Origin of the sequence: Mycobacterium sp. NPDC050551, assembly GCF_040674075.1 — a bacterium.
Lineage (GTDB): Bacteria > Actinomycetota > Actinomycetes > Mycobacteriales > Mycobacteriaceae > Mycobacterium.
The window spans coordinates 226157-282377 of sequence record NZ_JBFARC010000005.1 but is presented as its reverse complement, the minus strand read 5'-3'; the positions used below and the strand labels follow the sequence as shown (position 1 = coordinate 282377).

54 protein-coding genes, 1 tRNA gene, 1 other RNA gene and 2 pseudogenes (2 of these 58 cut by a window edge) are annotated in these 56221 nt (G+C 69.7%); 31 read left to right on the top strand and 27 right to left on the bottom strand.

Annotated elements, in window-relative coordinates:
- The 5 genes from AB0K11_RS21245 to AB0K11_RS21225 form a co-directional block, all read left to right on the top strand.
- Window positions 1-279: the 3' portion of a DUF3052 domain-containing protein gene (locus AB0K11_RS21245; protein ID WP_364981323.1), read on the top strand. The gene continues 147 nt to the left of window position 1, outside the view; only the last 279 of its 426 coding nucleotides appear in the window; the start codon falls outside the window, past its left edge; it ends in the stop codon at window positions 277-279.
- On the top strand, window positions 279-746 hold the full coding sequence (locus AB0K11_RS21240; RefSeq protein WP_364981320.1) for a peroxiredoxin: 468 nt from the start codon (window positions 279-281) through the stop codon (window positions 744-746). The genes AB0K11_RS21245 and AB0K11_RS21240 overlap by 1 nt, the downstream gene beginning before the upstream one ends.
- A gap of 40 nt (window positions 747-786) precedes the next feature.
- Window positions 787-858: transfer RNA gene (locus AB0K11_RS21235), tRNA-Val, on the top strand.
- Window positions 859-977: 119 nt separating this feature from the next.
- Window positions 978-1634, top strand: coding sequence for a hemerythrin domain-containing protein (locus tag AB0K11_RS21230; protein WP_364981317.1), 657 nt, complete (start codon window positions 978-980; stop codon window positions 1632-1634).
- A 38-nt stretch (window positions 1635-1672) separates the two neighbouring features.
- The gene (locus tag AB0K11_RS21225; RefSeq protein ID WP_364981314.1) at window positions 1673-2629 is read left to right on the top strand and encodes a cobalamin biosynthesis protein; all 957 of its coding nucleotides are present in this window, start codon (window positions 1673-1675) and stop codon (window positions 2627-2629) included.
- Here AB0K11_RS21225 and AB0K11_RS21220 read toward each other — a convergent pair.
- Genes AB0K11_RS21220 through AB0K11_RS21210 form a run of 3 tightly spaced genes read right to left on the bottom strand, consistent with a single transcriptional unit; the run spans window position 2583 to window position 4577 of the window.
- Window positions 2583-3410 carry an SURF1 family protein gene (locus AB0K11_RS21220; protein ID WP_364981311.1) on the bottom strand — a complete coding sequence of 276 codons (828 nt, stop codon included), beginning with the start codon at window positions 3408-3410 and terminating at the stop codon, window positions 2583-2585. The two genes, AB0K11_RS21225 and AB0K11_RS21220, sit on opposite strands and share 47 nt — an antisense overlap.
- Window positions 3410-3904 (bottom strand): low molecular weight protein-tyrosine-phosphatase, encoded by a 495-nt coding sequence (locus tag AB0K11_RS21215; protein WP_364981308.1) that lies wholly within the window; start codon window positions 3902-3904, stop codon window positions 3410-3412. Before AB0K11_RS21215 ends, AB0K11_RS21220 begins: the two co-directional genes overlap by 1 nt.
- On the bottom strand, window positions 3897-4577 hold the full coding sequence (locus AB0K11_RS21210; RefSeq protein WP_364981305.1) for an HAD-IA family hydrolase: 681 nt from the start codon (window positions 4575-4577) through the stop codon (window positions 3897-3899). Before AB0K11_RS21210 ends, AB0K11_RS21215 begins: the two co-directional genes overlap by 8 nt.
- A gap of 71 nt (window positions 4578-4648) precedes the next feature.
- Here AB0K11_RS21210 and AB0K11_RS21205 point away from each other — a divergent pair, with 71 nt between their 5' ends.
- The 3 genes from AB0K11_RS21205 to AB0K11_RS21195 are packed head-to-tail and all read left to right on the top strand — an operon-like array spanning window position 4649 to window position 7622.
- Window positions 4649-5791 carry a Nif3-like dinuclear metal center hexameric protein gene (locus AB0K11_RS21205; protein WP_364981302.1) on the top strand — a complete coding sequence of 381 codons (1143 nt, stop codon included), beginning with the start codon at window positions 4649-4651 and terminating at the stop codon, window positions 5789-5791.
- A complete protein-coding gene (locus AB0K11_RS21200; protein WP_364981299.1) occupies window positions 5788-6519 on the top strand; it encodes a C4-type zinc ribbon domain-containing protein in 732 nt (243 codons plus the stop codon). Before AB0K11_RS21205 ends, AB0K11_RS21200 begins: the two co-directional genes overlap by 4 nt.
- Window positions 6519-7622, top strand: coding sequence for a bifunctional RNase H/acid phosphatase (locus AB0K11_RS21195; protein ID WP_364981296.1), 1104 nt, complete (start codon window positions 6519-6521; stop codon window positions 7620-7622). Before AB0K11_RS21200 ends, AB0K11_RS21195 begins: the two co-directional genes overlap by 1 nt.
- Before the next feature lie 13 nt (window positions 7623-7635).
- On the opposite strand, the gene AB0K11_RS21190 is transcribed toward AB0K11_RS21195, so the two are convergent.
- The gene (locus AB0K11_RS21190; protein ID WP_364981293.1) at window positions 7636-8220 is read right to left on the bottom strand and encodes an XRE family transcriptional regulator; all 585 of its coding nucleotides are present in this window, start codon (window positions 8218-8220) and stop codon (window positions 7636-7638) included.
- A 47-nt stretch (window positions 8221-8267) separates the two neighbouring features.
- On the opposite strand from AB0K11_RS21190, the gene AB0K11_RS21185 reads away from it, so the two are divergent.
- Together AB0K11_RS21185 and AB0K11_RS21180 are read left to right on the top strand one after the other, a co-directional pair.
- Entirely contained in the window at window positions 8268-9224 is a 957-nt protein-coding gene (locus AB0K11_RS21185) for an NAD(P)/FAD-dependent oxidoreductase (protein WP_364981290.1), read from the top strand.
- The gene (locus tag AB0K11_RS21180) at window positions 9217-9843 is read left to right on the top strand and encodes a class I SAM-dependent methyltransferase (protein ID WP_364981287.1); all 627 of its coding nucleotides are present in this window, start codon (window positions 9217-9219) and stop codon (window positions 9841-9843) included. Before AB0K11_RS21185 ends, AB0K11_RS21180 begins: the two co-directional genes overlap by 8 nt.
- Window positions 9844-9851: 8 nt before the next feature.
- Here the strand turns inward: AB0K11_RS21180 and AB0K11_RS21175 are convergent, their stop codons facing one another.
- Window positions 9852-10577, bottom strand: a complete 726-nt coding sequence (locus AB0K11_RS21175) for a 2OG-Fe(II) oxygenase (RefSeq protein ID WP_364981284.1) — start codon at window positions 10575-10577, stop codon at window positions 9852-9854.
- Complete coding sequence (locus AB0K11_RS21170) at window positions 10577-11086, bottom strand: methylated-DNA--[protein]-cysteine S-methyltransferase (protein WP_364981281.1); 510 nt, start codon at window positions 11084-11086, stop codon at window positions 10577-10579. Before AB0K11_RS21170 ends, AB0K11_RS21175 begins: the two co-directional genes overlap by 1 nt.
- A 295-nt stretch (window positions 11087-11381) precedes the next feature.
- Between AB0K11_RS21170 and AB0K11_RS21165 the strand changes: the two genes are divergently transcribed.
- Window positions 11382-12950 carry a DUF222 domain-containing protein gene (locus AB0K11_RS21165; protein ID WP_364981278.1) on the top strand — a complete coding sequence of 523 codons (1569 nt, stop codon included), beginning with the start codon at window positions 11382-11384 and terminating at the stop codon, window positions 12948-12950.
- 52 nt (window positions 12951-13002) lie between these two features.
- Here the strand turns inward: AB0K11_RS21165 and AB0K11_RS21160 are convergent, their stop codons facing one another.
- The gene (locus AB0K11_RS21160) at window positions 13003-13419 is read right to left on the bottom strand and encodes a VOC family protein (protein WP_364981275.1); all 417 of its coding nucleotides are present in this window, start codon (window positions 13417-13419) and stop codon (window positions 13003-13005) included.
- A 10-nt stretch (window positions 13420-13429) separates the two neighbouring features.
- A complete protein-coding gene (locus AB0K11_RS21155; protein ID WP_364981272.1) occupies window positions 13430-13882 on the bottom strand; it encodes an AraC family transcriptional regulator in 453 nt (150 codons plus the stop codon).
- Window positions 13883-13925: 43 nt separating this feature from the next.
- Between AB0K11_RS21155 and rnpB the strand changes: the two genes are divergently transcribed.
- An RNA gene (rnpB, locus tag AB0K11_RS21150) (RNase P RNA component class A) lies at window positions 13926-14311 on the top strand.
- Window positions 14312-14333: 22 nt separating this feature from the next.
- On the opposite strand, the gene AB0K11_RS21145 is transcribed toward rnpB, so the two are convergent.
- The gene (locus AB0K11_RS21145) at window positions 14334-15878 is read right to left on the bottom strand and encodes a CYTH and CHAD domain-containing protein (RefSeq protein WP_364981270.1); all 1545 of its coding nucleotides are present in this window, start codon (window positions 15876-15878) and stop codon (window positions 14334-14336) included.
- A gap of 131 nt (window positions 15879-16009) precedes the next feature.
- Between AB0K11_RS21145 and AB0K11_RS21140 the strand changes: the two genes are divergently transcribed.
- Window positions 16010-16789 (top strand): enoyl-CoA hydratase/isomerase family protein, encoded by a 780-nt coding sequence (locus tag AB0K11_RS21140; protein WP_364981267.1) that lies wholly within the window; start codon window positions 16010-16012, stop codon window positions 16787-16789.
- On the opposite strand, the gene panB is transcribed toward AB0K11_RS21140, so the two are convergent.
- Window positions 16786-17646 carry a 3-methyl-2-oxobutanoate hydroxymethyltransferase gene (gene panB, locus AB0K11_RS21135; protein ID WP_364981264.1) on the bottom strand — a complete coding sequence of 287 codons (861 nt, stop codon included), beginning with the start codon at window positions 17644-17646 and terminating at the stop codon, window positions 16786-16788. The genes AB0K11_RS21140 and panB overlap by 4 nt on opposite strands.
- 156 nt (window positions 17647-17802) lie before the next feature.
- Between panB and AB0K11_RS21130 the strand changes: the two genes are divergently transcribed.
- From AB0K11_RS21130 to AB0K11_RS21100, 7 genes are all read left to right on the top strand, one after another.
- A complete protein-coding gene (locus AB0K11_RS21130; protein WP_364981261.1) occupies window positions 17803-19194 on the top strand; it encodes a wax ester/triacylglycerol synthase family O-acyltransferase in 1392 nt (463 codons plus the stop codon).
- Between the two features lie 58 nt (window positions 19195-19252).
- Window positions 19253-20773, top strand: a complete 1521-nt coding sequence (locus AB0K11_RS21125) for an alpha/beta hydrolase (RefSeq protein ID WP_364981259.1) — start codon at window positions 19253-19255, stop codon at window positions 20771-20773.
- A gap of 64 nt (window positions 20774-20837) precedes the next feature.
- Complete coding sequence (locus AB0K11_RS21120) at window positions 20838-22379, top strand: alpha/beta hydrolase (protein WP_364981256.1); 1542 nt, start codon at window positions 20838-20840, stop codon at window positions 22377-22379.
- A 51-nt stretch (window positions 22380-22430) separates the two neighbouring features.
- Window positions 22431-23771, top strand: coding sequence for a glutamine synthetase family protein (locus AB0K11_RS21115; RefSeq protein WP_364981253.1), 1341 nt, complete (start codon window positions 22431-22433; stop codon window positions 23769-23771).
- 41 nt (window positions 23772-23812) lie between these two features.
- Window positions 23813-26776, top strand: coding sequence for a bifunctional [glutamine synthetase] adenylyltransferase/[glutamine synthetase]-adenylyl-L-tyrosine phosphorylase (locus tag AB0K11_RS21110; protein WP_364981250.1), 2964 nt, complete (start codon window positions 23813-23815; stop codon window positions 26774-26776).
- A gap of 1 nt (window position 26777) precedes the next feature.
- Window positions 26778-27407 carry a PaaI family thioesterase gene (locus AB0K11_RS21105; RefSeq protein WP_364981247.1) on the top strand — a complete coding sequence of 210 codons (630 nt, stop codon included), beginning with the start codon at window positions 26778-26780 and terminating at the stop codon, window positions 27405-27407.
- The gene (locus AB0K11_RS21100; RefSeq protein ID WP_364981244.1) at window positions 27404-28255 is read left to right on the top strand and encodes a TIGR03619 family F420-dependent LLM class oxidoreductase; all 852 of its coding nucleotides are present in this window, start codon (window positions 27404-27406) and stop codon (window positions 28253-28255) included. Before AB0K11_RS21105 ends, AB0K11_RS21100 begins: the two co-directional genes overlap by 4 nt.
- A gap of 130 nt (window positions 28256-28385) precedes the next feature.
- On the opposite strand, the pseudogene AB0K11_RS21095 reads toward AB0K11_RS21100, so the two are convergent.
- The 3 genes and pseudogenes from AB0K11_RS21095 to glnA all read right to left on the bottom strand — a co-directional run.
- Window positions 28386-28805: pseudogene (locus tag AB0K11_RS21095) on the bottom strand (DoxX family protein); the annotation flags it as partial.
- 33 nt (window positions 28806-28838) lie between these two features.
- A complete protein-coding gene (gene dtd / locus AB0K11_RS21090) occupies window positions 28839-29270 on the bottom strand; it encodes a D-aminoacyl-tRNA deacylase (protein ID WP_364981241.1) in 432 nt (143 codons plus the stop codon).
- Window positions 29271-29351: 81 nt separating this feature from the next.
- Window positions 29352-30788: a type I glutamate--ammonia ligase gene (gene glnA / locus AB0K11_RS21085; protein ID WP_364981238.1), complete on the bottom strand. Its 1437-nt coding sequence runs from the start codon at window positions 30786-30788 to the stop codon at window positions 29352-29354.
- Between the two features lie 160 nt (window positions 30789-30948).
- Here glnA and AB0K11_RS21080 point away from each other — a divergent pair, with 160 nt between their 5' ends.
- Window positions 30949-31437: an RDD family protein gene (locus tag AB0K11_RS21080; RefSeq protein WP_364981235.1), complete on the top strand. Its 489-nt coding sequence runs from the start codon at window positions 30949-30951 to the stop codon at window positions 31435-31437.
- Between the two features lie 45 nt (window positions 31438-31482).
- Here the strand turns inward: AB0K11_RS21080 and AB0K11_RS21075 are convergent.
- From AB0K11_RS21075 to sucB, 6 genes and pseudogenes are all read right to left on the bottom strand, one after another.
- Window positions 31483-32347 (bottom strand): annotated as a pseudogene (locus tag AB0K11_RS21075) (hypothetical protein).
- A gap of 100 nt (window positions 32348-32447) precedes the next feature.
- Window positions 32448-33200, bottom strand: a complete 753-nt coding sequence (locus AB0K11_RS21070; RefSeq protein WP_364981232.1) for a DUF4191 domain-containing protein — start codon at window positions 33198-33200, stop codon at window positions 32448-32450.
- A 4-nt stretch (window positions 33201-33204) separates the two neighbouring features.
- Window positions 33205-34149, bottom strand: coding sequence for a lipoyl synthase (gene lipA, locus AB0K11_RS21065; RefSeq protein ID WP_364981229.1), 945 nt, complete (start codon window positions 34147-34149; stop codon window positions 33205-33207).
- Window positions 34146-34856, bottom strand: coding sequence for a lipoyl(octanoyl) transferase LipB (gene lipB / locus AB0K11_RS21060; protein WP_364981226.1), 711 nt, complete (start codon window positions 34854-34856; stop codon window positions 34146-34148). Before lipB ends, lipA begins: the two co-directional genes overlap by 4 nt.
- A gap of 21 nt (window positions 34857-34877) precedes the next feature.
- Window positions 34878-35786, bottom strand: coding sequence for a TIGR01777 family oxidoreductase (locus AB0K11_RS21055; RefSeq protein WP_364981223.1), 909 nt, complete (start codon window positions 35784-35786; stop codon window positions 34878-34880).
- Between the two features lie 18 nt (window positions 35787-35804).
- The gene (gene sucB / locus AB0K11_RS21050) at window positions 35805-37754 is read right to left on the bottom strand and encodes a 2-oxoglutarate dehydrogenase, E2 component, dihydrolipoamide succinyltransferase (protein ID WP_364981220.1); all 1950 of its coding nucleotides are present in this window, start codon (window positions 37752-37754) and stop codon (window positions 35805-35807) included.
- A 174-nt stretch (window positions 37755-37928) separates the two neighbouring features.
- Between sucB and AB0K11_RS21045 the strand changes: the two genes are divergently transcribed.
- Window positions 37929-38282, top strand: coding sequence for an oxidoreductase (locus AB0K11_RS21045; protein WP_364981217.1), 354 nt, complete (start codon window positions 37929-37931; stop codon window positions 38280-38282).
- A gap of 21 nt (window positions 38283-38303) precedes the next feature.
- Window positions 38304-40091, top strand: coding sequence for an SDR family oxidoreductase (locus tag AB0K11_RS21040; protein ID WP_364981214.1), 1788 nt, complete (start codon window positions 38304-38306; stop codon window positions 40089-40091).
- Window positions 40092-40112: 21 nt separating this feature from the next.
- On the opposite strand, the gene AB0K11_RS21035 is transcribed toward AB0K11_RS21040, so the two are convergent.
- The gene (locus tag AB0K11_RS21035) at window positions 40113-41630 is read right to left on the bottom strand and encodes a leucyl aminopeptidase (protein WP_364981211.1); all 1518 of its coding nucleotides are present in this window, start codon (window positions 41628-41630) and stop codon (window positions 40113-40115) included.
- Window positions 41631-41655: 25 nt separating this feature from the next.
- Between AB0K11_RS21035 and gcvT the strand changes: the two genes are divergently transcribed.
- Window positions 41656-42750 carry a glycine cleavage system aminomethyltransferase GcvT gene (gcvT, locus tag AB0K11_RS21030; protein ID WP_364981208.1) on the top strand — a complete coding sequence of 365 codons (1095 nt, stop codon included), beginning with the start codon at window positions 41656-41658 and terminating at the stop codon, window positions 42748-42750.
- Window positions 42751-42772: 22 nt separating this feature from the next.
- A complete protein-coding gene (locus AB0K11_RS21025; RefSeq protein WP_364981205.1) occupies window positions 42773-43879 on the top strand; it encodes a branched-chain amino acid aminotransferase in 1107 nt (368 codons plus the stop codon).
- Here AB0K11_RS21025 and AB0K11_RS21020 read toward each other — a convergent pair.
- Genes AB0K11_RS21020 through AB0K11_RS21005 form a run of 4 tightly spaced genes read right to left on the bottom strand, consistent with a single transcriptional unit; the run spans window position 43876 to window position 46898 of the window.
- Window positions 43876-44622: an adenosylcobinamide-GDP ribazoletransferase gene (locus tag AB0K11_RS21020; RefSeq protein ID WP_364981202.1), complete on the bottom strand. Its 747-nt coding sequence runs from the start codon at window positions 44620-44622 to the stop codon at window positions 43876-43878. The genes AB0K11_RS21025 and AB0K11_RS21020 overlap by 4 nt on opposite strands.
- The gene (gene cobT, locus AB0K11_RS21015) at window positions 44619-45674 is read right to left on the bottom strand and encodes a nicotinate-nucleotide--dimethylbenzimidazole phosphoribosyltransferase (RefSeq protein ID WP_364981199.1); all 1056 of its coding nucleotides are present in this window, start codon (window positions 45672-45674) and stop codon (window positions 44619-44621) included. Before cobT ends, AB0K11_RS21020 begins: the two co-directional genes overlap by 4 nt.
- Complete coding sequence (locus AB0K11_RS21010; RefSeq protein ID WP_364981196.1) at window positions 45674-46207, bottom strand: bifunctional adenosylcobinamide kinase/adenosylcobinamide-phosphate guanylyltransferase; 534 nt, start codon at window positions 46205-46207, stop codon at window positions 45674-45676. Before AB0K11_RS21010 ends, cobT begins: the two co-directional genes overlap by 1 nt.
- A gap of 10 nt (window positions 46208-46217) precedes the next feature.
- Window positions 46218-46898, bottom strand: a complete 681-nt coding sequence (locus AB0K11_RS21005) for a DUF3043 domain-containing protein (protein WP_364981193.1) — start codon at window positions 46896-46898, stop codon at window positions 46218-46220.
- A 149-nt stretch (window positions 46899-47047) separates the two neighbouring features.
- Between AB0K11_RS21005 and AB0K11_RS21000 the strand changes: the two genes are divergently transcribed.
- Window positions 47048-47410: an iron-sulfur cluster assembly accessory protein gene (locus tag AB0K11_RS21000; RefSeq protein WP_364981190.1), complete on the top strand. Its 363-nt coding sequence runs from the start codon at window positions 47048-47050 to the stop codon at window positions 47408-47410.
- Between the two features lie 16 nt (window positions 47411-47426).
- On the opposite strand, the gene AB0K11_RS20995 is transcribed toward AB0K11_RS21000, so the two are convergent.
- Window positions 47427-48104 carry a hypothetical protein gene (locus AB0K11_RS20995; protein ID WP_364981187.1) on the bottom strand — a complete coding sequence of 226 codons (678 nt, stop codon included), beginning with the start codon at window positions 48102-48104 and terminating at the stop codon, window positions 47427-47429.
- Window positions 48105-48261: 157 nt separating this feature from the next.
- Between AB0K11_RS20995 and AB0K11_RS20990 the strand changes: the two genes are divergently transcribed.
- Window positions 48262-49239, top strand: coding sequence for a carbohydrate kinase family protein (locus AB0K11_RS20990; protein WP_364981184.1), 978 nt, complete (start codon window positions 48262-48264; stop codon window positions 49237-49239).
- On the opposite strand, the gene asnB is transcribed toward AB0K11_RS20990, so the two are convergent.
- Window positions 49236-51179 carry an asparagine synthase (glutamine-hydrolyzing) gene (gene asnB / locus AB0K11_RS20985; RefSeq protein WP_364981868.1) on the bottom strand — a complete coding sequence of 648 codons (1944 nt, stop codon included), beginning with the start codon at window positions 51177-51179 and terminating at the stop codon, window positions 49236-49238. The genes AB0K11_RS20990 and asnB overlap by 4 nt on opposite strands.
- A gap of 176 nt (window positions 51180-51355) precedes the next feature.
- On the opposite strand from asnB, the gene AB0K11_RS20980 reads away from it, so the two are divergent.
- From AB0K11_RS20980 to AB0K11_RS20965, 4 genes are all read left to right on the top strand, one after another.
- Window positions 51356-52348, top strand: coding sequence for a cytochrome c oxidase subunit II (locus AB0K11_RS20980; protein ID WP_364981866.1), 993 nt, complete (start codon window positions 51356-51358; stop codon window positions 52346-52348).
- Window positions 52349-52356: 8 nt separating this feature from the next.
- On the top strand, window positions 52357-52776 hold the full coding sequence (locus AB0K11_RS20975) for a cytochrome c oxidase subunit 4 (protein WP_302916718.1): 420 nt from the start codon (window positions 52357-52359) through the stop codon (window positions 52774-52776).
- A gap of 183 nt (window positions 52777-52959) precedes the next feature.
- Window positions 52960-53874, top strand: coding sequence for an MmpS family transport accessory protein (locus AB0K11_RS20970; protein ID WP_364981180.1), 915 nt, complete (start codon window positions 52960-52962; stop codon window positions 53872-53874).
- Entirely contained in the window at window positions 53874-54557 is a 684-nt protein-coding gene (locus tag AB0K11_RS20965; RefSeq protein WP_364981177.1) for a DUF2561 family protein, read from the top strand. Before AB0K11_RS20970 ends, AB0K11_RS20965 begins: the two co-directional genes overlap by 1 nt.
- A 94-nt stretch (window positions 54558-54651) precedes the next feature.
- On the opposite strand, the gene AB0K11_RS20960 is transcribed toward AB0K11_RS20965, so the two are convergent.
- Window positions 54652-56221: the 3' portion of a cytochrome bc complex cytochrome b subunit gene (locus AB0K11_RS20960; RefSeq protein ID WP_364981174.1), read on the bottom strand. The gene runs 110 nt beyond the window's last position; the window shows 1570 of its 1680 coding nt (coding positions 111-1680); the start codon falls outside the window, past its right edge; it ends in the stop codon at window positions 54652-54654.

The window sequence follows — 56221 nt, the reverse complement described above, 5'->3', positions numbered from 1 at the left end:
GAGGATGCGGACGAGGTCGTCGACGTGGTGCTGCTCTGGTGGCGCGACGACGACGGTGACCTCGTCGACCGGTTGATGGATGCCATCACGCCGTTGGCCGAGGACGGTGTCATCTGGGTGGTCACCCCGAAGACCGGCAAGCCGGGTCACGTGCAGCCGGCGGAGATCGCCGAGTCGGCGCCGACCGCCGGGCTGATGCCCACGTCGTCGGCCAACCTCGGAGACTGGATCGCCAGCCGGCTGGTGCAGCCGAAGTCCAAGGCCGCGGGAAGGCGTTAGTGCTGGGGCCGGGCGCGCAGGCGCCCGACTTCACGCTGAAGAACCAGCACGGCAGGCCGGTGGCCCTCGCCGACTTCCGTGGTGCGCGCAACGTCGTCCTGGTCTTCTTCCCGTTGGCGTTCACCCCGACCTGTCAGCGCGAGCTCGACGAGATCCGCGACAACCTGTCCCGCTATGACAACGCCGAAACCGCGACGCTGACCATCTCGGTCGGGCCGCCGCCCACCCACAAGGCGTGGGCCGGCCGCCACGGCTATTCCTTCCCCGTGCTGGCCGACTTCTGGCCGCACGGCGCCGTAGCCGAGGCGTACGGGGTGTTCAACGACGACACCGGATTCGCCAACCGCGGGACGTTCGTGGTGGACCGCTCGGGGGTCATCCGGTTCGCCGAGATGAAGCAGCCCGGCGAGCCGCGCGACCAGGCCGTGTGGACCGCCGCGCTGGCCTCGCTGGCATCCGTCGACTGATTTCCGGTCGCAGGTCAACGCCGTGTAGCCTGCCCGGCACGGGCGTGTAGCTCAGTGGTAGAGCTCTGGTTTTACACACCAGCGGTCGGGGGTTCGAAACCCTCCGCGCCCACTCATGATCGGCTCAGGCGACTGCGGTCGCCGACGTCCCGTGCTTCGGTCCGATGTGCCTCCCCGAGCCGCGGACGGCCATAGGATTGTCGTCGTCCGTCATCCACAGGGGGTTCTGCCATGACGAGCGAACCGTTCCAGATGGCGATGATCCACCGGACGTTTCGCATCGAGTTCGGCAACATCCCCGCTCTCATCAACGACGTCGCACCGGGTGACGTGAAGCGCTCGCGCACGGTCGGCGCCTATCTGGGCAACATGCTGTCGGTGCTGCACCATCATCACGCCGCGGAGGACGACTTCTTGTGGCCGACGCTGCACAGCCGGAGTGGGCTGGGCGACGACGTTGCCGACCGGGCCCGCACCGAGCACCTGGCGATCGCCGATGTGATGAAGGACATCGAGTCGATCCGGCCGTCGTGGCAGCGCACCGCAGACTCCCGACACGGGACCGTGCTCGCCGACAGAGTCGACGCGTTGTCGGGCATCGCCGCCGGCCATTTCCGGGACGAGGAGCGAGATCTCGTCCCGCTCGTCGGTGAGCATCTCTCCGCCGCCGAGTGGCAGACGTTCATTGACCGGGGCGCGGCCTACGTCAAGCCGGCCAACCTGTGGTTCGCCCTCGCGTACGGGGGCATTCTGCTGAGCCAGGCCACCCCGGAGGAGGGACGCCGCTTCATGGCGGCGGTGCCGGTGCCGTTGCGAATCGTGCTGAAACTGGCGGGCGGTCGCGCGTACAGATCTCACCGCACGGCGTTGTACGGCCCGGGAGCCTGACCGTCCACTCCGGCCGAGGCCATGAGACGCTGACCGTCGTGTCGAGATCCGGGGGTATCGCGGCCGGGTGTGCGGCCGATTTCGCGTTCGGCGATCCGCGGCGGGGCCACCCGGTGGCGCTGTTCGGCAACGCCGCCGCCGCTCTGGAACGGGCGACCTACGCCGACACCCGCACCGCAGGCGTTGCGCACACCGGCATCCTGCTCGGTGTGCTCACCGTGCTCGGCGTGACGGCGCAGCGGATGTCCGGGCGCGGTGGCGGTGTCGCGACCGCCTCGATGACGGGGCTGGCGACATTCGTCGCGCTCGGCGGTACGTCACTCGCACGGGTGGGAGCAGACATGTCCGCGCTGCTCGACGCCGGCGACCTCGACGGCGCCCGCCGGCTGCTGCCGTCGCTGTGCGGCCGTGACCCGTCGGTGCTCGACGCCGCGGGCCTGACCCGCGCGACGGTCGAGTCGGTCGCCGAGAACACCTCCGACGCGCAGGTGGCGCCGTTGTGCTGGGCGTCGGCGGCCGGTGTGCCGGGCGTGCTGGTCTACCGCGGCGCGAACACCCTCGACGCGATGATCGGCCACCGCTCGCCGCGCTATGCGAACTTCGGCTGGGCCGCGGCCCGTCTGGACGACGTGCTGAACTATCTGCCCGCCCGGGTGGCCGGTGTCCTGGTGGCGCTGTGCGCCCCGGTGGTCGGCGGCTCGCCCGCGGCAGCGGTGCGGGCCTGGCGGCGCGACGCCGCGCGCCATCCCAGCCCCAACGCCGGTGTGGTGGAGGCGGCGTTCGCCGGTGCGCTCGGAGTCCGGCTGGGCGGGCCGACGCAGTACGCCCACGAGCTGGAGATCCGCCCGACTCTCGGCGACGGCCGCGTCCCCGAGGTCGCTGACGTCGGGCGTGCGGTGCGCCTGTCGCGGGCAGTGCAGCTGGCCGCCGCGATGCTTGCCGTCCTGGTCAGCGCCGCCTGCCGTAGCGGTCGGCGATCTTCTGCTCGGCGGTGAGCGGCGCTGGGGGCGCCGCCGCGGCAGCCGTCGCCGCGGCCTTCTCCAGTCGGCGCTGGCGGACCTCGGAGTACACGAAGTAGCCCAGCCCGATCGGGGCGATGATGCCGAACGCGATCCACTGGATGCCGTAGGACAGGAACGGCCCCGCGTCGAGGTGCGGCAGCGGGATCACCCCGAGACCGCCGGGCTGGTCCTCGACGAGTTGCAGGTACGAGCCGGCCAGCGGAACCCCCTTCAGCGTCGCGACCTGCGCGGTGTTGATCGAGTACACCTGGTCGAAGCCCTCGGCACGCATCGGCTTCTTGTCGGCGGCGACCTGTTCGGAGTCCCGCAGCCGCGCGGTGATGGTGACCGTGCCCCCCGGGACGGGGGCGATCGGCGGCACCTGGGAGCCCTGCTCCGGCTTGGCGTACCCGCGATTGACGAGCACGGTGGGCCCGCCGTCCACGGCGAACGGCACCAGCACCTCGTAGGCGGGGTCGCCGTCGACCACCCGTAGCCGGGCCAGCACCTGCGCGTCGGGCAGATAGTGGCCGGTGGCCGTCACCCGTCGCCACTGGTCATCAGCTGCGGACGAATCCTGTTGCGGCAGCAGGGTCGTCACGGGAACGGGGTCCGCGGTGAGCGAGTAGGCGATCTGGTCGTTCTCCCGTGAGGTCTTGGTGTTCTTGCCGAGCTGCCACGGAGCCAGCACGGTGAAACAGAGGTAGGCGAACGCCATCACCACGACGAACAGGGCGAGCCAGCCCGGCCGTAGGAAGAACGCCCACCGACGCATCAGCTGGCCAGTCCGCGTTCGGCCAGGCGTTCGTCCACCCAGTCGTGCAGGCCGGGCAGCGCCGCCTCGATCACCCGGAACACGTCCTCGAAGTCGTCCTGGGTGCCGTAGTAGGGGTCGTCGACGTCCAGCGCGTGCGCGCCCGAGCGCGGGTCGAAGGAGCGCAACATCCGCAGCCGGTTCGACGGCACACCCTGCTCGCCGAGCATGCGCAGGTGGTTGCGTCCCAGCGCCACCACCAGGTCGGCGCCGCGGTGGTCGTCGTCGACCTGCGCGGCGCAGTGGGCCGAGGGATAGCCGTGGGCACGCAGGACGCGACCGGCCCGGCTGTCGGCCGGGTCGCCCGCATGCCAGCCGCCGGTGCCCGCGCTGCTCACCCGGACCGCGTCGGCCAGGCCGCGTTCGGCGATCTGATGGGCGAACATCTTCTCCGCCATCGGGGAGCGGCAGATGTTGCCCGAGCAGACGAAGGTCACATGCAGTGGTTCAGACACCGAGCACCTCGCGCAGATCGGCGACGGTGGCCACGTGTGCCCGGCCGCGCACCGCACCGGGCCTCGTGAAATCGGTGCGGCCATAACCCCAGTCGACCACCACCGTGTCGATGCCGTGTGCCGCGGCGCCCTCCACGTCGTGGCTGCGGTCACCCACCATCAGCACCCGCTCGGGCAGCGGCGCCAACTTGGCCAGCGCATGGGCCACCACGTCGGCCTTCTCGGCGCGCGAGCCGTCGACGCTGGCGCCGGCGATCACCTCGAAGTGGTCGGCCAGACCGAAGTGTTCGAGGATCCGGTGTGCCGTGGGTTCCGCCTTCGAGGTGGCCACCGCCAGTCGCACCCCGGCCGCCCGCAGGTCGGCCAGCAGACCGGGGATGCCGTCGAACAGGCTGTTCATCGACCAGCCCCGCGTCGTGTAGTCGGCCCGGTAGGCGGCGACCGCCGCGGCGGTGCGGTCGCCGAGTCCCATGGCGCCGAGGGTGTGGTGCATCGGCGGCCCGATGATCCGCCCGGCCAGGTCGCCGTCCGGCACAGGGGCGCCGACCTCGGCGAGCGCGTGCTTGAAGCTGGACACGATGCCGCGTGCCGAGTCGGTCAGGGTGCCGTCGAGGTCGAAGAGGACCAGCTGCGGTCGCGTCGCGGCGAGCGTGCTGTCCAGCGTGTCCGTCACACCGCCATTGTCCCCGACGCGGTGCGTCGTCCCGAAATCCCACCGGCCGGACCGCCCATTACTGTCGTGATGTGGGGAGTGTCCGTCTGGCCGAGATCATCGACGTCCTCGACGACGCGTATCCACCCGGGCTCGCCGAGGCGTGGGATTCGGTGGGCCTGGTGTGCGGCGACCCCGACGAGACGGTCTCTTCGGTGACGGTCGCGGTGGACGCCACCGCCGACGTCGTCGACGAGGTGCCCGACGGCGGTCTGCTGCTGGCGCACCACCCGCTCCTGCTGCGCGGCGTGGACACCGTGGCGGCGAGCACTCCCAAGGGCGCGCTGGTGCACCGGCTGCTGCGCTCCGGACGCGCCCTGTTCACCGCGCACACCAACGCCGACAGCGCCCGTCCCGGCGTCTCCGACGCGCTGGCCGAGGCGATCGGGCTCGAGGTGGGTGACGCGTTGTCCCCGTCGCAGCCGCGCGCCGACCTGGACAAGTGGGTCGTGTTCGTGCCGACCGAGGACTCCGACGCACTCCGCGAAGCCCTGTTCGCCGCGGGCGCGGGCCACATCGGTGACTACTCGCACTGCAGCTGGACCGTCGCCGGAACCGGTCAGTTCCTGCCGCACGACGGCGCCCGCCCGGCGATCGGCAGCGTCGGCGCCGTCGAGCGGGTGCCGGAGGACCGGGTGGAGGTGATCGCACCGGCGAGGTCGCGTGCCCGCATCCTCGCGGCGTTGCGCGCCGCGCATCCCTACGAGGAACCCGCCTTCGACGTGCTGGCGTTGGCGCCGCTGCCGGGTGACACCGGCCTGGGTCGGATCGGGCAGCTGCCCGCACCCGAACCGCTCTCGTCATTCGTGGCGCGGGTCCGTGCCGCACTGCCCGAGACGACGTGGGGGGTGCGGGCCGCGGGCGATCCGCGCGCGACGGTGTCGCGGGTGGCGGTGTGCGGCGGCGCGGGCGACTCCCTGCTGGACGCCGTGACGGCCGCCGACGTCCAGGCCTACGTCACCGCCGACCTGCGCCATCACCCCGCCGACGAATACCGACGCGGGTCGCCGGTGGCGCTCGTCGACGTCGCGCACTGGGCGAGCGAATTCCCCTGGTGCCATCAGGCGGCCGAGCTGTTGCGCGGCCGATTCGGCGCCGCACTGCCGGTGCAGGTCTGTCCGGTGCGCACCGACCCGTGGAACGTCGAAGACGACCGTACGGAAAAGAGGACATGAAAGCCGAAGTAGTGCAACAGCGCTCGTTGCTCGAGCTGGCTCAGGTCGACGCCGAGCTCAGTCGCATCGACCACCGGACGAAGAACCTCGCCGAGCAGCAACGGCTCGACGCCGTGCAGGCCGAGCACACCGAGGCCAACGACAAGCTGGCCGTCCTGCAGATCGCGCTCGACGATCTCGAGGGCCAGGCCGCCAAGCTCGAAGGCGAGATCGACTCGGTGCGCAAGCGGGAGGACCGTGACCGGTCACTGCTCGACAACGCCGCCAACGCCAAACAGGTCACCGAACTGCAGCACGAACTCGAGACGCTGCAACGTCGGCAGGCCAGCCTGGAGGACTCGCTGCTGGAGGTGATGGAGCGGCGCGAGGAACTACAGGAGCAACAGGCGGCGGCGCTCTCCACCATCGACGAACTGCAGACCGGCCTGAGCGCAGCCCGCGCGGCGCGGGACGCGGCCGTCAACGAACTCGGTCAGACGCGGCGCCAGCGGGCCACGCGGCGCGACGAAATCGTCGAGATGCTCGACGCCGACCTGGTGAAGCTCTACGAGCGCCAGCGCTCCGGCGGCGGCCCGGGGGCGGGCGCACTGCAGGGCCGCCGGTGTGGCGCCTGCCGGATCGAAATCGACCGCGGCGAACTGGCGAGGATCTCGGCCGCGGCCGAGGACGAGGTGCTGCGGTGTCCTGAGTGCGGTGCGATCCTGTTGCGCGTGAAGGACAACGCCTGATGAAGGTGATCGTCGAGGCCGACGGCGGGTCGCGCGGCAATCCGGGTCCCGCCGGGTTCGGTGCGGTGGTGTTCTCGGCCGACCGCGCCACCGTTCTCGCAGAGAGCAAGCAGGCGATCGGGCGTGCCACCAACAACGTCGCGGAGTACCGCGGGCTGATCGCGGGACTCGAGGAAGCCGCCGGCGTGGGCGCCACCGAGGTGGCCGTTGCCATGGATTCCAAGCTGGTGGTCGAGCAGATGAACGGCCGCTGGAAAGTCAAGCATCCCGACCTGATCGAATTGCACCGCGAGGCAAGCGGTCTGGCCGGCAGGTTCGAGCGGGTGGACTACCGCTGGATCCCGCGCGCACAGAATGCGCACGCCGATCGGCTGGCCAACGAAGCGATGGACGCCGCGGCGGGGATCGGTGACGGCCCGTCCGGGGCGACCGCGGACGCACCCGCGTCGACGCAGGTGGTGACGAACCCGGCGGGCTGGACCGGTGCCCGCGGCGCGCCGACCCGGCTGATGCTGCTGCGGCACGGACAGACCGAGCTGTCGGTGCAGCGCCGCTACTCCGGCCGCGGCAATCCGGCGTTGACCGACCTCGGCCGCAGGCAGGCCGACGCCGCAGCGGGGTACCTCGCCCAGCGCGGCGGGATCTCGGCCGTCGTGACGTCGCCGCTGCAACGCGCCTACGACACCGCCGCGGCGGCGGCCAAGGCGCTGGGGCTCGATCTCACCGTCGACGAAGACCTCATCGAGACGGACTTCGGCGACTGGGAGGGCCTGACGTTCTCCGAAGCGTCCGAACGGGATCCGGACCTGCACTCGCGGTGGTTGCGTGACACCGCCATCGACCCGCCCGGCGGCGAGAGCTTCGACACCGTGGCGCACCGCGTCCGGCGCGCGCGCAACCGCATCATCGCCGAGCACGGCGACGCCACGGTGCTGGTGGTGTCCCACGTGACGCCCATCAAAACCATGCTGCGGTTGGCGCTCGACGCCGGGCCCACGATCCTCTACCGGCTGCACCTCGACCTCGCCTCGCTGAGCGTCGCCGAGTTCTATCCCGACGGCGTGGCGTCGGTGCGACTGGTGAACCAGACTTCGTATCTGTGATCTGAGGCGCCGGTCACGAGGTGTGCAGGTGCAGGCGCTCGCCGTGCGGCCCGAAGATCGCCAGCGCCTCGACCGCTTCCTCGACAGCGCCGAACCAGTGCGGCGTCCACGTCGAGAATTCCACCGCCTCACCGGGTTTCACGGTGAAATCCTGGTCGCCCAGGATCAACCGCAGCCGGCCCGAGAGCACGTACATCCAGTCCTGTCCCTCGTGCACCGGCAGTTCCTCCGGCGGCTTGCGGCGTCGCGCACTCACCCGGATCTTGAACGCGTGCAGGCCACTGGCCGGCCCCTGCCGGGTCAGCGGCCAGTAGGTGACGCCGTGATGGGTGTGTGAACTGCTCTTGACCCGTGGGTCTTCGGCGTCTGGCGTGCGCAGCAGGTCGTCGGTGCTGACCGACAGTGCTGCGGCGAGGCGTGGCAGGTGATCCAACGCGAGGCGACGCTTGCCCGATTCGAGCCGGCTGAGTGTCGACACGTCGATGCTCGACCGGTTCGCCACCTCCTCGAGCGTCAGGCCGCGCTGCGTCCTCAGCTCTCGCAACCGCCGCCGGACCCGTTGGTCGACACTGTCTTCTTCGGCCGTCTTTGCCTGCATGGCAAAACAGCTTGGCACTTGACCCATGTGCGCGGCAACCTCGGGACATGGACGAGATCTGGGACTGTGTGGTGGTGGGCGGTGGCGCCGCCGGGCTGAGTGCGGCGCTGGTGCTGGGACGTGCGCGGCGACGGACGCTGGTGGTGGATGCCGGCGCGCAGAGCAATCTGGCCGCACACGGCATCGGCGGGCTCCTCGGATTCGACGGCCGGCCTCCCGCGGATCTGTACGCGGCGGGCAGGTCCGAACTGGCGGCGTATCCGACGGTGGAGGTGCGTGCCGGTGAGGTGGTGGACGCCGAGCGTGTCGACGCCGGGTTCACCGTCTTGCTGAATGACGGTCGACGGGTGACGGCGCGGCGAATCCTGCTGGCAGGCGGGATGTCCTACGACATGCCTGCGCTGGCCGGGGTGGATCGGCTGTGGGGCAGGTCGGTGTTCCACTGTCCCTTCTGCCACGGCTGGGAGGTCAGGGATCAGCCGGTCGCGGTGCTGGCCCGCGGACCGCGTGCCGTGCATGCCTCGCTCCTGCTGCGGGGATGGACCGACGACGTCGTGGTGCTCACCGACGGACCGGCGGATCTGAACGGCGACGACCGCGCGCGACTGACCGCGGCCGGCGTCGACATCGACGAGCGCCCGGTGGCGGGGCTGCGGATCGTCGACGACGGGCTCGAGGCAGTCGAATTCGCCGACGGCGCGGGCATCGACCGGCGCGCCCTGATGGTGACCCCGAGGCTGCGCCAGCGTTCGCCGCTGGCGGCGCGACTGGGCGTGCGGTTCCAGGAGTCACACCCCCTCGCCGAAGACGCGGTGGTCGTCGACGCGCTGCAGCGCACGTCGGTGCCGGGCGTGTTCGCCGCCGGTGACGTGTGCGTGCAGGTACCGCAGGTGGCGGCGGCCGTCGCCGCCGGATCGCTGGCCGGCGCGTCGGTGATGCAGACCCTGATGGCCGACGACCACGGATTGCCGGTCCCCGAATGGAAGGAACACGTGAATGTCTGAGGCGCAGGAGTTCTGGGACGAGCTGTACGGCGCGCGTGAACGGGTGTGGAGCGGCCGGGTGAATCCCTGGCTCGCCGAGACGGCCGAATCACTTCCGCCTGGTCGTGCTCTCGACCTGGGCTGTGGCGAGGGCGGGGACACCGTGTGGCTGGCCGAACGCGGATGGCACGTGACGGCGGTGGACATCTCACCGACCGCGTTGGAACGTGCGACCGGCGCCGCAGAGGAGGCCGGGGTGTCGGCGCGTGTCGACTTCCAGCGTCACGACCTGCTGGAGAGTTTCCCCGACGGCGAGTTCGACCTGGTGTCAGCGCAGTTTCTGCAATCACCCCTGGACTTCGACCGCGACACCGTGCTGCGTCGCGCTGTCGAGGCGGTGGCGCCGGGTGGGCTGTTGATCGTCGTCGACCACGGTGCGGCGCCACCGTGGGCGCACGAGATGGCGCGCAAGCACCGCTTTCTCTCGGTCAGCGAGGTGCTCGATCCCATCGGGCTCGATCCTGTTCATTGGCAACGGGTTCGCGCCGAATCGGTCGAGCGTCCCGCCGTCGGCCCGGACGGTCAGGCGGGGACTCTGCTCGACAACGTGATCGTCCTGCGCCGAGTGGAAGTGCAGTAAGCCGCCGCTCAGGTGGCGTCGTGGAACACCAGACCGAGGGTGAACCGCTCGCCGGACCGGACCGTCGACACGCCGTGGCGGACCGGCGCGGCACTCCAACCGCGGGAGGAGCGCACCGGCCGTTCACGCGTGGTGAACACGAACCCGTGGCCGAACGGCACCGTCGTCGAGGTGCCCCGGGACTGTGCGCGCGGCCGCTGCTCGAGCAGCAGGAACTCGCCGCCCGTGTGGTCGACACCCGGCTGGTTCAGGTTGATCACCACCTGCAGCGGAAAGATCATGTCCCCGTACAGGTCCCGATGCAGCGCATTCCAGTCGCCGGGGCCGTATCGGAGCAGGATCGCCGTCGACCGGGTCTGGCCGGCGGCGTGGCATGCGGCCAGCCACTCATCGAGGGTGTCGGGCCAGGGCGCCTCGCGTCCGAGCCGGTTCCACCAGTCGCGCGCGATCGGCAGCAGGCGAGGATAGAGCGCGTGTTTGAGCCGCTCGACGGGCTCGGGAAGGGGGCGGTCGAAATACCGGTACTCGCCACGACCGAAGCGGTATCTGCCCATGTCGATGGTCGCGCGAAACAGCGTGTCGTCGTCGTAGGCCGCCCGCAGCGCTGTCGCCTCGGCGGGGGAGAGCAGCGCGGGCAGCAGGGCGCCACCGAATTCGTCGAGCTCCGCGGCGACTTCTACCCAGTCCGCGGAGTCGACGCGTCGCTGCCAATCGTGCTGCACCCCATCGCTCATCAGAAGAGCCTCGCCGCCCTGAGCTCAGCCGGCTCCTCCAGGTCGAGCAGCAGCTTCTTGCGTGCGATGCCGCCTGCATAGCCGGTCAGCCGGCCGGTCTTGCCCACCACCCGGTGGCACGGGATCACGATGCTGAGCGGGTTGCGGCCGACGATCTGCCCGGCTTCGCGGGCGGTGAGGTCACCGACGGTGTCCGCCAGTTCGCCGTACGTCATCGTGGCGCCATAGGGGATCGTGGTCAGCTGCCCCCACACCCGTCGGTGCAGGCTGTCACTGCGCGGGTCGATCGGCAGATCGAGTGCCGTGCGAGTGCCGGTCAGGTAGTCGCCCAACTGGGTGTGCGCCTCGGCCAGCAGCGGGTCGGTGTCCGCGTCGATCCGTCGGCCGAAGCCGCTCCTCGCCGGCCGGGGCCAGTGACCACGGAAGTACAGGCCGATCAACGTGTCGCCGTCGGCAACCAGCGTCAACTCGTCGAGTGGACTGTCGATCACGGTGTGTCGGATGCTCATGGCGTCCTCCCTTCACCGTGTAGACGGTCGGGCGGTCGGATGTGTGAGACGGCGAGGTGGACGGTGTCGAGGTGGGTGTCGACGCCGATGACGACGCGGCGTGGGATATCACGATTGTGGTGTCATGTCCGCCCGCTTGCCTGCACGCCGCCTGTGAGACATCTCAATTGGAAGACAACCCAGGTGGGCGTCACTTGGACCACGAGTCATCACCGGCGGCGAACGAGCAAGGCCATCCTCATCCGAACCGGTTGAACAGAATCGTTTGTCATACCTCTCTGCAATAATCGAATGTATGTTCGATCCGGCGCAGGCAAGCTTCGACCAGGTGCTGGCCGTGACGCGTCCGGAGTCAATCGAGGCACGTGAGCTGCTCTGCGCCGTGGTGGCAGCGGCGCGCCGGGAGAATCAGCAGGCCGCGGCGCGGTTGACCGCGATCGGTGAGTTGTATGCGGTGCGGTTCGCCGAGCGTGATGAGCTCAGCGACCAGTGGGCGGTGGACACCGAATCGGCGGTGGCCGTCGAGATCGGCGCGGCACTCAACATCGCGTACGAGCGGGCCAAGGATCAGGTCAGCCTCGCTCGCGGACTGCGTGAACGCCTACCGTTGGTCGCGGCGATGTTCCGCGCCGGTGCGCTGACCCTCGACATCGTCGACACCCTGCTGCACCGCACCACCTTGATCACCGACCCCGCGGTGTTGACCCACGTCGATGCCACCCTGGCCGGTGCGGCGGCCCGGTTGATGAGGCTGAGCTACGGCCAGGTGTGCGGATATGTCGACCGGATCATCGCCACCCACGATCGGGATGCGTTGCGGCGCCGCCAGAAAGCCGCCGACGAGCGTGAGGTGTGGGTGATCGACGGCCTCGATGGGATGAGCAGTTTCGGCGGCACCATGCCCACCGCCGGGGCCCGAGTGTTCGACAACCGCCTCGACGCGCTCGCCGACACCGTCTGCCCGGCCGATCCCCGCACCAAGAAGCAGCGCCGCGTCGACGCCATCGAAGCCATCGCCAAGGGCGCCGACCACCTGGGCTGCCAGTGCGGCAACCCCGACTGTCCGAACAAGAACGCGATCGCCGCCCCCTTCGTCATCCACACCATCACCGGACCCAACACCGACACCGAGATCGATGCCCACGCCAACAACGTGGATGCCGAGGCCGCCGACGAAGTGGCCGACACCGCCGATGCCGACGCTGAGTCGGTGGCGAGCCTGGTGCACAACGACGGCCTGCTGCCGCCTGAACAGCTCACCGGCCTGGCCGAGAACGCCGCCACCCGGCCGCTCATTCACCCCGGTGACGCGCCACCTGAGCCGCGCTATACCCCGTCGCGGAATTTGGCGGAGTTCGTGCGGTGCCGCGACATGGGCTGCCGATTCCCCGGCTGCGATGTGCCGGCCTTCAGCACCGACATCGATCACACCGTCCCTTACAGCCAGGGCGGACCGACCCAGGCATCGAACCTCAAATGCCTGTGCCGCCTGCACCATTTGATCAAAACGTTCTGGGGTTGGCGCGACCAGCAACACCGCGACGGGACGGTCATCTGGACGAGCCCGGCGGGCCAGACCTACACCACCCGACCGGGTTCGGCGCTGCTCTTTCCGTACCTGTGCACCCCCACCGCCGCCGCGGTCTTCACCCCGCGACCCGACGACCCCTGCGGTGAACGCACCGCGATGATGCCCACACGGCAACGCACCCGAGCCCAGAACAAAGCCGCCCGCGTCGCCGCCGAACGCCAACAGAATCGCGAACACCGCGAAGCCCGCCGCCGCGCCCGCCGGCAAGCACTCGACAAACTGTTCGCCCCCAAGCCACCACCCCAACCCGGAGACGAACCACCACCCTTCTGATGTGGGGTGATGGTTCGTCGAGGGCAGGGTGAAGCGGCGGGCCCGTCTGCATTTAGGCGAGTTGGGTGACTCGCACGCTGTTTCCGGACGGGTCCCGGAAACCCGAGTCGATGCCATAGGGCATCGGGTGTGGCTCCTCAGTGAACTCGACGCCACGCGCGCTCAGCCGCTCGAAAGCTCCCTGGCAGTCGTCGGTGGTGAGGAACACCGTTCCCGCGAACCCCTTGGCCGTCAGGTCGAGCACCTGCGACCGCGTTGCGTCGTCCATCACCGGCGCGCCGGGCACCGCCATCAGGACGATCGACACGTCGTTCTGTCCCGGCGGTCCGACGGTCAGCCAGCGGAACGGCGTGTCGATGTCGGGCAGTGAAACATCTTCGCGCACTTCCATTCCGACCTGCTCAGTCCAGAACTTCAACGCGACTTCCTGATCGTGGACCCACAGGTGGGCGCTGGCGATTCTCATCATGGGCACGACGCTACGGCCGGGCCGCGCCGCTCGTCTTCTCCCCGTGTGCTGTCTTGACGCGGCTGTCCGCGGGCGGCCGGGTGTCGCGGCGCAGAATGCAACTGGGCACCCTGGCGCGCAGTGCGGCGGGCGGTAGCGAGGCCCGGTAGGCGGCCGGTGGCCTGCCGTACACCCGGGCGAAGCTGGTGGTGAACGACCCGACGCTGTGCAGGCCGACCATCACGCAGATGTCGGCCACCGAGCGGTCGGTGTAGCGCAGCAGCGCCGCGGCGCGTTCGAGCCGCCGCGTCTGCAGGTAGCTTCGTGGAGACTCACCGAACGTTCTGGTGAACATGCGGCTGAAGTGCGCCCGGGACAGCCCGGCGGCGGCAGCGAGGTCGTCCACCGTGATCGGCTCGGCGTAACGCGCGTCGACCAGATCTTTCGCGCGCATCAGGTAGCGGGCCGGCGGCACCTGCGGCATAGCGGTAGAGGTTACTCCCGGGGGAGTATCTTGTTGAGGCGGACGAGTTGGCCGGGCGGCCGCGTGCCGTAGCGATACGGCCCGAGGAAAGTCCGGACTTCACAGAGCAGGGTGATTGCTAACGGCAATCCGAGGTGACTCGCGGGACAGTGCCACAGAAAACAGACCGCCACCCTCGCGGTGGTAAGGGTGAAACGGTGCGGTAAGAGCGCACCAGCATCCCGGGTGACCGGGGTGGCTAGGCAAACCCCACCCGAAGCAAGGCCAAGAAGGCCGCACCTGGTGCGGTCGCGCAGGCGTCCGAGGGCTGCTCGCCCGAGCCTGCGGGTAGGCCGCTCGAGGCACCCGGCAACGGTGTGTCCAGATGGATGGTCGCCGCCCGGTCTCACCGACCGGGAACAGAATCCGGCTTACAGGCCAGCTCGTCCGCCCCCCAGCAGCACTCCGGTGATCAGTCGGCCTTGCGTACCGCCTTGTGGAGCTTGTCGAGCGCGTCGCCGAGCTGTTCCTCGGCCTCCTTCGCGACGGCGTCCTCGTGGGCGAAGAGCAGGCCGTAGGTGAAGGTGTCCTCGCCCGCGGCGTGCGCGGCGTCCGACTGCTGGTGCAGATGCACCCGGCTGACCACGCTGTCCTGATGGTCGCCGAGCAGGGACTGCACCGCCTTGGCGCGCTCGGCCACCTTGCTCGCACCGGTCGCCGCGGCCGTGTAGCGCAGCCGCTTGGCGCGCTTGCGGATCTTGTGCAGGGCCTCGTCGCGCTCGGCTTCATCGGCGTCGGACTCGGCGACCGCCCTGGCCTTCTTGGTGGCCTGCTTCACCTTCTTGTAGGCCGAGTCGATGGAGACCGGCACGAGTTCCTCACCGGGCCGGGGCGCCGGAGGTTCGGCGGCGACCAGTCCGTCGAGCGCGTCGAGCAGCCGGAAGTAGCGCTGTGAGCGCATCGCGATCAACGACCGCCGCAGCCCAGCGTCGTAGCGCTTCTTCGCACCCTCCACCAGCCGCTCGCGGACCGGTCCGCGGACCAGCTCGGCCGGCAGCTCATCGATCGCCTTCTCGTACTTCTCGGCCAGCACCTCCGCGTCGCGTGCCACGCCGAGAACGGCGGCGAGCTGCTTGAGCTCGTCGAGGATCCACGCGTCGTCGGAGATGCCGAACGCGCCTTCCGCCGACTGCAGCAGGCTGCGGATCTTGCGGGTCACCACCCGCATCTGGTGCACCGAGTCGTACACGTCTGCGCGGACGGCCCGATCCCAGATCACCAACTCGTCGACCTGCTCGGCCACCGCCGCGTGGATCGGGTCGACCGCCCGCTCGTCGCCGTCGGCGTCCGCCGGCTCGCCGCCCGAGGTGTCGAGCACGCGGGCCAGTTTCGATCCGTGCCCGGCGGGCGTCGCGCCCGCGTCGAACAGCCGGTTGGCCAACCGGTCCAGCAGCTCCGAACCCGCGCGCCCGTCGTCGACAGCGCCTTCGACGAGTTCGAGTTCCCACTCGCGCCAACGCTGTTCGTCGCCGTCCTGGCCCGCGGTCGCCGTCACCTGGTCGTCGCAGAACTCCGCCAGTGGCGAATCGTCGGGGCCGAACAGAAGATCGACGGTCCGCTCCGTGGAGATGCGGGCGACGGGCGCCAGCGGCCGGTCCCGCACGACCGCAAGAACCACGTCGCGCAGCGACTCCGGCACGGTGTCGGCGTCGTCCAGCGGTTGCCTCACCTCGGTCCTGGCGTCCGGCCCGGCGGGCAGCTTCAGATGCCAGCCGGCGTCCTCGCCCCCGGTGCGCCGGCGCAGCGTGATGCGATGGGCCGCGAGGTCGCGGTTCGGGGTGTCGAAGTAGACGGCGTCGAGGTGCTGGATCGGCAACCGCTCCACCCGTGAGACCGCCGACAACCCGGCGAACGACGGCGACACCGTCGATTCGGTCACCTCGAACTTGCGCTCGACCTCGGTGTGGCGCGAGGTCTTCTTCGAATCCTTCTGCGCCCCGGCGGAGCTGTCGGCCATAGGTGCATTGTCCTTTCCGGGGCGAAGGCAGGTCTGAACGGCAGGTGGCCACAATGCCACACGAAGGTGAATCACCCGCTCCGCCCGACCGGCTCCCACGCTGCGCGGACGCCGCGGATACAGTCCGGGGTGTGACCGAATACGACGCCATCACCTTCTCCCAGGACGGCGCCGTCGCGCGCATCGGCCTGAACCGGCCCGACGCGGCGAACGGCATGAACGACACGATGACTCGTGAACTGGCCGACGCCGCCAAGCGTTGCGACACCGCGTCGGTCAAGGTGGTGGTGCTCACCGGGGCGGGGAGGTTCTTCTGCGCCGGTGGCGATCTCAAGTCGTTCGCGTCGGCGCCCAGCCGCGGCGCGTACATCAAGGGCGTCGCCGACGACCTGCACCGGGCCATCTCCACGTTCGCGCGCACCGACGCGGTGCTCATCACCGCCGTCAACGGCACCGCCGCAGGCGCCGGGTTCAGTCTGGCGATCACCGGTGATCTGGTACTGGCCGCCGAGTCCGCGACGTTCACGATGGCCTACACGAAGGTTGGTCTGAGCCCCGACGGCAGCTCGTCGTACTACCTGCCCCGGCTGGTGGGACTGCGCAAGGCTCAGGAGCTGATGCTGACCAACCGGACACTGACCGCGGCGGAGGCGGTGGAGTGGGGCCTGGCCACCGAGGTGGTGCCCGACGCCGAACTCGGCGAGCGCGCCACCGCTCTGGCCGAGAAGGTGGCCGCCGGTGCGCGCGGGTCCGGCGGAGCCGTCAAGTACCTGCTGCTGAACTCGTTGAAGAACAGCCTCGAGGAGCAGATGGAACTCGAGGGCCGGCTGATCGCCGACCGCGCCGACTCAGCCGACGGGCGCGAGGGGGTCGACGCGTTCCTGGCCAAGCGCCGCCCCGAGTTCGCCTAGAAGCTGTGCTCCTCGGCGGGGAACACGCCGGATGCCACCTCGTCGGCGTACTGCGTTGCGGCACGGCGTAATTCATCGCCGACGCTGCCGAACTGCTTGACGAACTTGGCGGTCCTGCCGTTGGTGAGGCCTGCCATGTCCTGCCACACCAGCACCTGCGCGTCGCAGCTGGGTCCGGCGCCGATCCCGATCGTGGGGATGGTCAGCTTGCCGGTGATCTGGGTGGCGAGTTCGGCGGGCACCATCTCCATGACGACGGCGAACGCCCCGGCCTCCTGCACGGCGATGGCGTCGTGGATCGTCTGATCGCCCGCGTCGCCGCGGCCCTGCACCCGGAAGCCGCCGAGACCGTTGACGCTCTGCGGGGTGAACCCGATGTGCGCCATCACCGGGATACCGGCGGCAGACAGCGTGGCGATCTGCTCGGCGACGCGTTCACCGCCCTCGAGCTTCACCGCGTGCGCGCCGGTCTCCTTGAGGAACCGGGTGGCGGTCGCGAGCGCCTGCGCCGGGCCGGCCTCGTAGCTGCCGAACGGTAGGTCGGCCACCACCAGCGCATGCGGCGCGCCCCGCACCACACCACGAACCAGGGGGATCAGTTCGTCGACGGACACCGGAACCGTCGTGTCGTATCCGTAGACGACGTTGGCGGCCGAGTCACCGACCAGGAGGACCGGGATGCCCGCGTCGTCGAAGACCCGGGCGGTGGAGTAGTCGTAGGCCGTCAGCATGGCCCACTTGTGGCCCTCGGCCTTCCATTTGTGCAGATGATGCGTGCGGACCTTGGTCCGTGGCTTGGGCTGTGAATCGCCGTCGGTGGTTCCCGCGGCAGCACCGTAGACAGTCTGCTCAGACATCGTTGTCCCTCGTGGTGGTCGTTTCGATCCTCGAGGCCCGACAGGGTCCCCGGGTTCGGCTGACGAGTTCAGTGTGCCACCACGCGCTGCCCAGGTGAACCCTGGGTTAAGTGGACTTTCTCACACGCCGGCATCCGGGCGTCCTACGCTGGCCACATGCAACGCCTCAGCGGACTCGACGCCAGCTTCCTGTACCTCGAAACCGCACAGCAGCTGCTGCACGTCTGCTCGATCCTGGAGCTCGACACGACGACGATGCCGGGCGGTTACACCTTCGACAAGTTGCGTGACGCGTTGGCCAAGCGGATCGAGTCGATGCCACAGTTCCGGGAGAAGCTCGCCGACAGCCGGTTCAATCTCGACCACCCGGTGTGGGTGGAGGACAAGGACTTCGACGTCGACCGGCACCTGCATCGCATCGGGCTGCCGCCGCCGGGTGGCCGTCACGAGCTGTCCGAGATCCTCGGTCACATCGCCTCCCTGCCGCTGGACCGGGCCCGGCCGCTGTGGGAGAAGTGGGTGATCGAGGGCATCGACGGCACCGACGCCCGCGACGGCGGGAAACTCGTGGTGCTGACCAAGGTGCACCACGCCGCCGTCGACGGCGTGACCGGCGCCAGCCTGATGTCGCAGCTGTGCAGCACCGAACCCGACGCGGCCGACCCCGAGCCCGTGCAGGGCGTCGGCGGCGGGAACCAACTCGAGATCTCCGTCAACGGCGCGATCAAGTTCGCCACCCGGCCGCTCAAGTTCGTCAACGCGCTGCCGGGCACCGTCAACACGGTGCTCGACACCGTGAAGCGCGCGCGGGCCGGCCAGTCGATGGCCGCCCCGTTCGCCGCGCCGCAGACGCCCTTCAACGCCAACGTCACGGGCCACCGCAACATCGCGTTCGCCCAGCTGGAACTCGACGACGTCAAGAAGGTGAAGAACCATTTCGGGGTCAAGCTCAACGACGTGGTGATGGCGCTGGTGTCCGGCGTGCTGCGCAAATTCCTGCTCGACCGGGGACAGCTGCCGGACAGCACGCTGATCGCGATGGTGCCGGTGTCGGTGCACGACAAGTCCGACCGGCCCGGCCGCAATCAGGTGTCGGGCATGTTCTCCCGGCTCGAGACCAACGTCGAAGACCCGCTGGAGCGGATCAAGGCCATCTCGGACGCGAACTCCGTTGCCAAACAGCACAGTTCGGCGATCGGTGCCACGCTGCTGCAGGACTGGACCCAGTTCGCCGCGCCCGCGGTGTTCGGTGCGGCGATGCGGGTCTACGCCGCGAGCCGGCTGTCCGGCGCCCGCCCGGTGCTCAATCTCGTGGTGTCCAACGTCCCCGGCCCCCAGGTGCCGCTGTACTACCTGGGATGCGAGGTCGGCGCGATGTACCCGATCGGCCCGGTCTTCCACGGCGCCGCGCTGAACATCACGGTGATGTCGCTCAACGGCAAGCTCGACGTCGGCCTGGTGTCGTGCCCCGAACTGCTGCCCGACCTGTGGGACATGGCCGACGACTTCGCGCCTGCGCTCGAGGAGCTCCTCGACGCCACGCGCTGAACCCGCCCGGCAGCCGCCTCGCCAGCACTGATGGTCGGTCATGGCAGCATGTGGAGCCATGAGACATCGCATGGGGGTCGTTGCGGCCGCCGCGGCCCTGCTCCTGGTGGCGGGCTGCAGCAACGTCGTCGACGGACGTGCGGTTCTCGCCGTGCCGCGGCCGGGCACGCCGGTGCAATGGGTGCTGTGCCAGGGCTCTGCGCCGTCGGGTGAATCCCGGATCCCGCCGGACGCCGAGTGCGGTCTGCTGTCGGTCCCCGTCGACTACTCCAAGCCCGACGGTGACGTCGCCCGGCTGGCGATGATCCGGTTCAAGGCCACCGGCCCGAACCGGATCGGCTCGCTGGTGATCAACCCCGGCGGACCGGGGGAGTCGGGCGTCGAGGCGGCCGTGTCGACCCTGCCGTCGATCCCCGACTCGGTGCGCGAACGGTTCGACCTGGTCGGTTTCGATCCGCGCGGCGTCGCCTCGTCCTCGCCTGCGGTGTGGTGCAACTCCGACACCGACAACGACCGGCTGCGCGCCGACCCGCAGGTTGACTACACGCCAGAAGGCGTCGAGCACATCGAGAACGAGACCCGGGCGTTCATCCAGCGGTGCGTCGACAAGTCCGGTGAGAACTTCCTGGCCAACATCGGAACGGCAAACGTCGCACGCGATCTCGACGCGATCCGGCAGTCCCTCGGCGACGAGAAGCTGACCTACCTCGGCTACTCCTACGGCACCCGCATCGGGTCGGCCTACGCTGAGGCCTTCCCGGACAAGGTGCGGGCGATGATCCTCGACGGCGCGGTCGATCCGAACGCCGACCCCATCGAGGCCGACATCCGCCAGGCCGCAGCCTTCCAGCAGGCGTTCGACAATTACGCCGCCGACTGCGCCAAGTCCCCGGACTGTCCGCTCGGCACCGACCCCGCCAAGGCCGTCGAGGTGTACAAGAGCCTGGTCGACCCGCTCGTCGAAACGCCCGCCAAGACCGATGACCCGCGCGGGCTCTCCTACAGCGACGCGATCGTCGGCACCATCATGACCCTGTACTCGCCGAATCTGTGGCGACACCTGACCACCGGGCTCACCGAGCTCAAGCAGGGCCGCGGCGACACGATGCTGATCCTCGCCGACCTCTACATGCGCCGCGACGCCACCGGGCACTACAACAACTCGACCGACGTGCGAGTGGCGGTGAACTGCGTGGACCAGCCGGCCGTGAAGGACCGGGAGAAGATCATCGAGGAGGACCGCAGGCTGCGCGAGGTGGCGCCGTTCATGAGCTACGGCGATTTCACCGGCAACGCCCCGTTGGGCACCTGCGCGATGTGGCCGGTGCCGCCGACCAGTGAGCCGCACGAGATCTCGGTCAGCGGCCTGCCGCCGGTCCTCGTGGTCTCGACGACCAACGACCCCGCCACGCCGTATCAGGCCGGGGTGGACCTGGCCCGTCAGCTGGGCGGCACGCTGGTGACGTTCGAGGGCACCCAGCACACCGTGGTGTTCCAGGGCAACAGCTGCGTCGACGACATCGCGGCGACCTACCTGGTCGACGTGAAGGTGCCGCCGGCCGACACCCGTTGCCGCTGAGCGGGTCACAGCCAGGTCACCGTTTCGTACCGGCCGCAGACCTGCCGCGGTCGGCCGTGCGACCATGAGCGCCATGTGGCGGGTCGGACGGCGGTCGTTGGCGGCTGCGCTCGTGCTCGTCATGCTGCCCGCCCCCGGCGCGGCTCCCGCGCTGGCCAGCCCCGAGGGCCAGGCCATTCAGGCCTACGGACAGCCGCCGGTATGGGGTGGCTGTGCCGACATGCTCGGCGACGTCAGCCGCGTCCCGACCGCGCAGTGCGGCCGGGTGGCGGTACCCGTCGACTGGAACGATGCGGCGAATCCACAAGCGGCGCAAGCACAATTGGCCGTCATCCGCGTTCCGGCCCGCGGTGAGCGCATCGGCGTGCTGATGGTCAACCCGGGCGGTCCCGGCGCCTCGGCCGTCGACGTCGTCGCAGGTATGAGCGCCGCGCTGGCCGACACCGAGATCGGCAGGCGATTCGACCTGGTCGGCTTCGACCCGCGCGGTGTCGGCCATTCGACGCCGGAACTGCGGTGCCGCACCGACGCGGAGTTCGACGCCTACCGCCGTGAACCGATGGCCGACTACAGCCCGGCCGGCGTCGCGCACATCGAAGGGGTCTACCGACAGCTCGCCCAGCAGTGCCTCGACCGGATGGGCGCACAGTTCCTGGCGGGAGTGGGCACCGCCTCCGCGGTGCGCGACATGGACGCCGTCCGCGGGGCGCTCGGCGAGCAGCAACTGAACTATCTCGGGTTCTCCTACGGCACCGAAATCGGCGCCGGCTACGCCGAACAGTTCCCCGACCGGGTGCGGGCCATGGTGCTCGACGGGGCGGTGGACCCGAGCCTCGACCCGACCACCCGCAACCTTCGCCAGTTGGCCGGCTTCCAGCGGGCGTTCGACGCCTACGCCGCCGACTGCGCGACATCCGCCGGGTGCCCACTCGGCACCGATCCGGCGCAGTTCGTCAACCGCTACCACCAACTCGTCGACCCCCTGGCGCAGCGCCCCGCCCCGACTCCCGACCCGCGCGGACTGGGCTACCAGGACGCCATCACCGGCACCGGCAGCGCCCTGTACTCGAAGCGCTTCTGGCCCTACCTCACCAGCGGTCTGCTCGGCCTGGCCCGGGGCAGCGACCCCGGTGACCTGCTGGTGCTGGCCGACGAGTACCAGAAGCGCGATCGCGCCGGCCACTACGGCAACCAGCAGGATGCGTTCACGGCGATCCGCTGCGTGAACTCCGCGTACCCGACCGACCCAGCGGCGTGGGCCGACATCGACCGGCAGGCCCGCCTGGCCGCGCCGTTCCTCGCCTACGGTTCGTTCACCGGGTTCGCTCCCCGCGACATCTGCGCGATGTGGCCGGTGCCGGCGACGTCGACCCCGCATCCGGCCGTGAGCCCCGGTCCCGGCAAGGTCGTCGTGGTCTCGACGACCCGTGATCCGGCGACGCCGTACGAGGCGGGCGTCGAGCTGGCACGGCAGATGCAGGCGTCGCTGATCACCTTCGACGGCACCCAGCACACCGTGGTGTTCAACGGCGATGCCTGCGTCGACACCGCCACCCTCGGGTTCCTCGTCGATCTGCAGGCCCCTCCGTCCGGTTTGACTTGCTAGATCTAGCAGCGGCGTAACACGGATTTAACAGCCGGAACCTACGCTGCGAACATGGATCGCCAGAAGGAATTCGTGCTGCGCACGCTGGAGGAACGCGACATCCGCTTCGTCCGGCTGTGGTTCACGGACGTCCTGGGATACCTCAAATCCGTCGCCATCGCGCCTGCCGAACTCGAGGGCGCGTTCGAAGAGGGCATCGGCTTCGACGGATCCTCGATCGAGGGCTTCGCGCGGGTGTCGGAAGCCGACATGGTGGCCCGCCCCGATCCGTCCACCTTCCAGATCCTGCCGTGGGCCGACAGCTCCGAGAAGCACCACTCGGCACGGATGTTCTGCGACATCACGATGCCCGACGGCTCGCCGTCGTGGGCCGACTCGCGCCACGTGCTGCGCCGCCAGCTGGCCAAGGCCAGTGACCTCGGCTTCTCCTGCTACGTGCACCCGGAGATCGAGTTCTTCCTGCTCAAGCCCGGCCCCGACGACGGCACCCCGCCGGTGCCTGCCGACAACGGCGGCTACTTCGACCAGGCGGTGCACGACTCGGCGCCGAACTTCCGCCGACACGCCATCGACGCGCTCGAGCAGATGGGCATCTCCGTCGAGTTCAGCCACCACGAGGGCGCGCCTGGGCAGCAGGAGATCGACCTGCGTTACGCCGACGCGCTGTCGATGGCCGACAACGTGATGACGTTCCGCTACGTCGTCAAAGAGGTAGCGCTCGGTGACGGCGTGCGTGCGTCGTTCATGCCCAAGCCGTTCGCCGAGTACCCGGGGTCGGCCATGCACACCCACATGAGCCTGTTCGAGGGCGACACCAACGCCTTCCACAGCCCCGAGGACGCGCTGCAGCTCTCCGATGTGGCCAAGTCGTTCATCGCGGGCATCCTCGAACACGCCTCCGAGATCAGCGCCGTCACCAACCAGTGGGTGAACTCCTACAAGCGGCTGGTGCACGGCGGTGAGGCGCCCACCGCGGCGTCCTGGGGCGCGGCGAACCGGTCCGCACTGGTCCGGGTGCCGATGTACACCCCGCGCAAGGCGTCGTCGCGGCGCATCGAGGTGCGCAGCCCCGATTCGGCCTGCAACCCCTATCTGACCTTCGCGGTGCTGCTGGCCGCGGGTCTGCGCGGAGTGGAGAAGGGCTACGTGCTCGCACCGCAGGCCGAGGACAACGTCTGGAGCCTGACGCCGGAGGAACGCCGCGCGATGGGCTACCGCGAGCTGCCGTCCAGCCTCGGCGTCGCGCTCGCCGAGATGGAGAACTCCGAGCTGGTCGCGGAAGCATTGGGGGAGCACGTCTTCGACTACTTCCTGCGCAACAAGCGCTCGGAATGGGAGACCTACCGCAGCAACGTCACGCCGTACGAGCTGAGGACCTACCTGTCGCTCTAGCGGCGTCCGGCCACCTGCGGCGGTGCGATACCGTCGTCAACGTGGCCAAACCCGTGACCGACCGACCGAAGCTGCCCAGCCCGGGCCGCCTCGGTCTGGTGCAGGAACAGGCGGCGGCGAATCTCGACCGGTTGGGCTGGACCACCGACGCCCACGTGGAGCTCCTGTGGTCGCTGTCGCGGGCCCCCGACGCGGACACCGCACTGCTGGCGATGGTCCGGCTGGCCGACGCGCTGGATGACCGGTGGACCGAACTGAACGGCGCGCTGCTCAAGGACAAGGGCCTGCGTGGGCGGCTCTTCGGTGTGCTGGGTGCCTCGCTGGCGCTGGGCGACCACCTCATCGCCAATCCGCAGTCGTGGCATCTGCTCGAGGGTGCCGTCACGCTGCCCTCGGCGTCGCAGCTGCGGGACGAGTTCGCCGCGGCCGCCGAGAACACCAGCGACACAACCACTGCCGCAGCCCCGCTACGCCAGCTCTACCGTGACAGGATGCTCGTGCTGGCGGCGCTCGATCTGGCGTCGACGGTGGAGAACGAACCCGTGCTGCCGTTCGTGGCGGTGGGGCAGCACCTGTCCGACATGGCCGACGCCGCACTCGGCGCGGCGCTCATCGTGGCGACCCGGTCGGCCTGCGGATCGGGGCCCGCCCCGCGGCTGGCGGTGATCGCGATGGGCAAATGCGGTGCACGCGAATTGAACTACGTCAGCGACGTCGACGTCATCTTCGTCGCCGACGAGGCCTCGGCGCTGGCCATCCGGGTGGCCGGGGAGATGATGCGGCTCGCCGCGGACGCGTTCTTCGAAGTGGACGCCGCGCTGCGGCCGGAGGGCAAGCACGGCCAGCTGGTGCGCACCCTCGAGTCGCACGTCACCTACTACCAGCGCTGGGCCAAGACCTGGGAGTTCCAGGCGCTGATGAAGGCCAGGCCCGCCGCAGGCGACGCCGAGCTGGGCCGGGAGTACATCGAGGCGCTGACGCCGATGGTGTGGACGGCGTGTGAGCGGGAGGACTTCGTGCCCGAGGTGCAGGCGATGCGCCGACGGGTGGAGGAACTGGTGCCCGCGGGAGTGCGGGCCCGTGAACTCAAGCTCGGCACCGGCGGCCTGCGCGACGTCGAGTTCGCGGTGCAGCTGCTCCAGCTGGTGCACGGCCGCAACGACGACTCCCTGCACGTGGCGTCGACGGTGGATGCGCTCGCAGCGCTGGGCACCGGCGGCTACGTCGGGCGCGACGACGCCGCCAACCTCACCGCGTCCTACGAGTTCCTGCGGCTGCTCGAACACCGGCTGCAGCTGCAGCGGCTCAAGCGGACGCACATGCTGCCCGAGTCCGGCGACGACGAGGCGATGCGCTGGCTGGCGCGGGCGGCGCACATCCGGCCCGACGGCCAGCACGATGCCGTCGGAGTGCTGCGCGAGGAACTCAAGCGGCAGAGCCTGCGGGTGTCGCGGTTGCACGCGAAGCTGTTCTACCAACCGCTGCTCGAGTCGGTCGGCCAAGACGCCCTGGGTATTTCGGCCGGGCTCAGCACGAAGTCCGCCGAACGCCGGCTCGCCGCGCTGGGCTACGAGGGTCCGCAGAGCGCACTGACCCACCTGGCGGCCCTCACCGGCGGCGGCGCCAGGCGCGCCCGGGTGCAGCAGGTGCTGCTGCCGACGCTGCTGGACTGGCTGTCGGACACCCCCGATCCGGATGCCGGACTGCTGTCCTACCGGCGGATCAGCGAGTCGCTGGCCGAGGAGCGGTGGTACCTGTCGACGCTGCGCGACGAGGGCGCGGTCGCGAAGCGGTTGATGCGGGTGCTCGGGGTCTCGGCGTACGTCCCCGAACTGCTCATGCGGGCGCCCGAGGTGATCCGGCTGTACGCCGACGGCCCCAACGGCCCGAAACTGTGCGACGTCGAACCCGACGGGATGGCCAAGGCGCTCATCGCCTCGGCGGGCCGCCATCCCGACCCGGTTCGCGCGATCGCCGCCGCGCGAACTCTGCGCCGGCGCGAACTGGCGCGTATCGCATCGGCCGACCTGCTGGGCATGCTCGAGGTGACCGAGGTCTGCAAGGCGCTGACGGCACTGTGGCTCGCGGTGCTCCAGGCGGCGCTGGAGGCGGTGATCCGGGCGAACACGCCGGACGACGGACCGCCCGCGCGGATCGCGGTCATCGGCATGGGCCGCCTCGGCGGCGGCGAATTGGGTTACGGATCGGACGCCGACGTGATGTTCGTCTGCGAACCCCACGCCGGTGTCGAGGAATCCGTCGCGGTGAAATGGTCGGTGAACATCGCCGAGCAGGTGCGGGCGCTGCTCGGAACGCCGAGTGCGGACCCGCCGCTCGAGGTCGACCTGGGTCTGCGGCCAGAGGGCCGCAACGGGCCGCTGGTCCGCACGCTCGCCTCCTACACCGCGTACTACACGAAATACGCCCAGCCGTGGGAGGTTCAGGCGCTGCTGCGGGCGCACCGGGTGGCAGGCGACCTCGAACTCGGTGAACAGTTCCTGTTGATGATCGACGGCATCCGGTACCCGGCCGACGGTGTGTCGGCTGCGACGGTGCAGGAGATCCGGCGGATCAAGGCGCGGGTGGACGCCGAACGGTTGCCCCGCGGCGCCGATCCCAACACCCACACCAAGCTCGGTCGCGGCGGGCTCGCCGACATCGAGTGGACGGTGCAGCTGCTGCAGCTCCGCTACGCGCACCGCATCCCGGCGCTGCACAACACCTCGACACTGGACTCGCTGAACGCGATCGGCGCCGCGGAACTGATCGCCGAGGGCGACATCGACCTGCTCCGGCAGGCCTGGTTGACCGCGACGCGGGCCCGCAACGCGCTGGTGCTGGTGCGCGGCAAGCCGACCGACCAGTTGCCCGGGCCGGGCAGGCAGCTCAATGCGGTGGCGCTGGCCGCCGGCTGGGACAACGACGACGGCGGCGAGTTCCTCGACAATTACCTGCGCGTGACGCGTCGCGCGAAGACCGTGGTGCGCAACGTGTTCGGAGGTTGATGTGGATTTCTTCTTCGAGTCGATGAGTGCGGAGGAACACGACCGGCTGCGTGCCCTGCACGAACCGCTGACGCAGTCGGTGCGGCGACTCATCGAGGCGAGCATCCGCACCGGAGCGGACGACGAGACCGTCGTCGAGGCGCGCCGGGCGATCGACGCGGTCAGTGCGATGCTCGAGGAGCAGGAACGCGACCAGACGCCGCGTATGCGGCACGCCGACACGGGACGGCCGGTGGTGTGGGCGAATCCGGTTGTCGGCATCCGCAATGCGATGGCGCCGCCGCTGATGATCGAGCAGGACGCGGACGGACGCTGCTGGAGCGAGTTCGCGTTGGGCGCGCCGTACGAGGGGCCGCCGGGGTGGGTGCACGGCGGCGTCTGCGCGCTGGTGCTGGATCAGATCCTCGGCGAGGTGGCCAGCGACGGCCTGACCAAACCGCTGTTCACCGGGACGATCACGCTGAAGTATCTGCGCGGCACTCCGCTGGGGGCGCTGCGCGCCCAGGCGTGGATCGACCGGGTGGACGGGTTCAAGACCTACGCCCGCGGCGAGTTGCGGGATGCCGACGGGGTGACGGTCGAGGCCGAAGGGGTGTTCATCATGCCCGCCTGGGCGCGGGAAGCCGGATGAGGTTCTACGTCAGCTCGGCGTTCCTGGAGTCCCGCGAGGTCATCGAGATCGCCCGGGCGGCGGACGATCTCGGGTACGACGGGATGGGGATCCCGGACCACGTGGTGAACCTGGAGACACTGAAGACGCCCTACCCCTACACCGATGACGGCAGCAGGCGGTGGAAGCCGTTCACTCACTGGCCGGACCCGTGGGTGCTGGTCGGGGCGTTGGCCTCGGTCACCGAACGGCTGCGCTTCGTCACGACGGTCTACATCCCGGCGATGCGTGATCCGTTCTCGGCGGCCAAGGCGATCGGCACAGCGGCATACCTGGCCGACGGTCGGGTGGAACTCGGTGTCGGCGTGGGCTGGTGCGAGGAAGAGTTCACGCTGATGGGGCAGCGGTTCGACCGGCGCGGCAGGCGCACCGACGAGATGCTCTCGTTGTTCCGCGCGCTGTGGCAGCCGGGGTGGAACGAGTTCTCCGGCGAGTTCTACTCGGCGCCGCGTCTGGAGATGGAACCGACGCCGCCGCACATCCCGATCTACGTCGGGGGATTGAGCGATGTCGCGCTGCGGCGGGCGGCCCGTCACGACGGTTGGATCGGTGACCTCATCTCGACCGACCACGCGATCGCGTCGGTGGACAAGCTGCGCGCCCTGCGCGCGGAGAACGGGCTGACGATGGACGGCTTCACCGTCCTCACCCCGCTGACGGACGCATTCACCCCCGAGCACTACGCCCGGGCCGAGGCCGCAGGCATCACCGGAATCATCACGATGCCGTGGATGTTCTACGCCGGCCCGCAGGCGTCGCTGGCCGAGAAGATCGACGGAATGAAGCGGTTCCGCAAGGACCTGGGCTAGCCGCTCAGTACCGGTTACGGCGGAAGCGGCTGAGCAGGCCGCCGCGACGCACGGGGGCGGCGGCGGGAGTGCCCGCGGGTGCGGCGGTACCCGTGACCACCCGCCCGCGCCGCACACCGGAGCCACCGCCGACGCGCCGGCGCGCATCGACCGACCAGGCGCCCGCGCCGAGTCCGGCGATCGCCAGGAAGCCGAAGCAGTACAGCAGTGCTGTCTCGCCGCCGTTCACCGTCGGCCAGAACGACGCCGACGGGCCCTCGAGCGGCGGCCAGTGGTACCAGAAGTACGCCACCGCCATCTCACCCGAGGCGATGAACGCCGCGATGCGGGTGAAGAACCCGACCGTGATCAGCAGGCCGAGAACGAATTCGAGCAAGCCGGCCCACCACGCCGGCCACGCGCCGACCTCGATCGGCATCGGCGAGGCAGCGGGCCAGTCGAACAGTTTCTGGGTGCCGTGCAACGTGAACATCAAGCCGGCCACGATGCGGAAAACGCTCAGGAGGGGAGAGGAGTAGCCCGCGAGCCGAGAGTCGAAGTTGGTCGCCATGGCGGAGACTTTACGCCGAGGCGGTCGGCTTTCTCACAGCTCCAACATGACTGTTACCGGGCCGTCGTTCACCAGTTGCACTTTCATGTCCGCACCGAAGACTCCGGTGGCCACCTGCGCCCCGAGCGCCCGCAGCGCAGCGGCGAACACCGACACCAGCGGTTCGGCGACCGGCCGCGGTGCCGCCAGGTTCCAGCTGGGCCGCCGGCCCTTGACCGTGTTGGCGTACAGCGTGAACTGGCTGACCACCAGGATCGGTGCGCCGACGTCCGACGCCGATTGCTCCTCGTCGAGTATCCGCAGCTGCCACAGCTTCTCGGCCATCCTGCGGGCCTTGTCCTCGTCGTCGTCGTGCGTCACGCCGACGAATGCCAGCAGCCCCTGCCCGGCCGGCGTGATCTCACCGACCACCTCGCCGTCGACCTCGACGCTCGCCGATGTCACCCGTTGCACCAGTACTCGCATGCCCCCATCCTCCCCGGCCATGCGAAAGGGCCGGGCGGCCCCCGTACTGGGGAACCACCCGGCCCTTGCGGACGTGAGGACTTACACGTCGTAGTACAGCGCGAACTCGTACGGGTGCGGACGGATCTGCACCGGCATGATTTCGTTCTCCCGCTTGTAGGAGATCCAGGTCTCGATCAGGTCCTCGGTGAAAACGCCACCCTCGGTGAGGTACTCGTGATCCTCCTCGAGCCGGTCGATCACCGCGGACAGTGACGTGGGCGCCTGCGGGATGTTGGCGGCCTCGTCCGGCGGCAACTCGTAGAGGTCCTTGTCGATCGGGGCCTGCGGCTCCAGCTTGCGCTTGATGCCGTCGATGCCGGCCATCAGCATCGCCGCGAACGCCAGGTATGGGTTGCCCGAGCTGTCCGGGCAGCGGAACTCGAGGCGCTTGGCCTTCGGGTTGTTGCCGGTGATCGGGATGCGCACGCACGCCGAGCGGTTGCGCTGGCTGTACACCAGGTTGATCGGCGCCTCGTACCCCGGCACCAGACGCTTGTAGGAGTTCACCGTCGGGTTGGTGAACGCCAGCAGCGACGGCGCGTGGTGCAGGATGCCGCCGATGTAGTGGCGGGCCAGATCCGACAGGCCGGCGTAGCCCGACTCGTCGTGGAACAACGGCTGGCCGTCCTTCCACAGCGACTGGTGGGCGTGCATCCCGGAGCCGTTGTCACCGAACAGCGGCTTGGGCATGAACGTCACGGTCTTGCCGCCCTGCCATGCGGTGTTCTTGATGATGTACTTGAACAGCAGCACGTCATCAGCCGCGTGCAGCAGCGTGTTGAACTTGTAGTTGATCTCGGCCTGGCCCGCGGTGCCCACCTCGTGGTGACCGCGCTCCAGCACGAACCCGGCGTTCTGCAGGTTGGTGGCCATCTGGTCGCGCAGGTCGACGTAGTGGTCGTACGGCGCCACGGGGAAGTAGCCGCCCTTGGGCCGCACCTTGTAACCGCGGTTCGGGCTGCCGTCGGCCTCGAGCGGCTCACCGGTGTTCCACCAGCCCGACTCCGAGTCGACCTCGTAGAAGGTGCCGTTGATCCGCGAGTCGAAGCTGACCGAGTCGAAGATGTAGAACTCCGCCTCGGCGCCGAAGAAGCACGTGTCGGCGATGCCGGTGCTGGCCAGGTAGTTCTCCGCCTTGCGGGCCACGTTGCGCGGATCGCGGGAGTAGGCCTCGCGGGTGAACGGATCGTGCACGAAGAAGTTCATGTTCAGCGTCTTGGCGGCGCGGAACGGGTCGATCTGCGCGGTCTCGGGATCGGGCAGCAGCATCATGTCCGACTCGTGAATGGACTGGAAGCCACGCACCGAGGAACCGTCGAATGCCAGTCCGTCTTCGAACACGCTCTCGTCGAATGCCGACGCCGGGATCGAGAAGTGCTGGACGACGCCGGGAAGATCGCAGAACCGGATGTCGACGTACTCGACACCCTCGTCCTTGATGGTCTTGAAGATGTCGTCGGGCGTAGTTTCTGCCACTAGGTTCTCTCCTTCACTGGTAACCCGCGCGTTGACGCTAGGGACACGATGTTGCACGGTCATCAACCGCATGTTGCGCCGAAGTTACGCAATCACACCGCGCACTCGTGACGGTCGGCGGCCTCACGGCGCGTGTCAGGGGCGAGCCTATGCTGAGATCATGGCCCGCGAACCCGGTTCCCGCCTCGGATCGTGGCTGTCCGGCCCGGACCGGACTCAGGGCGCCGCCCCCGGTGAGAAGCCCAACGACTACCCCGGCCACCGGTTGGGCATGCCAGAGCGCGGCCCCGGATCGCTCGCCCGCTTCGGCCGCCGCATCGCCGCACTGATCGTCGACTGGCTGATCGCCTACGGGCTGGCCGGGCTGGCCATGGCGTTCGGCTGGGTGTCGCTCGCCATGTTGTCCACCGCCGTCCTGGTGGTCTGGTTCGTGCTCGGCGTGCTGTCCGTGCGCCTGTTCGGCTTCACGCCAGGTCAGTACGCGCTCGGCATGCACGTGGTGCCCGTCGACGGCCGCCTGCACGTCGGTGTGGGCCGCGCCGCCGTGCGCGGGCTGCTGATCTCGCTCATCATCCCGGCCCTGTTCACCGACAGCGACCTGCGCGGTCTGCAGGACCTGGCGACGAAGACCGCGGTGGTCAGACGCTGAGTGTGAGCTTGTGCTCGAGATTCTCGTCAAATCGCGATCACGAGCTCACGTTCGGCACACGGCGGCGCCGGCGTCCCGTAACGCCGCTTCGGTCCGGCCGACGATCACCGCAGGGCGGTACCGCAGCATCTCGGCATTGGCGTGGACGATGCGCCAGCCCAGTGCCGCGAGTCTGGCCCGCCGCTCGAGGTCGCGGTTGCGGATGGACGGGTCCGTCCAGTGCTGTGGCCCGTCGTACTCGACGCCGACCTTCCACCTGAGGTAGCCCATGTCGATGCGGCCCACGAACTCGTAGTGGTCGAAGACCTCGATCTGTGTGTGGGTCGGCCGGAGTCCGGCGACAGTGAGCACCAGACGCGTGCGCGTCTCCTGCGGGGACTCGGCTCCGGCGTCGGACAGTGCCAGTGCCTTGCGCAACTGCACGATGCCGCGAGCGCCGCGATGACGTTCGGCGAGTGCATCGACGTCGTCGGCGGTGAGTCGGGTCGCCTGCCTCAGCGCGTCGAGTGCGGACGACGGCGGTCGTCAGGCCCTTCCGGCGGCCGAGGTCGAACGCCGTCCGGGCGGGCGTGGTCACGGGAACGCCGCGGGCGTGGCGGATCTCGTCGTCGGCCAGGGCATCACTGTGCAGACGGATGCCTGTGGTCTTGTGCCGACTGGACTGATTGAGCTCCGCGGGCAGTGTCGCGTCGATCCACTTGGCACCGTGCAGCGCCGCGGCCGAAAGTCCCGCAACAGTGGCACGCCTGCCCGACCAGAGCCACGCGCCGACGGCCTTGTCGGCTGCCGTGACCGCGTGTCCTCTCGGCACGTACACGTTGCGATACAGCGCGTCGTGTCGAGTGGACAACTGGTACCTGTTCACCGCGCCGGCCGCGAGGGCCTCGGTGCCGAGGAAGGGCCACTCCACTCACCTACGACGGCGGCAGCGCCCGATCGGTTCCGCCCACGAACGTGCGGTTGTGCTCGAATTTTCGGGCAGAACTCGCACACGAGCTCACGTTCGGCGACTAGCGCCTGCGCACGGTGCGCTGCACGCCCCGCATCTTCGCCTGCGCGGGTAGCGGGCCCTTCGGCATTGCCGCCGGTCCGATCTTGGTGCCCAGGGCCGCCAGCTTGGATTCCAGCGTGTCCATCTGCTTGACGGTGATGTTGGCGGGCAGCTTGGTCAGGTGGCGTTCCAGCTTGGACAGCGGCACCTGACCGTCGCCGTTGCCGACGATGATGTCGTAGATCGGGGTGTCGCCGATCAGGCGGGCGGTGCGCTTCTTCTCCTGGGCGAGCAGCGGCTTGAGCCGGCCCGGCGACCCCTCGGCCACGAAGATCACTCCCGGCCTGCCGATCACCCGGTGGACGGCGTCGAAGTTGCCCGTCGCCGCGACGCCCGGCGTCACCCGCCACTTGCCCCGCAGATTGTCAAGGGCCCACGCCGCCGCACCCGTCTGGCCCTCGGCCTTGCGGTACACCGACTTCTGCGCGCGACGGCCGAAGATGATGAACGCGACCAGCGCGCCCAGCAGCACACCGAGCGGGATCAGCGTATAGGTGGTGAACCCGCCGACGAGCACACCGACCGTCACCGACGCCGCCACGATCAGCACGAACGCGCCGATCATGTACGGCAGCAGCCGCTTGTCCTCTTTGCGCTGGATCTGGAATGCCTGCCACAGCTGGCCGCGGCGCTGCTTGGACGCCGCCTTGCGGGCTGCCTTCGCCTCCGCCTTGGCGGCCTTGGTAGCGGCCGGGTTGCGCGTCTTCGCCATCAGATCAGGATACGGGTGGGCATTCGGCCGTCCGCAGGCTCTTCGCCTGCGAGTAGAGCCGACCGGCGCGATACGACGACCGCACCAGCGGACCGGCCAGCACCCCGGCGAAGCCGACACCCTCGGCGAACTGCTGATGCTCGACGAACTCCTCCGGCCTGACCCAGCGCTCGACCGGGTGGTGCCGCAGCGACGGCCGCAGGTACTGGGTGATCGTGACGATGTCGCAGCCCGCCTCGTGCAGGTCGATGAGTGCGGTGCGCACCTCCTCGGGCGTCTCGCCCATGCCGAGGATCAGGTTGCTCTTGGTGACCAGCCCCGCTGCCCGGGCCGACGTCAGGACGGCGAGGCTGCGGTCGTAGCGGAACGCCGGCCGGATCCGCTTGAAGATGCGCGGCACCGTTTCGACGTTGTGCGCCAACACCTCCGGTCGCGAGTCGAAGACCTCGCGGAGTTGCGCGGGGTCGCCGTTGAAGTCGGGGATCAGCAGTTCGACGCCGGTGTTGGGGTTCAGCGCCTTGATCTGGCGGACCGTCTCGGCGTAGAGCCAGGCGCCGCCGTCGGGCAGGTCGTCGCGCGCCACGCCGGTCACGGTCGAGTAGCGCAGACCCATCGCCTGCACGCTCTCGGCGACGCGGCGCGGCTCGTCCCGGTCGAGGTCGGCGGGCTTACCGGTGTCGATCTGGCAGAAGTCGCAGCGCCGCGTGCACTGCTCGCCGCCGATCAGGAAGGTGGCCTCGCGGTCCTCCCAGCATTCGAAGATGTTGGGGCAGCCGGCCTCTTCGCAGACGGTGTGCAGGCCCTCGCGGCGGACGAGGCTCTTGAGCTCCTTGTACTCGGGGCCCATCTTCGCGCGCGTCTTGATCCACGGGGGTTTGCGTTCGATCGGCGTCTGGGCGTTGCGGACTTCCAGACGCAGGAGTTTGCGGCCGTCGGGAGCGATCGTCACTGCATCGATGCTACGCCCGGTGCGTCCGCCGCACCGACCGCGAGCCTGCCGTCCAGCGCGTCGCACACCGCAGCGGTCACCGGCCCGATCACGTCGTCCACCCCGACGTGTCGGCCCAGTTCGGCGGTCAGGGACGTCACCCCGGCGTCGGCGATCCCGCACGGGACGATGGTGCGGTAGGCGGTCAGATCGCAGTCGCAGTTGAGGGCGAAGCCGTGCAGGGTGGTCGCGCGTGCGACCCGGATGCCGATCGCGGCGATCTTGCGGGCCGGCCGCATCCCGGCCCCGGCGCCGTCGGCGGGCAGCCAGACCCCGGACCGGCCCGGCACCCGGTTGGTGGCCAGGCCGAAGCCGGCGCAGACGGCGATCAACGCCTCCTCGAGGCGCCGGACGAAGTTCACCACGTCCAACGGCTCGGCCAGCCCGACGATCGGGTACCCCACCAGCTGCCCGGGACCGTGCCAGGTGATCTTGCCGCCGCGGTCGGTGTCGACCACCGGGGTGCCGTCCATCGGCCGTTCGTGCGGCTCGGTGCGCCTGCCCGCGGTGTAGACCGGGGGATGCTCGAGCAGCAGCAGCGTGTCAGGACCGCCCGCGATGCGTGCCTCGGCGGCCTCGCGCTGCCGCTGCCATGCGTCGAGGTAGTCGACGGTGCCGAGTCGGCGCACGTCGATCGGCGCGGCTCCGGAGCGGATGGAGACCTCCATGTGCACCAACGTACTCGGCGGCTACTCGTCCCGGCTCTGCGTCGCGTAGGCCAGCGCTTCACCGACGGTGTTGTGGTGGAACACGAATCCGGCCCGCTCCAGAGCGGCAGGGATGACCCGCTGACCGGTCAGCAGACCCTCGTCGGCGAACTCACCGAACACGGTGCGCAGCGCGAACCCCGGCACCATCAGCGGCGTCGGCCGGTTGACGGCCCGGCCCATCGCCGTGGTGAACTCGGCGTTGGTGACCGGCGCCGGTCCGGCCATGTTCACCGGTCCGGACAGCCGGCCGTCGAAGATCGCGAACAGCAGCGCCCGGATCTCGTCCTCCAGGCTGATCCAGGCTATGTACTGGCGTCCGTTGCCCAACCGCGCGCCGACCCCGAGCGAGAACAACGGCCGCAACCGGCCGAACAGCCCGCCCGATGGCGCCAGCACCAGGCCGGTGCGTGCCAGCACGACGCGGGCGCCGTCCTGCGCCGCCGGTGCGGTGGCGGCCTCCCAGTCACGGCACAGCTGCGCGAGGAATCCCTCGCCCGACGGTGCGGACTCGTCGGCGGCGCGGTCGCGGGTGTCGCCGTAATAGCCGACCGCGCTGGCGTTGACGAGCACCGGCACCCCCGCCTCGACGACCGCACCGGCCAGCACCTCGGTGGGTGCGATGCGGCTGTCGCGCAGGCTCTGCTTGAACGCGCCCGACCACCGCTTGTCGCCGACGCCGACCCCGCACAGGTTCACCACGGCGTCGACACCGCGCAGTGCACCGGCGTCGAATTCGCCCGCGTCGGGATTCCAGAACAGCTCGTCGGCGTTCGACGGTGCACGCCGCACGATCCGGATCACCCGGTGGTCGGCGGCGCGCAGCGCCGAGACCAGCGCCGAGCCGATCAGACCTGAGGATCCCGCAATTGCGATGACAGAGTCCGACACTGGGGGTTGGCTGCCCTTCTAGAGGCCGAGGTCAGCCTCGAACGCACCGTCCTCGAGGCGACGCTTGACGGTGGTCAGGAACCGGCCGGCATCCGCACCGTCGATGAGCCGGTGGTCGTAGGTCAGCGGGAGATAGCTGATCGAGCGCACACCGATCGACTCGTTGCCGAACTCGTCGACGATCACCCGTGGCCGTTTGACGATCGCCCCGGTGCCCAGCATCGCCGCCTGCGGCGGCACCAGGATCGGAGTGTCGAACAACGCGCCCTGGCTGCCGATGTTGGTGATGGTGAACGTCCCGCCGGACAGATCCCCGGGCTTGAGGTCACCCGAGCGCGCGCGGGCGGCGATGTCCGCGATCGCCCGGGCCAGCCCGGCGAGCGACAGATCGCCTGCGTTCTTGATGACCGGAGACAGCAGACCCTGCTCGGTGTCGACCGCGAAGCCGAGGTGCTCGGCGTCGTAGTAGGTGATCTCCTTGGTGTCCTCGTTGTAGCTGGCGTTGACGTTCGGGTGCTGCTTCAGCGCGTCGATCACCGCGCGGGCGATGAACGGCAGATAGGTGAGGTTGACACCCTCACGCTCGGCGAAGTCTTTCTTCGCCCGCGCCCGCAGCGCCACGATCCTGGTCATGTCGACCTCGTGGGTCTGCGTCAATTGCGCTGTGGCTTGCAGAGATTCGCGCGTCTTCTTGGCGGTCAGCTGACGGATCCGGGTGGCCTTCTGTGTGGTGCCGCGCAGATGGGCCAGCGGCGCGTCGGCGGCGTTGGCGTCGGCGCCTGCCATCGCCGCGGCCGGTGCCTTGGACGGCGCCTCGGCGGCCTCCTCGGTGTCGGACTTCGGAGCCTTCTTGGCCTCAGCGGCGGCGAGCACGTCCTGCTTGCGGATCCGGCCGCCCACCCCGGTGCCCTTGACCGACGAGAGGTCGACGTCGTTCTCCGAGGCAAGCTTGCGCACCAGCGGGGTGACGTAGGGCGCGCCGTCCGACGACGCCTCGCCGTCCTGCTCGGGCTCTGGCTTCTTCTCCTGCTTCGGCTCGGGCTTCTCTTCGGGCTTCTCTTCGGGCTCGGAGTCCTGCTTCTTCTCCTGCTTGGGTTCCGGCTTCTTCTCCTGCTTGGGCTCGGGCTTCTCTTCGGGCTCGGGCTCCTCTTCAGGCTCCGGCTTCTTTTCCTGCTTGGGTTCCGGCTTCTCTTCGGGCTCGGGCTCCGGCTCGGGTTCGTCGGATGCCTCCGCGTCGGCGTCGCCGATCTTCGCCAGCTCGCCGCCCACCTCGACGGTGTCGTCCTCCTCGGCGGTGATGGAGACCAGCGTGCCCGCCACCGGCGACGGGATCTCGGTGTCCACCTTGTCGGTGGAGACCTCGAGCAGCGGCTCGTCCACCTCGACGCTGTCGCCGACCTTCTTGAGCCACCGGGTCACGGTGCCCTCGGTGACGCTCTCACCGAGTTCCGGCATGACGACCGGCGTCGCCGAGCCCGAGGACTTCGACGACTTGGCCGCAGGCTTCGACTCGGGTTCCGGCTCGGACTCCTCGTCATCCGACTCGTCCGAGTCGTCCGAGTCGTCGGAATCCTCCGACTCCTCGGCCGCCTCCTCGGGCTGCGACTCCGGCTCCTCGGCCGGCTCCTCCTCTTCGGCCGGCTCCTCGTCGCCGGAGTCAGCGGAGTCCTCGTCAGCGGAATCGTCGCCGGAGTCCGACGACCCACCCTCGTCGTCACCGTCGTCATCGTCGGCGTCGCCGATCACCGCGAGCTCGCCGCCGACCTCGACCGTGTCGTCCTCCTGCGCGACGATCTTCTTCAACACACCCGCGGCCGGTGACGGGATCTCGGTGTCCACCTTGTCGGTGGAGACCTCGAGTAACGGCTCGTCCTGTTCGACGGTGTCACCCTCTTGTTTGAGCCAGCGGGTGACGGTCCCCTCGGTGACGCTCTCACCGAGTGCGGGCATCTCAACAGTGACGGCCATGGGTGTTGGCTCCTTCGCACGAGCAGTCGCAGGGGTAGGCGAATGTCGTTCCCCATCCTTCCACGTTCACTCCTTCCGTTCGCCGCAGACTCGTGGACTCGCCGCTCTGGCACTATCGAAAGTGACGAAAGCCCCGCGTGGGCGCGCAGAACGGGGGAGAGGAGGAGGGCCGAGGTGGGACTGTTCAGCAGATTGCGCGGCCGCCGATCGGCGCGCGGCGACGGCGGCGACCCGGCCGCCGACCTCAGATACCTCCGGCAGTGGGTCGCCGAACACACCGGCGTCGAAGCTTTCGTCGAACCGAAGACGACGGTCACCGAGGTGACCGTCGTGCTGGTGGCCGCCGACGGCGAATGGACGCGTCGTCGCGCCGGCGGCGACGCTGGTGCCCGCCGGTTGAGCGAGCGGTTGAACATCCCGGTCTACGACGTCCAGAAGGTCGGCTATCCGCAGCGGATGCGCGACTACGACGCGCGCCGGCGAATCGAACGCAAGCGGGCGGCCCGCCAGGAGCTCGACGACCGCTGACGCCGTGGCAGGGTGGGGCCGGTGAGCGCACATCGTGACCCGGCCGCGCTGTTCGTCGACACGCGGTTCGTCGACAGCACCGACGACGTCCGCCTGGCCGTCTTCGAAGAAGGCAATCCCGACGGTCCGGCCGTCGTGCTGGTGCACGGCTGGCCGGACACCCACGTGCTGTGGGACGGCGTGGCGGCGCAGCTGGGCGACGACTTCCGGATCATCCGCTACGACAGCCGCGGCGCCGGGCAGTCGTCGGGCCCGAAGTCGGCGAAGGCGTACACCATGGCGCACTTCGCGGAGGACTTCGCGGCCGTCGTCGATGCGCTGGCACCCGGCGAGACCGTGCACGTGCTCGCGCACGACTGGGGCTCGACGAGTGTCTGGGAGTACCTCCTTCGCCCCGAGGCACGCGACCGCGTCGCCTCGTTCACGTCGGTGTCCGGACCGGCCCTGGACCACCTGCTGCGCTACTTCCGCGATGCGTTGGTCCGTCCGTATCGGCCGGGGATGTTCGCGGGTGCGGTCGATCAGGCGCTGCGACTGACTTACATGGCAGTGTTCTCGGTGCCGCTGCTCACGCCGATCGCGATGCGGCTGTTCCTGGCCGCCGCGATCCGCAGGCTGGCCATCGCCCCGCACGTCGGCAGCGACCGGGTCCGTCATGCCGACAGCTTCGCCGCTGACGCGGCGAACGGTCTGAAGGTGTACCGCGCGAACTTCTTTCCCTCGATTCGACGCGGTAGGTACGACCACCACGTCGACGTGCCGGTGCAGCTGATCGTCAACACCCGCGACCGCTGGGTGCGTCCGCACTCCTACCGGTACACCGCGCGGTGGGTGCAGCGGCTGTGGCGCCGCGACCTGCAGGCCGGCCACTGGTCCCCGATGTCACACCCGCAATTCCTGGCCCGTGCCGTGCGTCAGTTGGCGAACCACGTCGACGGTGCGCCCGCCGACCGCGAGCTGCTCCGCGCAGACGTCCACCGGCACCGCGAATCATTCGGCGACACCTTGGTTTCGGTCACCGGCGCGGGAAGCGGAATCGGGCGGGAGACCGCGCTGGCGTTCGCCGCCGAAGGCGCCGAGGTCGTCGTCAGCGACATCGACGCGGCGAGCGCGAAGGACACCGCGGCGCGGGTGGCCGCGCTCGGCGGGGTGGCACACGCCTACGTGCTCGACGTCGCCGACGCCGCGGCGGTCGAGCGCTTCGCCGAGGAGGTGACTGCGGCCCACGGCGTGCCCGACATCGTGGTCAACAACGCCGGTATCGGCCAGGCCGGCCGCTTCCTCGACACGCCGGCCGAGGAGTGGGAGCGCGTGCTCGACGTCAACCTCGGCGGAGTCGTGAACTGCTGCAGGGCCTTCGCGCCCCGACTCGTCGACCGCGGTGCAGGCGGCCACATCGTCAACGTCTCGTCGATGGCGGCCTACGCGCCGCTGCAGTCGCTGAACGCCTACTGCACCAGCAAGGCGGCGGTCTACATGTTCTCCGACTGTCTGCGCGCCGAACTCGCCGAAGCCGGTGTCGGGCTGACCACCATCTTCCCCGGTGTCATCGACACCAACATCGTGCACACCACGAGATTCGCTGCACCGCAGGACAAAACAACGCAGGTAGCGGGCCGTCGAGCGCAGCTCGAACGGGCGTTCCAGCTACGGCGCTACGGTCCCGACAAGGTCGCCAAGGCGATCGTGTCCGCGGTGCGCAAGGACAGGGCGCTGCGGCCCGTCGCACCGGAAGCCCATCTGCTCTACGGCCTTTCGCGGGTGGCGCCGCAGGTGCTGCGCAGCACCGCTCGCGGCCGGGTGCTGTAGCCGCGCCCCCGCCGTGCGCGGCTAACCGTTCGCCGCGATGTCCTCCAGGACCGCGAACAGGGTCCGGGTCGGCACCCCGGTGCCGCCCTTGCCGGTGTACCCCCAGGGCCCGCCGGTGTTGTACGCCGGGCCCGCGACGTCGATGTGCGCCCACTGGACGCCGTCGGCGACGAACTCGCGCAGGTAGGTCCCCGCGACGAGCATGCCCGCGTAGCGCGAACCGCTGACGTTGGCCAGGTCGGCCACCGCCGACTTCAGGTCGTCCTTGAGCTCTTCGGGCAGCGGCATCGCCCAGCCGTTCTCACCGACGCCCTGCGACAGCCGCGCCACCCGGTCGCGGAACTCGTCGCTGCCCATCACACCCGGCGTGCGCGCGCCGAGCGCCACGGTCTGCGCACCGGTCAGCGTCGACGTCTCGATCAGGTAGTCCGGCCCGTCCTCGCAGGCCCGCACGATCGCGTCGGCGAGGATCAGCCGGCCCTCGGCATCGGTGTTGAGCACCTCGACGGTGATACCGCCGTACTGGGTCAGCACGTCACCGGGCCGCTGCGCCGTCGACGACGGCATGTTCTCGGCCATCGGCACCGTCGCGATCACGTCGATCGGCAGCTTCTGCTGCGCGGCCAGCACGACGGTCGCGATGACCGCGGCCGCACCGCCCATGTCCGAGGTCATGTGGTGCATGTTGGCGGCCGGCTTGATCGAGATGCCGCCGGTGTCGAACGTGATGCCCTTGCCGACCAGCGCAACCTTCTTACGATTCCGCCCGCTGCCCTTGTGGCTCAACCGCACCAGCCGCGGCGGGCGCGACGAACCCTTGCCGACGCCCACTATGCCGCCGTAGCCCGCCTTGGTCAGCGCCTTGTCGTCGAGCACCTCCACGGTCAGGCCGGCCGCCTCTCCCAGCGCCTTCGCCCGCTTGGCGAATTCGTCGGGGAACAGGTGGCTGGGCGGGGTGTTGACGAAGTCGCGTGCGGTGGCCACCGCGGTGGCGATCGCCGCCGCCCGCTCGACGGCGGCCTTGGTCGCCCCCTTGGTGTCGGCGGCCAGCACCGTGATCGTGCGCAGGCCGCCGTCCTTGGGCGCGGTCTTCTCGCTGCGGATGCCCGCGAACCGGTAGGCGCCCAGGACCAGGCCCTCCACGGCGGCGTCCAGATCGACCGCCGACAGCGTGGTCGCGGCGGCCGGGACCTTGTCCAGTGACCTGGCCGCGACACCCGCCGCCCGCCGGACCGTGTCGGCCGGCCACTCGTCGCGTGGCTTGCCCAGTCCCACCGTCAGCACGCTGGCCACCGGCAGCGAGGGGACGGCGAGCCGGTGGGTCTGCCCCTCGGCACCGGTCGCGCCGACCGCGCGCAGCGCCGCCTCGATCTCGCGCACGGCGTCTGCGGGCAGATGCGAGCCCCCGTCGAGCACCGACGGCGCGTCGTCGCCGCTGACGACGGGCACGATCAGCACCGTCTCGCCCACCCCCCGGCGGGGAAGCGAGGAGGCGACGGTCACGGCGGGGGACTGGTATCCGGTGTTCGCGGGGCTCACGAGCGTCCACCCTAAGGTGTGAAGGGTGAGCGACACCCTGCATGGCCCACTCGAAGACCGTCATCGCCGGCTCGGCGCGAACTTCGCGGAGTTCGGCGGCTGGCTGATGCCGGTGTCCTATGCCGGCACCGTCGGCGAGCACACCGCGACGCGCACCACCGTCGGGCTGTTCGACGTCAGCCATCTGGGCAAGGCCCTCGTACGCGGCCCCGGCGCCGCCGAGTACGTCAACTCCGCACTCACCAACGACCTCAACCGGATCGGACCGGGTAAGGCGCAGTACACGTTGTGCTGCAACGAGTCCGGCGGCGTGATCGACGACCTGATCGCCTACTACGTCAGTGACGACGAGATCTTCCTGGTGCCCAACGCCGCCAACACCGCGGCGGTGGTGGCGGCGCTTCAGGACGCTGCCCCCGACGGCCTCACCATCACCGACGAGCACCGGTCCTACGGTGTGCTCGCGGTGCAGGGACCGAAGTCGGCGCAGGTGCTCGACGGGCTGGGCCTGCCCACCGGCATGGACTACATGGGATACGCCGACGCCGAGTTCCGCGGCGTCCCGGTGCGGGTGTGCCGGACCGGCTACACCGGCGAACAGGGTTACGAGCTGCTGCCGCCATGGGACGGCGCAGCGACCGTGTTCGACGCCCTGGTCGACGCGGTCACCGCGGCGGACGGCCAGCTCGCCGGCCTCGGCGCCCGCGACACCCTGCGCACCGAGATGGGCTACCCGCTGCACGGCCACGAACTGTCGCTCGACATCTCACCGCTGCAGGCGCGCTGCAACTGGGCCGTCGGCTGGCGCAAAGAGGCGTTCTGGGGCCGCGACGCGCTGGTGGCGGAGAAGGAGGCCGGGCCGCGACGACTGCTGCGTGGCCTGCGGGCGGTGGGCCGCGGGGTGCTGCGCCAGGACCTCACGGTGCTCGACGGCGACACCCCGGTCGGCATCACCACGTCCGGAACCTATTCTCCGACACTGAAAGCCGGCATCGCACTGGCGCTCATCGACACGGCGCACGACATCGCCGACGGGCAGCGGGTCGCGGTCGACGTACGCGGCCGCCCGGTCGAGTGCGAGGTGGTCAAGCCGCCGTTCGTAGCGGCAAAAACCCGGTAGCGTCCGGTTATACAATCGGCCCATGACTGACGGCCCCCTCGAGTTCATCGTCGATCGCAACGCGGATCCGGCGAGTGACGAGGTGAAGGCCGCCATCCTGGCCAACCCCGGGTTCGGGAAGCATCACACCGACCACATGGTCTCGATCGACTACGTCGCAGGCCAGGGCTGGCACAACCCGAGGGTGTTGCCGTACGGGCCCATCGAACTCGACCCGTCGGCGGTGGTCCTGCACTACGCCCAGGAGATCTTCGAGGGCCTCAAGGCCTACCGCTGGGCCGACGGATCGGTGGTGTCGTTCCGTCCGGACGCCAATGCGGCGCGGCTACGGTCATCGGCGCGCCGGCTGGCCATCCCGGAACTGCCCGACGAGGTCTTCCTCGAGTCGCTGCGGCAACTGATCGCCGTCGATCAGTCGTGGGTGCCGCCCGCCGGTGGTGAGGAGTCGCTGTACCTGCGGCCGTTCGTCTTCGCCACCGAGCCGGGACTCGGGGTGCGACCGGCGACCGAGTACCGCTACATGGTGATCGGCTCGCCCGCAGGCGCGTACTTCCCCCGCGGTATCAGGCCGGTGAGCGTGTGGCTGTCCCATGAGTACGTGCGGGCGTCACCCGGCGGCACCGGCGCGGCCAAGTTCGGTGGCAACTACGCCGCCTCGCTGCTGGCCCAGGCCGAGGCCGCCAACCACGGATGCGACCAGGTGGTGTGGCTGGACGCGATCGAACGCCGCTACGTCGAGGAGATGGGCGGCATGAACCTGTTCTTCGTGTTCGGCAGCGGCGGCTCCGCGCGACTGGTGACGCCCGAGCTGAGCGGGTCGCTGCTGCCGGGCATCACCCGGGATTCGTTGCTGCAGTTGGCCACCGACGCCGGGTTCGCGGTCGAGGAACGCAAGATCGACGTCGACGAGTGGCAGAAGAAGGCCGCCGCGGGGGAGATCACCGAGGTGTTCGCGTGCGGCACCGCGGCGGTGATCACCCCGGTCAGCCACGTCAAGCACACCGACGGGGAGTTCACCATCGCCGACGGCGAACCCGGCGAGGTCACCATGGCGCTGCGCGACACGTTGACCGGCATCCAGCGCGGCACCTTCGCCGACACCCACGGCTGGATGACGCGGCTGGTCTAGCCGACGGCCAGGCCGACCGCCACGACGGTGGTGGTGACCTCGACCACCGCGCCGAGCACGTCGCCGGTGACGCCGCCGAACCGCCGAACGCAGTGCCGCACCAGCAGTGCGGCGACCCCGAACGCGACCAGCACCGCCACCGGACCCTGCCACGGTTGCGCACCTGCGGGAATCGACAGCGCCGCCACGGCGAGGATCCACGCCGCCACCACGGCCACCGGTTGGCTTCCCGCCACCTGGGCGCCCAGTGCGCTGCCCTCGGCGGCGGGTACGCCACGCCTGCAGGCCAGCACCACCGCCACCCGGCCCGCGGTCACCGCAGTCTGCACCGCCAGCCAGCCCGGCGGGCCGGTGGCCTGCTCGGCGAACGCCAGCGCCTGCACCAGGATCGCGACCACCACGGCGGCGGCGCCGAATGGGCCTGCGGCACCGTCGCGCATCACCGCCAGCGCGCGTTCCGGCGGCCCGTAGCACCCCAGCGCGTCGACGGTGTCGGACAGCCCGTCGATGTGCATTCCGCGGGTCGCCAGCAGCAGCACCGCCACGGTCAGCGCGCCTGCCAGTGGGCTGTGGTCACCGAACGCCCATGACCCGGCCGCCAGCGTCGCGGCCGCCACCGCCCCGAGCGTCAGGCCGATCACCGGCAGCGCGGTCAGCACGCCACGGCCCAGCGGCGCGATCCACCGCGCGGGCAGCGGTAGCACGGTGCCGAACGTGAACGCGCCGCTGATCGAGCGAATCATGGTGGGTCGCTGGAGATCCCGGCCTCGCCGAACGTCGCCATGTCGGCCAGCGCGGCGACGGCGGCCCTGACCACCGGCAGCGCAACGGCGGCGCCGGTGCCCTCGCCGAGACGCATCCGCAGATCCAGGATCGGGTCGAGGTCGAGATCGGCGAGCGCGAGCGCATGCGCCGGTTCGGTTGAGCGGTGCCCGGCCTGCCACCACAGCCGCGCGCCCGGCGTCATCCGGTCGGCGACCAGCGCGGCCGCGGTCACCACCAGACCGTCGAGCAGCAGGGGAGTGCGCCGCACCGCGGCCTGGGCGCAGAACGCCGCCATCGCGGCGATGTCGGCCCCGCCGCACACCCGCAGCAGCGCCGACGGATCGGCCGTCACGTCGCGGGCGCGGTACAGCGCGTCGCGCACGGCCGCGGTCTTGCGGGCCCACCCGGCGTCGTCGATGCCGGTGCCCCGGCCCACCGCGGCGACCGGTTCGGTCCCGGTCAGTGCGGCCACCAGAATCGTTGCCGCCGTGGTGTTCCCGATGCCCATGTCGCCGGCGATCAGCAGGTCCGCCCCTCCGTCGACCTCCTCGTCGGCGATGCGGCGGCCCGCCTCGAGCGCCGCGGCGACCTCCTCGGCGCTCAGCGCGTCCTCGACCGCGAGGTTGCCGCTGCCCCTGCGCACCTTGTGGGCGCCGACCGCCTGCGACAGCGGGGTGTCCACGTCGACGGCGATGTCGACGACGCGCAGCCCGGCACCGGCCACGTCGGCCAGCGCGTTGATCGCGGCCCCGCCGCCCGCGATGTTGGCCACCATCTGCGCGGTCACCTCGGCGGGGTAGGCCGACACCCCGGCGGCGGCCACACCGTGGTCGCCGGCGAACACCACCACCCGCGGCCGGACGAACTGGCGCGGCGGGCAGACGCCCTGGCAGGCGGCCACCCACACCGCCAGGTCCTCCAGCCGGCCCAACGCCCTGCGCGGTTTCGTCAGCACGTCTTGGCGGTCGCGCGCCGCGGCGGCCGCCACCGGATCCGGCGGGTCGACCGCGGCGGCCTCTGATCCCGTCATCACGGGTCCTTCACCGGTAGGGGCTGACCGGCGACCACCAGGACCACCCGGTCGCACTCGTCGGCCAGCCGCTGGTTCAGCTCGCCCAGTTCGTCGGCGAAGCGGCGACCGGCCTCGGTGGCGGGCACCACGGTCAATCCGACCTCCGGACTGACCAGCACCAGCGGCGAGGTCACTGCCGCGACGGCGGCCAGCAGGTCGGTGACGTCGCCGCCGACCCCGCCGCCCGACCAGGCGTCACGCCGGTCCATCGCGGCGGTCAGCCAGCCACCGATGTCGTCGACCAGGGTCGCGGTCGACGCGTCGGTGCGCAGCGCTGCCGCGACATCGTGGGTCTCGACGGTGGACCAGTGCGCGGGGCGCCGGTCACGGTGTGCGGCGACGCGGTGCGCCCAGCCGGCGTCGTCGGGACCGGTCGGCCGGGCACCGGTGGCCACGTAACGGACCGGTGCATCGCCCGCGGCCGCGGCGACGGCGTGTTCAGCCCACCGCGACTTGCCCGACCGGATACCGCCGAGCACCAGGATGCGCACCGCGTGCGGGTCAGGCGACGTCGGCGCCGCGGGCGACCTGCGGCCGGGGCGCCCGCATCCGGCGCAACTGGGAGGCGCGGCTGGCCGCGTAGAAGCCGAGCTTCCAGCCGGTCTCGGTGTTGTCCGGGAACTTCTCGTCGGCGAGCCGGTTGACCTTGCGGCCGAGCAGCAGGCCGTCGATCACCATGACCAGCACCAGTCCCATCATCACGTAGGAGACGACCTGCTGGACCGCGGGCGCGGGCACCGAGAGCATGACGAAGATGAGCGCGAGCGCCGCGGGCATGAACAGCCCCAGCACGTTGCGGCGGGCGTCGACGACGTCGCGCACGTAGCGGCGCACCGGCCCCTTGTCGCGGGGCAGCAGGTAGGCGTCCTCGCCGGCCATCATCCGCTCGCGCCGCTCGCTCATGTTGGAGCGCCGCTCCACCTTCTCGATCTTGCGCTCTTCGCGGCTCAGCTTCGGGCCGCGCATCTCCTTGCGACGTTTGCGCGCCTCGGCCGTGGTCAGCGGGGCGGGAGCGACCGGACCTCGGCGCCGGCCGGCATCGCGCTTCGGCGTCGGCCTGCCCTTGGGTGCGGTGGTCTTGGGCTGCGTGTCCCCGGGACCGCCGCCGGCGGGCGCCGCTCCGGTGTCCTCGGAGACCGCAGCGGTGACGTCGGTGTCTTTCTTCCGGCCGAGCAGCTTCACGCCTGCCAGGGTACTTCGTGCCGATCGTGGTCCGACGACCTGGGGATAAGTCGGGAATAGCGGCGGAACAAGGTACCGTTGACAGTGTGGACCTCCGTCAGACGGGGCACACCACCACAGACCACGCTCAGGGATGCAAAGGGAGAGCAATGACTGTTCAGGACGAGTCGGCGACCGCCACCGCAACCCACGGTGCGGTACTGACCGACGCCGCGGCCGCCAAGGCGAAGGCGCTGCTCGACCAGGAGGGCCGTGACGATCTGGCGCTGCGCATCGCGGTTCAGCCGGGTGGCTGCGCGGGCCTGCGTTACAACCTGTTCTTCGACGACCGGACCCTCGACGGCGATCTGACCACCGACTTCGGCGGCGTGTCGCTGACGGTGGACCGGATGAGCGCCCCGTACATCCAGGGCGCCACCATCGACTTCGTCGACACCATCGAGAAGCAGGGCTTCACGATCGACAACCCGAACGCCACGGGTTCGTGCGCGTGCGGTGACTCCTTCAACTGACCGGCTCCGACCGGGATCAGTACTGCCCGCCACTGCGTAACAGGTAGGAGCAGACGAACACGTCGTCGCCGCGTTCGAGCACCTGTGCGACGGCCTGTTCGTCCTCCTGTTGCGATCCTCCGCGCCGCGGCCCGCCCGCAGGCGTCACCCGCATGGTGAACAACACCTGTGCCTGGTAATTCGACAGCGGCACGATGGTGTCGATCGAACTCACCTCGGCGCGGTCGAACTGCTTGCGGAACGCGTCACCGGCCAGGCCTGCGAGCGCCAGGTCGCTGCGGCGCTGCTTGATCCCGTCGAACAGCCCGCACAGGGTGTGGCGCGCGACCGTCTCGTCGTCGCCATCGGCGAGCGCATCGAGATAATCCTGGATGGCGGCCTGCGCGGCCGCCGACGTCAGCGCGCCCTGCTCGCCATCGTCACCACCCCGGGTGGCCAGTACGACACCCGCGACCACCGCGACCACGACCAACAGCCCTGCCGCCGCGGCGAGCACCGCCCGCCACGGGCGTCGCCGCTTCGGGTACTGCACCGGCGGTGGCAGCATGCCCGGGTAGGCCGACGGCACGTTCTCCGGATACGGCACCGCGGGCGCCTCCTGCGGCGGCAGCGGCTGATACGGGTGCTGGTGCTGCGGCGGCGGACCCTGGGGGTGCTGGGGGAAGGATTCCGGGTACTGGTGGGGACCAGCCATGAAAAAAGACGCTCCGGGGGTGTGGAATGGGCTTGCCTGTCTACAGTGACCGGGCGGGCACCTGGTACGCAGGTTAGCGCACGTCGGTGCCTGCCAGCCGAGCCGAGCGGCTCGCTAGACTTAGATAGCCAAGTTAACGAATGAAGGGTGACGCTTCGTGACCATTGCGGTGACCGGATCGATCGCAACCGACCATCTGATGCGCTTTCCGGGGAAGTTCGCCGAGCAACTGCTCGCCGAACACCTGCAGAAGGTGTCGCTGAGCTTCCTGGTCGACGACCTGGTCATCCACCGCGGTGGCGTCGCAGGCAACATGGCGTACGCGATGGGCCTGCTGGGCGGGTCACCGACACTGGTCGGCGCCGTGGGCAAGGACTTCGACGACTACCGCAACTGGCTCACCGCGCACGGCGTGAACTGTGACAGCGTGCTGGTCTCCGAGACCGCGTACACCGCGCGCTTCGTCTGCACCACCGACGAGGACATGGCGCAGCTGGCGTCGTTCTATCCGGGCGCCATGTCGGAGTCGAGCAACATCAAGCTCGCCGACGTCGTCTCCCGGGTCGGCACACCGGAACTGGTGATCATCGGCGCCAACGATCCCGCGGCGATGTTCCAGCTCACCGAGGAGTGCCGCACGCTGGGCCTTGCGTTCGCCGCGGATCCCAGCCAGCAGCTCGCCCGGCTGTCGGGCGACGAGATCCGCGCGCTGATCGACGGCGCGACCTACCTGTTCACCAACGACTACGAATGGGACCTGCTGCTGCAGAAGTCCGGCTGGTCGGAAGCGGAGGTGATGCAGCAGATCCAGCTGCGGATCACCACGCTGGGGGAGAAGGGCGTCGACATCGTCGGCCGCGACGGCACCTTCATCCACGTCGACGTGGTGCCCGAGACGCACCGCGACGACCCGACCGGCATCGGGGACGCCTTCCGCGCCGGCTTCCTCACCGGACGCGCCGCCGGGCTGAGCCTCGAGCGGTCGGCGCAGTTGGCGTCGCTGGTGGCCACCCTGGTGCTGGAGGCGCCGGGACCGCAGGAGTGGACGTGGGCCAAGGACGCCGGGATGGCGCGCCTCGCCGACGCCTACGGGGCCGAAGCGGGCGCGGAGATCGCCGAGGCGCTCGGCGGCTAGAGCTGCACCGGGTAGTGCGGTTCGCTGATCCGCGGGGTGACGCTGTGCTCGACGAAGATCGCGTGCCACAGCATGAAGATCAGCACCGTCCACAGCCGCCGGCTGTGATCGGTTGTGCCGAGCCGGTGTTCGTCGAGCATCGACCGGACCGCCGCGAGGTCGACGAGCTCGTCCGCCTGTGACGAGGCGACCGTCGCATACGCCCAGTCGAGCAGTTCGCCGGCGCGCAACCAGTGCCGGATCGGCACCGGGAACCCCAGCTTCGGCCGGTTCAGCACGTGCGGCGGGATCACCGACTCCAGCGCGCGGCGCAGCGCGAACTTCGTGGTGGCCCTGGTGATCTTCTGCTCGAACGGCAGCCTGGCGGCCACGGCGAACACCTCGGGGTCGAGGAACGGCACACGCAGCTCGAGCGAATTGGCCATGGTCATCTTGTCGGCCTTGACGAGGATGTCGCCGCGCAACCAGGTGAACAGGTCGATGTGCTGCATGCGGGCCACCGGATCCCAGCCGGCCGACGAGGCGTAGATCGGGGCGGTCACGTCGGTGTGGGTCCAATCGGGGCGGAAACCCGGAAGCACGGCGCGAAGCTGTGCGTCGGAGAAGCTGCGGGCGTTGCCGTAGTAGCGCTCCTCGAGGGTGAGTGAGCCGCGGTGCAGCAGACTCTTGCCGCGCATCCCCTCCGGCAGCGGCCGCGACGCCCGGCCCAGCGACCGCCGGACGGGACGCGGCAGGTAGTTGAAAGGCTTGAGCGACAAGGGTTCACGGTAGATCGTGTAACCACCGAACAACTCGTCGGCACCCTCGCCGGACAGCACCACCTTGACGTGTTTGCGCGCCTCGCGCGCGATGAAGAACAGTGGCACCAGCGCCGGATCGGCCACCGGTTCGTCGAGGTACCAGACGATCTCGGGCAGTGCCGCGACGAATTCCGCCTGGCTGACCACCTTGGTGACGTGCCGGGCGCCGATCGCCTCGGCCGATGCGACCGCGACGTCGACCTCGGAGAACCCCTCGCGCTCGAACCCCGTGGTGAAAGTGATCAGCCGCGGGTTGTGCCGCATCGCCAGCGCCGCGATCGCGGTGGAGTCGATACCGCCCGACAGGAACGCCCCGACGGTCACGTCGGCGCGCATGTGCTTGGCCACCGAGTCCTCGAGCACCGCGGTGATCTCGTCGTAGCGGGCCTGCTCACCACCCGGCCCGGAACCGGAGGTGAACGGCACGGCGTCGAACCGCGGGGTGAAGTAACGCGCCACCTCGGGTGTGCCGCCCGGCCGAAGGCGTAGATGACTGCCCGACTCCAGGCGGCGCACACCCCGGTGCAGCGTCTCGGGCTCGGGCACGTACTGCAGCACGGTGTAGTGCTGGACGGCCCGTTCGTCGATCGACATGTCCAGACCCAGCGGCTCGGCCAGCTCGGTCAGGCACTTCTTCTCGCTGGCGACAGCGGTGCCGCCGGGGCCGGTCGCGACGAACAGCGGCTTGATGCCGAACGGATCCCGCGCGCAGAACAACTCCCGCTCGACGGTGTCCCACAGCGCGAAGGCGAACATGCCGCGCAACCGGGACAGCGCCGCCGCGCCCCAGTGGTGGTAGGCGGCGATGATCGCCTCGCCGTCCCCGTCGGTGTGGAACTCCGCGCCGTGCTCGGCATGCAGTGCCTCGCGCAGTTCCAGGTAGTTGTAGATCTCGCCGTTGAACACCAGCACGTAGCGGTCCGGCGAGTCGGCGGGGCCCCAGCGCAGCGGCTGGTGGCTGTGCGCGATGTCGATGATCGACAGCCGGTTGAAGCCCAGCACCACATCGCGGTCCGACCAGGTTCCCGGCTCGTCCGGGCCGCGGTGCCGCATGAGGTGCGATGCCCCCGACACCGCCTCGACCAGTGCGGGGGAGACCTCTTCAGAGGGGTCACACAGCAGCGCCAGCAGTCCGCACACCGCGCCAGTATGCGTCATTCCCGAGTCGCTTCGCCTCCCCCGGTGGGCGTGGTCTACGCTGCGTAGTATTCGCCTGGCTTCATCGACTCATAGGAGGCGCCGACGTGACACCTCGCAGGCCGAAGGTGGTGGCACGGACAGCGGCTTTGGCACTGATCCTGGGTGCGACATCGCTGATGCTGACCGGCTGCAGCTGGTCTGAGGTGCTCGGTCTGGGCTGGCCCAAGGGCATCACTCCCGAGGCCCATCTGAACCGCGAACTGTGGATCGGTTCGGTGATCGCCTCGCTGGTCGTCGGCGTCATCGTCTGGGCCCTGATCTTCTGGGCCAGCGCCTTCCACCGCAAGAAGGCCACCGACACCGAACTGCCCCGCCAGTTCGGCTACAACATGCCGCTGGAACTGGTGCTGACCGTGGTGCCGTTCCTCATCATCTCGGTGCTGTTCTACTTCACCGTGGTCGTCCAGGAGCGGATGTTGCACGAGGAACCGAATCCCGAGGTCGTCATCGACGTCACCGCCTTCCAGTGGAACTGGAAGTTCGGCTACCAGAAGATCGCCTTCACCGACGGCTCCTTCACCTACGACGGCGCGGATCCGGAGCGCAAAGAGGCCATGGCCTCGGCGCCCGGCAGTGCCGAGGCCGTCGGCGAGGAGGGCTCCGAGGGTGCCGAGCACGGCCCCGAGCAGGGCGCGATTGCAGGTAAGAACCCCGAGGACCGGACGTACCTCAACTACGACAAGATCGAGACGCTGGGCACCACCGAGGAGATCCCGATCCTGGTGCTGCCCAAGGGCAAGCGCATCGAGTTCCAGATCGCTTCGGCCGACGTCATCCACGGCTTCTGGGTGCCGGAGTTCCTGTTCAAGCGTGACGTTATGCCGAACCCGGAGGCCAACAACTCGGACAAGACGTTCCAGATCAGCGAGATCCTGCAGACGGGCGAGTTCGTGGGCCGCTGCACCGAGATGTGCGGCACCTATCACTCGATGATGAACTTCGAGGTGCGGGTCGTCGAGCCCAACGACTTCAAGGCCTACCTGCAGCAGCGGGGCGCCGGCCGGACGAACGCCGAGGCGCTCATCGCGATCAACCAGGCGCCCACCGCGGTCACCACCAAGCCGTTCGACACCCGGCGCGGGCAGATGGCGCCCCAGGCGAGCAGGTAGGACGAACCATGCATATCGAAGCCAGGCTGTTCGAGTTCCTCACCGCGTTCTTCGCGCTGTCCGCGGTGGTGTACGGCGTGCTGACCGCCATGTTCGCCAACGGCGGCGTCGAGTGGGCCGGTACCACCGCGCTGGTGCTGACCACCGGCCTGACGCTGATCACCGGCACCTTCTTCCGGTTCGTGGCGCGCCGTCTCGACACCCGTCCCGAGGACTACGAGGACGCCGAGATCAGCGACGGTGCCGGCGAGCTCGGGTTCTACGCTCCGCACAGCTGGTGGCCGATCCTGATCGCACTGTCGTTCTCGACGGCCGCCGTGGGCACCGCGCTGTGGCTGCCCTGGCTGCTGGTCGCCGGCGTGGTCTTCGTGCTGGTGTCCGCGGCCGGACTCGTCTTCGAATACCACTGGGGTCCCGAGAAGCACTGACGGGCCGCAGGTGCGGATCCACTGCGCAGGATCAAGGTCACAATCCAGGCGTCACTTGATCCCCGACCCGCGTCGCGCCATCCGTCCTCTCCGCAGGGTTGCGTTAGTGTTGCCGAGGCGAACACAGCCGAGTGAGGCAGGACGAGGCTGCGCCGGTGATGCAGTCGAGAAGGATAGGCGTAGATGAGCGGGCCGAATCCCCCAGGGCCGGACTCTCCGGGATCGGAAGAACCGGAGCAGGAGCGCGGCAGGCACTCCGCACCCGAGGAGAACACCGAAGAGGTCGCCCAAGCCGACCCCGGCATCGATTCCGCGGCCGACGTCCCGATCCCGACCGGTCAGACGGAGGCCTACTCGCAGGCGTACTCCGCGCCCGAGTCCGAGCAGTTCACCAGCGGCCCCTACGTGCCCGCCGACGCCGCGCTCTACGACTACGACAGCTACGACCCCGTCGTCGATCAGGCCGTCGCGACGTCGCCGCCGCGCTGGCCGTGGGTGGTTGGCGTCACCGCGATCATCGCTGCTGTCGCGCTCGTGGTGTCGGTGTCCGTACTGGTCACCAGCGACGATCCCGACGACCTCGCCTCACCGGACACCAGCACCACCACGTCCGGGCCTGCCGTGCAGGACGAGATCACCACGACGACGCCGCCGCCGCCTCCGCCGCCGAGCAGCACCCCGCCTCCGCCTCCGCCGCCGGAGACCATCACCGTCACCGAGCCGCCGCCTCCTCCGCCGCCCGCGAGCGAGGCGCCGCCGCCCCCGCCGCCACCACCGGCCTCCAGCGAGGCGCCGCCGCCCCCGCCCACCACGACGACGCCCGCGGGCCCGCGTCAGGTCACCTACTCGGTCACCGGGACCAAGGCTCCGGGCGACATCATCTCGATCACCTACATCGACGCCGCTGGGCGCAGCCGCACGCTGCGCAACGTCTACATCCCGTGGTCGTTCACCGTGACGCCGATTTCCCAGTCCGAGGTGGGCTCGGTTCAGGCGTCGAGCCTGCTGCTGCTCAGCAGACTCAACTGCTCGATCACGACGAGCGACGGTCAGGTGCTGTCGTCGAACTCCGGTAATTCACCCCAGACGAGCTGCTGATGACATACGCCGACATCGACCCGCGCCGCGACGACGGGTCCACCGACAACCTGGACCGCATCCTGCTCGCCGCGTGCGCGGTGATCTGGCTGATCGCCCTCGGCGCCACGGTGGCCGCCATCGTCGCTCTGGTCGATCTCGGTCGCACACAGCAGGACTCCGGAGACGGGTCCGGCACCCCGTGGTTGCTCTACACGGTGATCGTGATGTCCGCGCTCGTGATCATCGGCGCGATCCCGCTGCTGCTGCGGGCCCGCCGCACCGCACTCGAGGGCCCGGCGCCGGCACCGGTGCGACCCCGCCGCGTCGAGGACAGCCGGACCGCGCCCGCCGTCCCGCCCCGCGGGATCGAGACGCCCACCGGCAAGCTGCGGATGTTCGGCCCACCGCCGGACCCCAGCGTCCGTACGCCCGGCTACGTGTCCGCTGTGGCGCCCCACCGGCTCGAGCCGGGGTTCCCCGCCGCCGCCGTCGACCAGGTGTACCTGCGCTTCGCGCTGACGGTCGCGTGTGCGTTGGGCGTGGCGACCGCCGCGATCGGCGCCGCCACCTACCTGATGGCCTCTGACAGCGACACGTTGGCGTGGGTGAGCTACGGCATCGCCGCGGTTGTCACCCTCGCGTCGCCGGTGATCCCGGTGTACTACCTGCGTGAACTGCGCGGGCTGGTGAACACCCGCTGATTGCGGGTCTTCACTGACAGCACTGGGCCACCGACAGCACTGAGCCCGGCCGCCTCGACATCCGGCGACCGGGCTCAGTGCTTGTCAGGACACGTCAGTGGTGACCGTTGGTGTGCCCGTTGGACGAACCGTTGGAGTGACCGTTCGAATGACCATTGGTGTGGCCGTTGGTCGATCCGTTGCGGTCCTGGTGCTCCTTGAGCGCTGTGATCGCCTTGCGCTCGGAAGCATGGGCTGCCTCGGTGATCGCCTCGTTCTCGACCGTCGGGTCCGCACGCAGGAAGCTGCCGCTGCCCGGCGAACCGGCCAGACCCAGCTTGTTCATCCGCTTGGGCAGGGCCGCACCCTGGTACTCCAGCGCGAGAGGATGGCCGTGATCGTCGACCGGCCCCAGCGGCTGGTGCAGCTCGATGTAGGCACCGTGCGGCAGGCGCTTGATGATGCCCGTCTCGATGCCGTGCTCGAGCACCTCGCGGTCACTGCGCTGCAGTGCGATCGCCCACCGGTAGGTGATGTAGTAGACGATCGCCGGCAGGATCACCAGGCCGATACGGGCGATCCACGTCGTCGCGTTGAGCGAGATGTGGAACTTCAGCGCGATGATGTCGTTCATGCAGGCGAAGGTCAGCAGAATGTAGATCGAGATGGCCATCGCGCCCAGCGCGGTGCGCACCGGGGCGTCCCGCGGCCGCTGCAGCAGGTTGTGGTGGGCGGTGTCACCGGAGAACTTCTTCTCCAGGAATGGATAGACCGACAGCAGGCCGAACACCGCACCCATCAGGACGGCGACCCAGACACCTTGCGGGATCGTGTAATTGCCGATGTAGAACTCCCACGCCGGCCAGATACGGATCAGCCCGTCGGTCCACATCATGTAGAAGTCCGGCTGGCTGCCCGCCGACACCTGGGACGGTTTGTACGGTCCCAATTGCCAGATCGGGTTGATCTGCAGCAGCCCACCCATCAGGCCCAGGATGCCGACGGTGACGGCGAAGAACGCGCCGGACTTCACCGCGAAGACCGGCATGACCCGAACACCGACCACGTTGGTCTCGGTGCGACCGGGGCCGGGGAACTGGGTGTGCTTCTGGAACCAGACCAGCGCCAGGTGCACGCCGATCAGCGCCAGGATGATCCCGGGGATCAGCAGGATGTGCAGCGCATACAGGCGGGGGATGAGGATGTCGCCGGGGAAGTCGCCGCCGAAGAGCGCCCAGTGCATCCAGGTGCCGACCACCGGGATGCCCATCGTGATGCCCGACAGCGCGGCGCGGATGCCGGTGCCCGACAGCAGGTCGTCGGGCAGCGAGTAACCGAAGAAGCCCTCGAACATGGCCAGGATCAGCAGCAGGCTGCCGATCACCCAGTTCGCCTCGCGGGGCCGGCGGAACGCGCCGGTGAAGAAGATGCGGGCGAGGTGGACCATGATCGACGCGGCGAACAGCAGCGCCGCCCAGTGGTGAACCTGACGGACGAACAGCCCGCCGCGGATCTCGAACGTGATGTCCAGGGCGGTCTCGTACGCCCGCGACATCCCCACACCGCGCAGTGGCTGGTAGACGCCGTCATAGGTGACGTGTGCCATTGACGGGTCGAAGAACAGCGTCAGCCACACCCCGGTCAGCAACAGGACGAGGAAGCTGTACAGCGCGATCTCGCCGAGC

Coding starts and splice junctions, on each gene's coding strand:
- AB0K11_RS21070 (WP_364981232.1), bottom strand. CDS start 33,200: ATGGCGAAGACGCGCAACCCGGCCGCTACCAAGGCCGCCAAGGCGGAG.
- AB0K11_RS21195 (WP_364981296.1), top strand. CDS start 6,519: ATGAAGGTGATCGTCGAGGCCGACGGCGGGTCGCGCGGCAATCCGGGT.
- AB0K11_RS20995 (WP_364981187.1), bottom strand. CDS start 48,104: ATGGCTGGTCCCCACCAGTACCCGGAATCCTTCCCCCAGCACCCCCAG.
- AB0K11_RS21170 (WP_364981281.1), bottom strand. CDS start 11,086: ATGAGCATCCGACACACCGTGATCGACAGTCCACTCGACGAGTTGACG.
- AB0K11_RS21025 (WP_364981205.1), top strand. CDS start 42,773: ATGACTGACGGCCCCCTCGAGTTCATCGTCGATCGCAACGCGGATCCG.
- AB0K11_RS21115 (WP_364981253.1), top strand. CDS start 22,431: ATGGATCGCCAGAAGGAATTCGTGCTGCGCACGCTGGAGGAACGCGAC.
- AB0K11_RS21230 (WP_364981317.1), top strand. CDS start 978: ATGACGAGCGAACCGTTCCAGATGGCGATGATCCACCGGACGTTTCGC.
- AB0K11_RS21130 (WP_364981261.1), top strand. CDS start 17,803: ATGCAACGCCTCAGCGGACTCGACGCCAGCTTCCTGTACCTCGAAACC.
- AB0K11_RS21080 (WP_364981235.1), top strand. CDS start 30,949: ATGGCCCGCGAACCCGGTTCCCGCCTCGGATCGTGGCTGTCCGGCCCG.
- AB0K11_RS21020 (WP_364981202.1), bottom strand. CDS start 44,622: ATGATTCGCTCGATCAGCGGCGCGTTCACGTTCGGCACCGTGCTACCG.
- AB0K11_RS21175 (WP_364981284.1), bottom strand. CDS start 10,577: ATGAGCGATGGGGTGCAGCACGATTGGCAGCGACGCGTCGACTCCGCG.
- AB0K11_RS21160 (WP_364981275.1), bottom strand. CDS start 13,419: ATGATGAGAATCGCCAGCGCCCACCTGTGGGTCCACGATCAGGAAGTC.
- AB0K11_RS20970 (WP_364981180.1), top strand. CDS start 52,960: ATGAGCGGGCCGAATCCCCCAGGGCCGGACTCTCCGGGATCGGAAGAA.
- AB0K11_RS21165 (WP_364981278.1), top strand. CDS start 11,382: ATGTTCGATCCGGCGCAGGCAAGCTTCGACCAGGTGCTGGCCGTGACG.
- AB0K11_RS21100 (WP_364981244.1), top strand. CDS start 27,404: ATGAGGTTCTACGTCAGCTCGGCGTTCCTGGAGTCCCGCGAGGTCATC.
- lipB (WP_364981226.1), bottom strand. CDS start 34,856: ATGGAGGTCTCCATCCGCTCCGGAGCCGCGCCGATCGACGTGCGCCGA.
- AB0K11_RS21155 (WP_364981272.1), bottom strand. CDS start 13,882: ATGCCGCAGGTGCCGCCGGCCCGCTACCTGATGCGCGCGAAAGATCTG.
- AB0K11_RS20980 (WP_364981866.1), top strand. CDS start 51,356: ATGCTGACCGGCTGCAGCTGGTCTGAGGTGCTCGGTCTGGGCTGGCCC.
- AB0K11_RS21000 (WP_364981190.1), top strand. CDS start 47,048: ATGACTGTTCAGGACGAGTCGGCGACCGCCACCGCAACCCACGGTGCG.
- AB0K11_RS21145 (WP_364981270.1), bottom strand. CDS start 15,878: ATGGCCGACAGCTCCGCCGGGGCGCAGAAGGATTCGAAGAAGACCTCG.
- AB0K11_RS21200 (WP_364981299.1), top strand. CDS start 5,788: ATGAAAGCCGAAGTAGTGCAACAGCGCTCGTTGCTCGAGCTGGCTCAG.
- AB0K11_RS20975 (WP_302916718.1), top strand. CDS start 52,357: ATGCATATCGAAGCCAGGCTGTTCGAGTTCCTCACCGCGTTCTTCGCG.
- cobT (WP_364981199.1), bottom strand. CDS start 45,674: ATGACGGGATCAGAGGCCGCCGCGGTCGACCCGCCGGATCCGGTGGCG.
- AB0K11_RS21185 (WP_364981290.1), top strand. CDS start 8,268: ATGGACGAGATCTGGGACTGTGTGGTGGTGGGCGGTGGCGCCGCCGGG.
- sucB (WP_364981220.1), bottom strand. CDS start 37,754: ATGGCCGTCACTGTTGAGATGCCCGCACTCGGTGAGAGCGTCACCGAG.
- panB (WP_364981264.1), bottom strand. CDS start 17,646: ATGTCTGAGCAGACTGTCTACGGTGCTGCCGCGGGAACCACCGACGGC.
- dtd (WP_364981241.1), bottom strand. CDS start 29,270: ATGCGAGTACTGGTGCAACGGGTGACATCGGCGAGCGTCGAGGTCGAC.
- AB0K11_RS20965 (WP_364981177.1), top strand. CDS start 53,874: ATGACATACGCCGACATCGACCCGCGCCGCGACGACGGGTCCACCGAC.
- AB0K11_RS21220 (WP_364981311.1), bottom strand. CDS start 3,410: ATGCGTCGGTGGGCGTTCTTCCTACGGCCGGGCTGGCTCGCCCTGTTC.
- AB0K11_RS21180 (WP_364981287.1), top strand. CDS start 9,217: ATGTCTGAGGCGCAGGAGTTCTGGGACGAGCTGTACGGCGCGCGTGAA.
- AB0K11_RS21120 (WP_364981256.1), top strand. CDS start 20,838: ATGAGCGCCATGTGGCGGGTCGGACGGCGGTCGTTGGCGGCTGCGCTC.
- AB0K11_RS21125 (WP_364981259.1), top strand. CDS start 19,253: ATGAGACATCGCATGGGGGTCGTTGCGGCCGCCGCGGCCCTGCTCCTG.
- AB0K11_RS21190 (WP_364981293.1), bottom strand. CDS start 8,220: ATGCAGGCAAAGACGGCCGAAGAAGACAGTGTCGACCAACGGGTCCGG.